General features: G+C 61.4%; 57 protein-coding genes (2 of these 57 only partly in view). 26 read left to right on the top strand and 31 right to left on the bottom strand.

The annotated features are described in order from the left end of the window. The 3 genes in view from AC2YI2_RS05595 to petA are tightly spaced (at most 25 nt apart) and all read right to left on the bottom strand, a layout consistent with a single transcriptional unit that may run on beyond the window. A protein-coding gene (locus tag AC2YI2_RS05595; protein ID WP_487385453.1) for a cytochrome c1 crosses the window boundary here: on the bottom strand, positions 1-355 show its 5' portion. The gene continues 527 nt to the left of window position 1, outside the view; 355 of the gene's 882 nt are visible here — the first part of the coding sequence; its start codon is at positions 353-355; the stop codon falls past the left edge of the window. A 25-nt stretch (positions 356-380) separates the two neighbouring features. Then, positions 381-1,640, bottom strand: a complete 1,260-nt coding sequence (locus AC2YI2_RS05590; protein ID WP_487385452.1) for a cytochrome b — start codon at positions 1,638-1,640, stop codon at positions 381-383. Between the two features lie 14 nt (positions 1,641-1,654). Further along, positions 1,655-2,233, bottom strand: a complete 579-nt coding sequence (petA, locus tag AC2YI2_RS05585; protein WP_487385451.1) for a ubiquinol-cytochrome c reductase iron-sulfur subunit — start codon at positions 2,231-2,233, stop codon at positions 1,655-1,657. Positions 2,234-2,569: 336 nt separating this feature from the next. On the opposite strand from petA, the gene AC2YI2_RS05580 reads away from it, so the two are divergent. Continuing rightward, the gene (locus tag AC2YI2_RS05580; protein WP_487385450.1) at positions 2,570-3,544 is read left to right on the top strand and encodes an endonuclease/exonuclease/phosphatase family protein; all 975 of its coding nucleotides are present in this window, start codon (positions 2,570-2,572) and stop codon (positions 3,542-3,544) included. Here the strand turns inward: AC2YI2_RS05580 and AC2YI2_RS05575 are convergent. Beyond that, a complete protein-coding gene (locus tag AC2YI2_RS05575; RefSeq protein ID WP_487385449.1) occupies positions 3,525-5,384 on the bottom strand; it encodes an ABC transporter ATP-binding protein in 1,860 nt (619 codons plus the stop codon). The genes AC2YI2_RS05580 and AC2YI2_RS05575 overlap by 20 nt on opposite strands. Positions 5,385-5,508: 124 nt before the next feature. On the opposite strand from AC2YI2_RS05575, the gene denD reads away from it, so the two are divergent. The 4 genes from denD to AC2YI2_RS05555 are packed head-to-tail and all read left to right on the top strand — an operon-like array spanning position 5,509 to position 7,669. Continuing rightward, entirely contained in the window at positions 5,509-6,483 is a 975-nt protein-coding gene (gene denD, locus AC2YI2_RS05570; RefSeq protein ID WP_487385448.1) for a D-erythronate dehydrogenase, read from the top strand. Positions 6,484-6,508: 25 nt separating this feature from the next. Next, complete coding sequence (locus AC2YI2_RS05565) at positions 6,509-6,805, top strand: type II toxin-antitoxin system RelE/ParE family toxin (RefSeq protein WP_487385447.1); 297 nt, start codon at positions 6,509-6,511, stop codon at positions 6,803-6,805. After that, the gene (locus tag AC2YI2_RS05560) at positions 6,805-7,128 is read left to right on the top strand and encodes an addiction module antidote protein (protein ID WP_487385446.1); all 324 of its coding nucleotides are present in this window, start codon (positions 6,805-6,807) and stop codon (positions 7,126-7,128) included. The genes AC2YI2_RS05565 and AC2YI2_RS05560 overlap by 1 nt, the downstream gene beginning before the upstream one ends. 28 nt (positions 7,129-7,156) lie before the next feature. Next, positions 7,157-7,669 carry a hypothetical protein gene (locus AC2YI2_RS05555; RefSeq protein WP_487385445.1) on the top strand — a complete coding sequence of 171 codons (513 nt, stop codon included), beginning with the start codon at positions 7,157-7,159 and terminating at the stop codon, positions 7,667-7,669. Between the two features lie 29 nt (positions 7,670-7,698). On the opposite strand, the gene AC2YI2_RS05550 is transcribed toward AC2YI2_RS05555, so the two are convergent. Beyond that, positions 7,699-9,627: an ABC transporter ATP-binding protein gene (locus AC2YI2_RS05550; RefSeq protein ID WP_487385444.1), complete on the bottom strand. Its 1,929-nt coding sequence runs from the start codon at positions 9,625-9,627 to the stop codon at positions 7,699-7,701. 358 nt (positions 9,628-9,985) lie between these two features. On the opposite strand from AC2YI2_RS05550, the gene AC2YI2_RS05545 reads away from it, so the two are divergent. Further along, on the top strand, positions 9,986-10,444 hold the full coding sequence (locus AC2YI2_RS05545; RefSeq protein WP_487385443.1) for a tRNA (cytidine(34)-2'-O)-methyltransferase: 459 nt from the start codon (positions 9,986-9,988) through the stop codon (positions 10,442-10,444). Between the two features lie 2 nt (positions 10,445-10,446). Here AC2YI2_RS05545 and AC2YI2_RS05540 read toward each other — a convergent pair whose 3' ends face one another. Continuing rightward, entirely contained in the window at positions 10,447-12,414 is a 1,968-nt protein-coding gene (locus AC2YI2_RS05540) for a putative bifunctional diguanylate cyclase/phosphodiesterase (protein WP_487385442.1), read from the bottom strand. Between the two features lie 297 nt (positions 12,415-12,711). On the opposite strand from AC2YI2_RS05540, the gene hemF reads away from it, so the two are divergent. Together hemF and AC2YI2_RS05530 are read left to right on the top strand one after the other, a co-directional pair. Further along, positions 12,712-13,623, top strand: coding sequence for an oxygen-dependent coproporphyrinogen oxidase (hemF, locus tag AC2YI2_RS05535; RefSeq protein ID WP_487385441.1), 912 nt, complete (start codon positions 12,712-12,714; stop codon positions 13,621-13,623). Positions 13,624-13,750: 127 nt separating this feature from the next. After that, the gene (locus AC2YI2_RS05530; RefSeq protein ID WP_487385440.1) at positions 13,751-13,948 is read left to right on the top strand and encodes a hypothetical protein; all 198 of its coding nucleotides are present in this window, start codon (positions 13,751-13,753) and stop codon (positions 13,946-13,948) included. Positions 13,949-14,135: 187 nt separating this feature from the next. On the opposite strand, the gene AC2YI2_RS05525 is transcribed toward AC2YI2_RS05530, so the two are convergent. The 3 genes from AC2YI2_RS05525 to AC2YI2_RS05515 are packed head-to-tail and all read right to left on the bottom strand — an operon-like array spanning position 14,136 to position 16,608. Next, positions 14,136-15,377, bottom strand: a complete 1,242-nt coding sequence (locus tag AC2YI2_RS05525) for a CCA tRNA nucleotidyltransferase (RefSeq protein WP_487385439.1) — start codon at positions 15,375-15,377, stop codon at positions 14,136-14,138. Beyond that, a complete protein-coding gene (locus tag AC2YI2_RS05520) occupies positions 15,374-15,991 on the bottom strand; it encodes a CoA pyrophosphatase (protein WP_487385438.1) in 618 nt (205 codons plus the stop codon). Before AC2YI2_RS05520 ends, AC2YI2_RS05525 begins: the two co-directional genes overlap by 4 nt. Further along, on the bottom strand, positions 15,988-16,608 hold the full coding sequence (locus AC2YI2_RS05515; protein WP_487385437.1) for a DUF1285 domain-containing protein: 621 nt from the start codon (positions 16,606-16,608) through the stop codon (positions 15,988-15,990). The genes AC2YI2_RS05520 and AC2YI2_RS05515 overlap by 4 nt, the downstream gene beginning before the upstream one ends. Positions 16,609-16,756: 148 nt before the next feature. On the opposite strand from AC2YI2_RS05515, the gene AC2YI2_RS05510 reads away from it, so the two are divergent. Genes AC2YI2_RS05510 through AC2YI2_RS05495 form a run of 4 tightly spaced genes read left to right on the top strand, consistent with a single transcriptional unit; the run spans position 16,757 to position 23,574 of the window. Beyond that, complete coding sequence (locus AC2YI2_RS05510) at positions 16,757-17,770, top strand: AAA family ATPase (RefSeq protein ID WP_487385436.1); 1,014 nt, start codon at positions 16,757-16,759, stop codon at positions 17,768-17,770. Between the two features lie 18 nt (positions 17,771-17,788). Further along, positions 17,789-18,706 (top strand): DUF58 domain-containing protein, encoded by a 918-nt coding sequence (locus AC2YI2_RS05505; protein ID WP_487385435.1) that lies wholly within the window; start codon positions 17,789-17,791, stop codon positions 18,704-18,706. Further along, the gene (locus AC2YI2_RS05500; RefSeq protein WP_487385434.1) at positions 18,706-21,489 is read left to right on the top strand and encodes a DUF4159 domain-containing protein; all 2,784 of its coding nucleotides are present in this window, start codon (positions 18,706-18,708) and stop codon (positions 21,487-21,489) included. The genes AC2YI2_RS05505 and AC2YI2_RS05500 overlap by 1 nt, the downstream gene beginning before the upstream one ends. Before the next feature lie 15 nt (positions 21,490-21,504). Then, the gene (locus tag AC2YI2_RS05495) at positions 21,505-23,574 is read left to right on the top strand and encodes a hypothetical protein (RefSeq protein WP_487385433.1); all 2,070 of its coding nucleotides are present in this window, start codon (positions 21,505-21,507) and stop codon (positions 23,572-23,574) included. 2 nt (positions 23,575-23,576) lie between these two features. Here the strand turns inward: AC2YI2_RS05495 and AC2YI2_RS05490 are convergent, their stop codons facing one another. From AC2YI2_RS05490 to AC2YI2_RS05480, 3 genes are read right to left on the bottom strand one after another with little or no spacing between them, the layout of a single operon-like run. Continuing rightward, a complete protein-coding gene (locus AC2YI2_RS05490) occupies positions 23,577-23,915 on the bottom strand; it encodes a type II toxin-antitoxin system HicB family antitoxin (protein ID WP_487385432.1) in 339 nt (112 codons plus the stop codon). Next, a complete protein-coding gene (locus AC2YI2_RS05485) occupies positions 23,912-24,181 on the bottom strand; it encodes a type II toxin-antitoxin system HicA family toxin (RefSeq protein WP_487385431.1) in 270 nt (89 codons plus the stop codon). The genes AC2YI2_RS05490 and AC2YI2_RS05485 overlap by 4 nt, the downstream gene beginning before the upstream one ends. Then, positions 24,138-24,707 (bottom strand): GNAT family N-acetyltransferase, encoded by a 570-nt coding sequence (locus tag AC2YI2_RS05480; protein WP_487385430.1) that lies wholly within the window; start codon positions 24,705-24,707, stop codon positions 24,138-24,140. The genes AC2YI2_RS05485 and AC2YI2_RS05480 overlap by 44 nt, the downstream gene beginning before the upstream one ends. 250 nt (positions 24,708-24,957) lie before the next feature. Between AC2YI2_RS05480 and AC2YI2_RS05475 the strand changes: the two genes are divergently transcribed. Next, positions 24,958-25,914, top strand: coding sequence for a glutathione S-transferase family protein (locus AC2YI2_RS05475; RefSeq protein ID WP_487385429.1), 957 nt, complete (start codon positions 24,958-24,960; stop codon positions 25,912-25,914). Between the two features lie 30 nt (positions 25,915-25,944). Continuing rightward, positions 25,945-26,844, top strand: coding sequence for a homocysteine S-methyltransferase family protein (locus tag AC2YI2_RS05470; RefSeq protein WP_487385857.1), 900 nt, complete (start codon positions 25,945-25,947; stop codon positions 26,842-26,844). Here the strand turns inward: AC2YI2_RS05470 and AC2YI2_RS05465 are convergent, their stop codons facing one another. Next, positions 26,845-27,309, bottom strand: coding sequence for an NUDIX domain-containing protein (locus AC2YI2_RS05465; RefSeq protein ID WP_487385856.1), 465 nt, complete (start codon positions 27,307-27,309; stop codon positions 26,845-26,847). 64 nt (positions 27,310-27,373) lie between these two features. Between AC2YI2_RS05465 and AC2YI2_RS05460 the strand changes: the two genes are divergently transcribed. Next, positions 27,374-28,282 carry a metallophosphoesterase family protein gene (locus AC2YI2_RS05460; RefSeq protein ID WP_487385855.1) on the top strand — a complete coding sequence of 303 codons (909 nt, stop codon included), beginning with the start codon at positions 27,374-27,376 and terminating at the stop codon, positions 28,280-28,282. 2 nt (positions 28,283-28,284) lie between these two features. On the opposite strand, the gene AC2YI2_RS05455 is transcribed toward AC2YI2_RS05460, so the two are convergent. From AC2YI2_RS05455 to AC2YI2_RS05440, 4 genes are read right to left on the bottom strand one after another with little or no spacing between them, the layout of a single operon-like run. Further along, entirely contained in the window at positions 28,285-29,421 is a 1,137-nt protein-coding gene (locus AC2YI2_RS05455) for an ABC transporter permease (RefSeq protein ID WP_487385428.1), read from the bottom strand. Further along, a complete protein-coding gene (locus AC2YI2_RS05450) occupies positions 29,418-30,338 on the bottom strand; it encodes an ABC transporter ATP-binding protein (protein ID WP_487385427.1) in 921 nt (306 codons plus the stop codon). Before AC2YI2_RS05450 ends, AC2YI2_RS05455 begins: the two co-directional genes overlap by 4 nt. After that, positions 30,335-31,282, bottom strand: coding sequence for an HlyD family secretion protein (locus tag AC2YI2_RS05445; protein ID WP_487385426.1), 948 nt, complete (start codon positions 31,280-31,282; stop codon positions 30,335-30,337). Before AC2YI2_RS05445 ends, AC2YI2_RS05450 begins: the two co-directional genes overlap by 4 nt. Beyond that, entirely contained in the window at positions 31,282-31,935 is a 654-nt protein-coding gene (locus AC2YI2_RS05440; RefSeq protein ID WP_487385425.1) for a CerR family C-terminal domain-containing protein, read from the bottom strand. Before AC2YI2_RS05440 ends, AC2YI2_RS05445 begins: the two co-directional genes overlap by 1 nt. Before the next feature lie 211 nt (positions 31,936-32,146). On the opposite strand from AC2YI2_RS05440, the gene AC2YI2_RS05435 reads away from it, so the two are divergent. From AC2YI2_RS05435 to AC2YI2_RS05415, 5 genes are all read left to right on the top strand, one after another. After that, positions 32,147-32,677: a hypothetical protein gene (locus AC2YI2_RS05435; protein ID WP_487385424.1), complete on the top strand. Its 531-nt coding sequence runs from the start codon at positions 32,147-32,149 to the stop codon at positions 32,675-32,677. 212 nt (positions 32,678-32,889) lie between these two features. Beyond that, the gene (locus tag AC2YI2_RS05430) at positions 32,890-33,408 is read left to right on the top strand and encodes an RNA polymerase sigma factor (RefSeq protein WP_487385423.1); all 519 of its coding nucleotides are present in this window, start codon (positions 32,890-32,892) and stop codon (positions 33,406-33,408) included. Further along, positions 33,405-34,355 (top strand): anti-sigma factor family protein, encoded by a 951-nt coding sequence (locus tag AC2YI2_RS05425; protein WP_487385422.1) that lies wholly within the window; start codon positions 33,405-33,407, stop codon positions 34,353-34,355. Before AC2YI2_RS05430 ends, AC2YI2_RS05425 begins: the two co-directional genes overlap by 4 nt. 134 nt (positions 34,356-34,489) lie before the next feature. After that, the gene (locus AC2YI2_RS05420) at positions 34,490-34,981 is read left to right on the top strand and encodes a CYTH domain-containing protein (RefSeq protein WP_487385421.1); all 492 of its coding nucleotides are present in this window, start codon (positions 34,490-34,492) and stop codon (positions 34,979-34,981) included. Further along, entirely contained in the window at positions 34,965-35,864 is a 900-nt protein-coding gene (locus tag AC2YI2_RS05415; protein WP_487385420.1) for a CHAD domain-containing protein, read from the top strand. The genes AC2YI2_RS05420 and AC2YI2_RS05415 overlap by 17 nt, the downstream gene beginning before the upstream one ends. Before the next feature lie 36 nt (positions 35,865-35,900). On the opposite strand, the gene leuA is transcribed toward AC2YI2_RS05415, so the two are convergent. After that, the gene (gene leuA, locus AC2YI2_RS05410) at positions 35,901-37,607 is read right to left on the bottom strand and encodes a 2-isopropylmalate synthase (RefSeq protein WP_487385419.1); all 1,707 of its coding nucleotides are present in this window, start codon (positions 37,605-37,607) and stop codon (positions 35,901-35,903) included. 443 nt (positions 37,608-38,050) lie between these two features. Here leuA and AC2YI2_RS05405 point away from each other — a divergent pair, with 443 nt between their 5' ends. Continuing rightward, positions 38,051-38,527 carry a hypothetical protein gene (locus AC2YI2_RS05405; protein WP_487385418.1) on the top strand — a complete coding sequence of 159 codons (477 nt, stop codon included), beginning with the start codon at positions 38,051-38,053 and terminating at the stop codon, positions 38,525-38,527. Positions 38,528-38,550: 23 nt separating this feature from the next. Here AC2YI2_RS05405 and AC2YI2_RS05400 read toward each other — a convergent pair whose 3' ends face one another. From AC2YI2_RS05400 to AC2YI2_RS05385, 4 genes are all read right to left on the bottom strand, one after another. Continuing rightward, positions 38,551-38,778 (bottom strand): hypothetical protein, encoded by a 228-nt coding sequence (locus AC2YI2_RS05400; RefSeq protein ID WP_487385417.1) that lies wholly within the window; start codon positions 38,776-38,778, stop codon positions 38,551-38,553. Positions 38,779-38,793: 15 nt separating this feature from the next. After that, positions 38,794-39,978 carry a benzoate/H(+) symporter BenE family transporter gene (locus AC2YI2_RS05395; RefSeq protein WP_487385416.1) on the bottom strand — a complete coding sequence of 395 codons (1,185 nt, stop codon included), beginning with the start codon at positions 39,976-39,978 and terminating at the stop codon, positions 38,794-38,796. 157 nt (positions 39,979-40,135) lie between these two features. Continuing rightward, the gene (locus AC2YI2_RS05390; RefSeq protein WP_487385415.1) at positions 40,136-41,062 is read right to left on the bottom strand and encodes an alpha/beta hydrolase; all 927 of its coding nucleotides are present in this window, start codon (positions 41,060-41,062) and stop codon (positions 40,136-40,138) included. Between the two features lie 162 nt (positions 41,063-41,224). Continuing rightward, on the bottom strand, positions 41,225-41,818 hold the full coding sequence (locus AC2YI2_RS05385; protein ID WP_487385414.1) for an ATP-dependent Clp protease proteolytic subunit: 594 nt from the start codon (positions 41,816-41,818) through the stop codon (positions 41,225-41,227). A gap of 237 nt (positions 41,819-42,055) precedes the next feature. Between AC2YI2_RS05385 and AC2YI2_RS05380 the strand changes: the two genes are divergently transcribed. Continuing rightward, positions 42,056-42,628: a HupE/UreJ family protein gene (locus AC2YI2_RS05380; protein ID WP_487385413.1), complete on the top strand. Its 573-nt coding sequence runs from the start codon at positions 42,056-42,058 to the stop codon at positions 42,626-42,628. A gap of 112 nt (positions 42,629-42,740) precedes the next feature. Here the strand turns inward: AC2YI2_RS05380 and queF are convergent, their stop codons facing one another. Together queF and AC2YI2_RS05370 are read right to left on the bottom strand one after the other, a co-directional pair. Next, positions 42,741-43,205 (bottom strand): preQ(1) synthase, encoded by a 465-nt coding sequence (queF, locus tag AC2YI2_RS05375; protein WP_487385412.1) that lies wholly within the window; start codon positions 43,203-43,205, stop codon positions 42,741-42,743. Between the two features lie 3 nt (positions 43,206-43,208). Further along, entirely contained in the window at positions 43,209-44,117 is a 909-nt protein-coding gene (locus tag AC2YI2_RS05370) for a cation diffusion facilitator family transporter (RefSeq protein ID WP_487385411.1), read from the bottom strand. A gap of 210 nt (positions 44,118-44,327) precedes the next feature. Between AC2YI2_RS05370 and AC2YI2_RS05365 the strand changes: the two genes are divergently transcribed. Further along, complete coding sequence (locus AC2YI2_RS05365; protein ID WP_487385854.1) at positions 44,328-44,612, top strand: type II toxin-antitoxin system RelE/ParE family toxin; 285 nt, start codon at positions 44,328-44,330, stop codon at positions 44,610-44,612. Continuing rightward, positions 44,584-44,898: a HigA family addiction module antitoxin gene (locus tag AC2YI2_RS05360; RefSeq protein WP_487385410.1), complete on the top strand. Its 315-nt coding sequence runs from the start codon at positions 44,584-44,586 to the stop codon at positions 44,896-44,898. Before AC2YI2_RS05365 ends, AC2YI2_RS05360 begins: the two co-directional genes overlap by 29 nt. Before the next feature lie 27 nt (positions 44,899-44,925). On the opposite strand, the gene AC2YI2_RS05355 is transcribed toward AC2YI2_RS05360, so the two are convergent. After that, on the bottom strand, positions 44,926-47,115 hold the full coding sequence (locus AC2YI2_RS05355) for an anthranilate synthase (RefSeq protein WP_487385409.1): 2,190 nt from the start codon (positions 47,113-47,115) through the stop codon (positions 44,926-44,928). Between the two features lie 521 nt (positions 47,116-47,636). Here AC2YI2_RS05355 and AC2YI2_RS05350 point away from each other — a divergent pair. Beyond that, positions 47,637-48,386, top strand: coding sequence for an extensin-like domain-containing protein (locus AC2YI2_RS05350; protein ID WP_487385408.1), 750 nt, complete (start codon positions 47,637-47,639; stop codon positions 48,384-48,386). A gap of 31 nt (positions 48,387-48,417) precedes the next feature. On the opposite strand, the gene AC2YI2_RS05345 is transcribed toward AC2YI2_RS05350, so the two are convergent. The 3 genes from AC2YI2_RS05345 to AC2YI2_RS05335 all read right to left on the bottom strand — a co-directional run bounded on the left by AC2YI2_RS05345 (position 48,418) and on the right by AC2YI2_RS05335 (position 52,199). Next, positions 48,418-50,097, bottom strand: coding sequence for a formate--tetrahydrofolate ligase (locus AC2YI2_RS05345; protein WP_487385407.1), 1,680 nt, complete (start codon positions 50,095-50,097; stop codon positions 48,418-48,420). Positions 50,098-50,218: 121 nt separating this feature from the next. Next, on the bottom strand, positions 50,219-51,139 hold the full coding sequence (locus tag AC2YI2_RS05340; RefSeq protein ID WP_487385406.1) for a bestrophin family protein: 921 nt from the start codon (positions 51,137-51,139) through the stop codon (positions 50,219-50,221). A gap of 85 nt (positions 51,140-51,224) precedes the next feature. Further along, positions 51,225-52,199 carry a COG3904 family protein gene (locus AC2YI2_RS05335; protein ID WP_487385405.1) on the bottom strand — a complete coding sequence of 325 codons (975 nt, stop codon included), beginning with the start codon at positions 52,197-52,199 and terminating at the stop codon, positions 51,225-51,227. Positions 52,200-52,403: 204 nt separating this feature from the next. Between AC2YI2_RS05335 and AC2YI2_RS05330 the strand changes: the two genes are divergently transcribed. Continuing rightward, positions 52,404-52,931 carry a TIGR00645 family protein gene (locus AC2YI2_RS05330; RefSeq protein ID WP_487385404.1) on the top strand — a complete coding sequence of 176 codons (528 nt, stop codon included), beginning with the start codon at positions 52,404-52,406 and terminating at the stop codon, positions 52,929-52,931. Positions 52,932-53,001: 70 nt separating this feature from the next. Here AC2YI2_RS05330 and AC2YI2_RS05325 read toward each other — a convergent pair whose 3' ends face one another. The 3 genes from AC2YI2_RS05325 to choV form a co-directional block, all read right to left on the bottom strand. Then, the gene (locus AC2YI2_RS05325; RefSeq protein WP_487385403.1) at positions 53,002-53,319 is read right to left on the bottom strand and encodes an ArsR/SmtB family transcription factor; all 318 of its coding nucleotides are present in this window, start codon (positions 53,317-53,319) and stop codon (positions 53,002-53,004) included. 107 nt (positions 53,320-53,426) lie between these two features. After that, on the bottom strand, positions 53,427-54,212 hold the full coding sequence (locus AC2YI2_RS05320) for a HugZ family pyridoxamine 5'-phosphate oxidase (protein WP_487385402.1): 786 nt from the start codon (positions 54,210-54,212) through the stop codon (positions 53,427-53,429). A gap of 4 nt (positions 54,213-54,216) precedes the next feature. Continuing rightward, positions 54,217-54,868: the 3' portion of a choline ABC transporter ATP-binding protein gene (gene choV / locus AC2YI2_RS05315; protein WP_487385401.1), read on the bottom strand. Its footprint extends 386 nt past the window's final position; only the last 652 of its 1,038 coding nucleotides appear in the window; the start codon falls outside the window, past its right edge; its stop codon occupies positions 54,217-54,219.

Below are 54,868 nucleotides of genomic sequence, written 5' to 3'. Positions count from 1 at the left end.
CGCCGTTCGGGCCGTCCTGCACTTCGTATTCGGCGGCAAAGGCCTTCACCTGGGCCTCGTTGTAGCCGAGATCCTCGAGCGTGCGGAAGGCCACACGCTTCATGGAATGACAGGCCGAACAGACTTCCTTGTAGACCTTCAGGCCGCGCTGCAGCTGGGCCTTGTCATACTTGCCGAACAGGCCGCCGAAGGTCCATTTCTCTTCCTTCGGCTTCAGGACCGGAAAGTGGCCGCCTTGAATGGCGTGCTCGACCTCGGTCTTGAGGTCATGCGCCTCTTCGGCCGCCTGCGCGGAGGCAAAGCCAAAGCCGGTAACGGCCGCGGCCAGAACGATGCTCGTGAAAAGCTTTCTCATTTTTCTATCCTCTAAGCCGTCTCACTCACGCCTTGGCACTTTTCTCGAGCACCGCTTCGGTGATCGAGTTCGGCAGGCGACGCGGCGTCTCGAGAAGCCCGAGCAGCGGCATGATGATGAGGAAGAACGAGAAGTAATACAGCGTTCCGAGCTGCGACAGCACAACGTAGAGGCCTTCCGCCGGCTTGGCACCGAGCCAGCCCAGCATGATCGCGTTGGCAACGAAGATCCAGAAGAACAGCTTGTACCACGGACGGTAGACCGCGGAGCGAACCTTCGACGTATCGAGCCAGGGCAGGAAGAACAGGATGATGATCGAACCGAACATCACGAGCACGCCGCCGAGCTTGGAGTCGATCGGCCCGACATTGAAGGTGATCGCGCGGAGCATCGCGTAGAATGGCAGGTAATACCATTCCGGAACGATGTGGGCCGGGGTCTTCAGCGGGTTGGCTTCGATGTAGTTGTCCGGATGGCCCAGGAAGTTCGGCTGATAGAACACGAACCAGGCGTAGATCATCAGGAAGATCACAACTCCGAGCGCATCCTTCATCGTCGCATAAGGCGTGAAGGCCACGGTATCGGTCTTGGACTTGACCTCGACCCCCGTCGGATTGGTCTGGCCGACCACATGCAGCGCCCAGATATGCAGTACGACGACGCCGGCGATCATGAAGGGCAGCAGGTAGTGCAGCGAGAAGAAGCGGTTCAGCGTCGGATTGTCGACCGCAAAGCCGCCGAGCAGGAACTGCTGGATCCATTCGCCGACCAATGGGAAGGCCGAGAAGAAGCCGGTGATGACGGTCGCGCCCCAGAAGGACATCTGACCCCAGGGCAGAACGTAGCCCATGAAGCCGGTCGCCATCATCAGCAGGTAGATCACCACGCCGAGGATCCAGAGAATTTCGCGCGGCGCCTTGTAGGAGCCGTAATAGAGGCCGCGGGCAATGTGGAGATAGACCGCGATGAAGAAGAAGGACGCGCCGTTGGCATGCATGTAGCGCAGCAGCCAGCCCTGGTTCACGTCGCGCATGATGCCTTCGACGGAGGAGAAGGCCACCGAGACGTGCGACGAATAGTGCATCGCCAGCACGACACCGGTCAGGATCTGCACCACCAGCATCACCGACAGCATGGCGCCGAAGGTATAGGCGAAGTTCAGGTTGCGGGGGACCGGATAGGCGACGAAGGAATCGTACATCATCCGTGGCAGAGGCAAGCGGGAATCGACCCACTTTTCAACGCCGGTTCGCGGCTCGTAAGCCGAAGTATGTTCAACGCTCATGATCAGGTGCCCCCTTAACCGATCTTGATGACTGTATCGGACACAAAGGAGAACACCGGAACCGGAAGGTTCATAGGCGCAGGACCTTTGCGGATACGGCCCGCCGTATCGTAGTGCGAGCCGTGGCAGGGACAGAACCATCCGCCGAAATCGCCGGCCTGGCCGAGCGGAACGCAGCCGAGATGGGTGCAGGATCCGATCATGACGATCCAGTTTTCCTTGTCCTTGCCGGCTGAGCGGTCGACGTCGGTCGCCGTTGCGTCGGCCGCGATATTGGCGTTGCGCGCCACCGGATCCTTGAGATCATCGAGCGGAACCGCATTGGCCTCCTCGACTTCCTTCGGGGTGCGGTTGCGGATGAACACCGGCTTGCCGCGCCACTTGACGGTCAGCGACATGCCCGGTTCGAGCGCGGATACATCCACTTCGATCGAAGCCATGGCAAGCGTCGAAGCGTCGGGGCGCATCTGGTCAATGAACGGCCAGGCTACGGCCACGGCACCGACCGCGCCCGCCATGCCTGTCGTCAGATAGAGAAAATCGCGGCGGGTCGGGCCGCCCCCTTCCCCGCTTGTCGTGTCGTGTCCGCTCACGGCCATCTCATCCCCTTGCGCGAATATGTCGTAATGCTCGTCAATATCAGGCTATTGCGCAGCCACAATGCGGCCACGGAATCCCCTACTTTCGGGCGCGTTCTAAGCTTGATTGCAGATTATGTCCAGTGTTGGCAAGGGGATGTGGGCACAATGTCGCGGGAAAAGCGTGGGCCACGAAACGACGGCAACTCTCGTCTTTGGATTCTGTCAAAAAGACCTCGATTTCCCATGCCGCAGAGCACCCGACCACGCATCCGCCGGAGTTGTCCACATGGTTTGCAAGGCGCAGGCTGACATGGTAGCGCCTAAGCCGGTATCGACGGACGGGCCGCCATGAAGAACCTCTCCACCATCATCGGAACCATAGCCTTCCTGCTCATCGCCGCCCTCGCCGGACGATATGTCAGCAGTCACTGGCTGTTCTTCACATTTGCGAGCTTCCAGATCCAGGGTGCGGCCATCGCGGCTGCTCTCGCGGCGATTGCCTGGATACTCAATCGCAATGCTGTCGCGAGCCTGCTGGTAATCGCCGCACTCGGCATCGGCTATCATGGCTATACGATGCTGTCAGACTTCAAGCAGGATCCGCCGGCACCACCACCAAGCTACCCCACCGACCTCAAGGTGATGTCCTTCAACATCATGGGCGACAATTCCTTCGAGAATGGCGGCAAGATCGCCGACGCAATGATCGCTTCGGGCGCGGACGTGGTGATGATCCAGGAATCAGCCCCGCTCGGCCCGCATATCGATCGCATCAAAGTTGCCTATCCCTACCGCCTCGGCTGCGGCGCCCAGACCGTCACCTGCGACCAATCGCTCTGGTCGAAAACGCCGATCCTTGCCGGTGAAGTGAAGACGGCCAGCCCGCTCTATCGCGACCGCCTGATGCTTGCCTCGATCCAATTCGGCCGCAACCGCATCAACTTCGCCAATGTCCATACGACGAAGCCCTATTTCGACAACATCCATGCGATCGAACTGAAGCTGGTCACCGACCACATCAAGGAATTCGCAACGCGCAATCCCGGCCCCTACGTTGTTGCGGGCGACTACAATGCCTCGATCCTGACACCAGACCTACGCCGATTCCTGACCGATACGACGCTCCGCACCGCCGATCGAGAACCGCCCACCTGGCCCGTGGCGGCACCGACCATCGGCATGGCGATCGATCATATGTTCGTCGGGGATCCGCTGCGGTTCAAATCACTGACGACACTGCCCGAGACATACGGCTCCAACCATTTCGGGCTGATCGCAGAGATCTGGCATCAGGATCTGACCATTACCTATCCGCCGCAATAAAGCCGCCGGATTGGCGGGCCCAGAGGTCGGCGTAGATGCCGCCGAGGTCGAGGAGCTCAACATGACTGCCCTCCTCCACGATCCGGCCGCGGTCCATCACCACCAGTCGGTCGAGATGGGCGATGGTCGAGAGGCGGTGGGCGATGGCGATGACGGTCTTGCCCTGCATCAGCTTCTCGAGATTCTGCTGGATTGCGGCCTCGACTTCCGAATCGAGCGCGGACGTGGCCTCGTCGAGAACGAGGATTGGCGCATCCTTGAGCAGCATGCGGGCGATGGCGATGCGCTGGCGCTGGCCGCCTGACAGTTTGACGCCGCGTTCGCCGACATGGGCGTCGTAACCTTGTCGGCCGCGATAGTCCTGCTGGGCGATGATGAATTGATGCGCTTCCGCCTCCTCGGCGGCGCGCATCATCTCGGCATCCGTCGCTTCGGGTTTGCCGAACAGGATATTGTCGCGGATCGAGCGGTGCAGCAGCGCCGTATCCTGCGTCACCATGCCGATGCCGCCGCGCAGGCTTTCCTGGCGTACGTCCCTGATGTCCTGTCCGCCGACCAGAATGCGGCCGCCCTCGACGTCATAAAAACGCAGCAGCAGGTTCACGAGCGTCGACTTGCCCGCGCCCGAGCGGCCGATGATGCCGAGCTTCTCGCCGGGCCGGATATCAAGGGAGAGATCCTCGATCAGGCCGCCGCCGCGGCCGTAGTTGAAGGTGACGTTCTCGAAGCGGACCGAGGGCTCCCTGAGCTGCAATTCGTCGGCGCCGGGGCGATCGGACAAGCCAACCGGCTGCGAGATAAGGTCGGCGGAATTCTGGATCGTACCGATATTGCGCATGATGCCGTTGAACTGCGTCATCAGCCTGCCGAGCAGCATGTTGAGCCTGAGCACCAGGCCGAGGGTGAAGGCGACCGCGCCGGTGGAGATCTCGCCGTCGAGCCAGAGCGCGACGCACAAGATCGCCATGCTCGCGATCATCAAGCCTGACAGCAGCCCAAGCGAGGCGCGCACGCCGGTCAGGTGGCGGGTGAAGGGAACCACCGAATTGTAGAACTGTTCGAAGCCGTCGCGTATATAGCGGTCGTTCTCGTCCTCACGACCGAAGAGTTTCAGCGTCTGCATATTGGCATAGGAGTCGTTCAGTCGGCCGTTCAGCATCGAGGACGCCTCGGCCGTGTCCTTGGCATGCCGGCGAATTCGCGGAACGAAATAGCGGGCGATCAGACCGAAAGCCGCGAACCAGACGATGATGACCATCCCCAGCCGCCAATCGAGGCTCGCGACCAGCGACAGCGTGGTCAGCGCGTAGACGAGGATGAACCAGGCGACCTGCAGGAGCATGACCATCAGATCGCCCGTCGCCTGCCCCGCCGCCCAGACCTTGGCGACGATGCGGCCGGAAAAGTCGTTCTGGAAGAAGGTCATCGACTGACGCGAGACCTGCGCATGGCTCTGCCACCGGACAAGGCTGAAGAAGCCCGGCACGATCGTCTGCTCTTCCAGCAAAGCGGTCAGCGAGACGACGATGAAGCGGCCAACTGCGATCACCAGCACCATCATCATCAACTGGTTGCCGTGGACGGCAATCAGGCCGCTCCAGCCGGCGGCCCGGTCGGCGCCGTCGAGCATGTCGACGATCCGGCCGGTGAACCAGAAAAGCGACGCCTCCAACATGGCGACCAATCCGCCGATGACGAGCATGGCGAAGAAGGCGGCCTTGGCCTGCGAGACATAGAACCAGATGAAGCGAAGCGCCGTCGCCGGCGGCTGGAAATCGGATTTCTTGGCGAAGGGATCGATCCAGCGCTCGAAGCTGGAGAGGATGCGGCTGATCAACATGATGCTTCCATAGAACTATTCGACCCTCAGGCAAAGTGCGACTGCGTACGGAACTCGATGTCCATACACTTGTACTGGCCCAAAAGTTCGGCCAACACTGCGCGACATTTTGTCGGGAGGTTTCATGAAGATTGCGATCATCGGAGCGGCCGGGATGGTCGGCCGAAAACTCACCCAACGTCTCGTCTCTGAAGGCGTACTCCGGGGCCAGGCGGTGTCGTCGCTGTTGCTGGCCGATGTTGTCGCGGCCGACCGTCCCGCAGATTTCAAGGGCGAAACGATCATCCAGGCCGGAGACCTGTCGGCCCGCTCCGAGATCGACAAGCTGGTGGCGGCCCGCCCCGACGTCATCTTCCACCTCGCGGCGATCGTCTCCGGCGAGGCCGAGCAGGATTTCGACAAGGGCTACCGGGTCAACATGGACGGCATGCGGCATCTTCTCGAAGCGATCCGCGCCGCCGGTGCAGCAGACGCCTACCTGCCACGACTTGTCTTCACGTCCTCCATCGCGGTCTTCGGAGCGCCCTTCCCCGAGACGATCCCCGAGGAATATTTCCACACACCCCTCACCAGCTACGGCACACAGAAGGAAATCTCCGAGCTTCTGCTCGCCGACTATAGCCGGAAGGGTTTCGTCGACGGCATCGGCATCCGCCTGCCGACGATCTGCGTGCGACCCGGCACGCCGAACAAGGCTGCGTCAGGCTTCTTCTCCAACATCATCCGCGAACCGCTTGTCGGCAAGGAGGCGATCCTGCCGGTGCCGGACACAGTGCGCCATTGGCACGCCTCGCCCCGCTCCGCCGTTGGCTTTCTCCTCCACGCGGCCAACATGGACGCCACCCGCATCGGCCCGCGTCGCAACCTCACCATGCCAGGCGTCTCTGCGACGGTCGCCGAACAGATCGAGGCGCTGAGGAAGATCGCAGGCGACAAGGCGGTGGCGTTGATCCGCCGCGAGCCTGATGAGACGATCATGCGCATCGTCGCGGGCTGGGCGACGCGGTTTGACGCTGGCCGCGCCGAATCGCTGGGGTTCACGGCGGACGCGTCGTTCGAAGATATTATCCGCGTACATATCGAGGATGAACTAAATTGATATCTTGTGACTTATAGGTTACGATATGTATGAATTGCTCTACAGCTTTGAATACAAGGCGTGGCTTGCTAATCTGAGAGACGACATAGCGAAAGCAGCGATCACAGCAAGACTGGCTAGGCTCGAGTTAGGCAATATTGGTGATGCAAAGCCGGTAGGCGAAGGTATCAGCGAGATCCGCATCCACCACGGCCCGGGCTATCGAGTATATTTTCAGGTTCGAGGGCGGCAGATCATCTTGCTGCTGTGGGGCGGAGACAAGTCAACGCAACAGCGTGATATCCAACGTGCAAAAGCGATCGCGAAGGGCTGGAGCGAATAATGGCAGAAAAATTTCTTCCTCTTGATCTCGCTAGCCTCCTCGAAACCGATGAAGCAATCGAGTATTTCGTCAAAGATGCGATGGAAGATGCCGACGCTTCCTACATAGTCCACGCGCTCGGCATCGCCGCCCGCGCCAAAGGCATGACCAAGGTCGCCAGCGACACCGGCCTCGCTCGCGAAGCGCTCTATCGTTCCTTTAGCGAAGAGGGAAATCCTTCATTGAAATCGACAATCGCCGTTCTGAAGTCGCTCGGCCTCGGCCTGACTATCCGCCGCCTCTCCGCCGAGAATGTCGACGAAAAGACACACGCGGCCGAATGACACGCCAGCGGAAGAGGCCTGCAACGCAGTGGCGAACACACGGGAAACGCTCGCTGCCGTTCTGGAGACGCTACGGGTCTACGGCATACAATGCGACGTGTTTGGAGGCTGGGCGGCAGAGCTTCTTGGCCTTCGTGAGCCTTGGCAACACAAAGATATCGACTTGATCTATCGCAGTGAAAACCTGGCCGCATTTGATGTGATCGAAGGTGATTTTCGCCCGGTGCCTTTGAAGCGCTTCCGACACAAGAGGGCATTCATGTTTCGCGATACGCTGTGCGAGATCGTCCTCGTGCGCGACGCCGATATCCAGCCTGTCACATTGTACTGGGGCGAGGTTCCCTTCGATTGGGACCGGCCGCTTCTGCATGGCGGCACCGTAGATTTATGCGGCACGTCAGCGACCGTCGTTTCCGCGGCCAATTTGACGAAACACCACCGACTGTACAATGAAATCCAACCTGATCGCTGGCGGAACCCAGCATCGCTGGATCCGATGCCATCATGCCAACTGATGTCTCCTGACAAGCGGAAGGAATAGGCGCCGGGTTGGCCCCGGCGCCCCCATTCCTACTCCGCGGCTTCCGCCTCGTCTTCTTCATCATCCTCATCACGCCGCCGCCGCCTCATGCCGACCGGCTCACGTTCCTCGGCCTCCGCTTCGAGCGCATCAGCCGAAATGAAGCCGCCGGACTGGCGGGCCCACAGGTCGGCGTAGATTCCGCCGGCAGCCTCGAGTTCGCCATGCGTGCCCTCCTCGCAGATCGCACCCTTGTCGAGCACGATCAGGCGGTCCATTTCCGTCAGCGTCGAGAGGCGATGGGCGATGGCGATCACCGTCTTGCCTTCCATCAGCTTGAACAGATTTTCCTGAATCGCCGCCTCGACTTCGGAATCGAGCGCCGAGGTCGCTTCGTCGAGCACCAGGATCGGCGCGTCCTTCAAGAAGACGCGGGCGATGGCGACGCGCTGGCGCTGGCCGCCCGAGAGCTTCACGCCGCGTTCGCCAACCTGGGCATCGAGGCCCTTGCGACCATTGGGGTCGACAAGCGTCTCGATGAATTCCCAGGCATTGGCACGCTTGGCGGCGGCAATCACCTCGGCATCCGTAGCGTCCGGCTTGCCATAGGCAATGTTGTCGCGCACCGAGCGATGTAGCAGCGACGTATCCTGCGTGACCACGCCGATCTGGGCACGCAGGCTGTCCTGCGCCACCTTGGAAATGTCCTGCCCATCGATGCGGATCTGGCCCGATTCGAGGTCGTAGAACCGGAGCAGCACATTCATCAGCGTCGTCTTGCCGGCACCGGAGCGGCCGACAACGCCGACCTTTTCGCCAGGTGCGATACTGAGTGAAATGCTGTCGATCACGCTCTTGCCGGTCTTGCCATAGTGGAACCCGACGCGGTCGAACTCGATACCGCCCGTCTTCGCCTCAAGCGGCTTGGCATCTGCGGCATCGCGGATGTCCTGCTTCTTCGACAGCATTGCCATGCCGTCATAGACAGTGCCGATATTCTCGAACAGCGCCGACACTTCCCACATGATCCATTGCGACATGCCGTTGATCCGGAGCGAGAGTGCGATCGCGATGGCGATCGCTCCTGTCGAGATCGTGCCAGCCGTCCAGAACCAGATCGACAGAGTGGTGATCAGGAAGGAGAGAACGGCGTTGTTGGCGTAGACGAAGGCATGGAACGTCGTCACCATCCGCATCTGCATGTGGACAGTGTTCAGAAACGCATCCATGCCCTCCCGCGCATAGCTTTCTTCGCGCCCGGCATGGGAGAAGAGCTTTACGGTGGCGATGTTGGTATAGCTGTCGACCACGCGACCAGTCATCATCGACCGCGTGTCCGCCTGCAACTGAGACGTCCGGCGCATGCGCGGGATGAAGTACCAGAGCAGCGAAGAATAGACGGCGACCCAAAAAGCCAGCGGCATCATCAGCCGCCAGTCGGCAACACCGACGACGACGAACATGCTGATGAAGTAGCTCAGCACATAGACGAAGACGTCGAGGATCTTCATCGCCACTTCGCGTACGGCGAGCGACGTCTGCATCACCTTGGTGGCGACGCGGCCGGCAAACTCGTTGGCGAAGAAGTTCATGCTCTGCCTGAGCAGATAGCGATGCATCTGCCAGCGGCCGATCATCGGATAGTTGCCGAGCAGCACCTGGTGGATGATCGTCGATTGGGCCATGACCAGCAGCGGCAGGCCGACGAGCGTGAAGATGCCCATAGCCCACAGCGTGCTTGCCTCATCCCGCAAAAAGGTCTCGGGATTGGCCTTCGACAGCCAGTCGACAATGCGACCGAGGAAGTTGAACAGCATCACTTCGCCGACACCGATGGCCGCCGTCAGCACGGTCATCAACGCGAGCCAGCCGACGACCGGCCGCGAATAGTGCCATATGAACGGAAAGAGCCTTTCCGGCGGGCGCGTGGGCTCCTCGGAAGGATAAGGATTCACGCGAGATTCGAACCAGGCGTACATGCGAAACTCTCCGGGGGCGGAGCCGGCGCAAGGGGCGGCTCGTCGAGAAGAAACCGGGGATACCAGATGGGTGAAGCCAAACGGCGTCAGTATCGACCGGTGAACTAAAAGGAAGGGGCGAAAGATCCGTGGAATGTCAGAATGCGCGTGGCATCATCCAGCGGAGAAGGCGTGATACTGTCAGAATATGCATCGTTTGCCCTCCCGTTCCTTCGCGTTTGAGATGGCCTTGGATAGACCGGTTTTCAATCTTTCGCCAGTGCCGATCTTGAACAAGATCAAAATATGGGCATGTGAGTTCGGCAATGTTGCCGATCGGGCACATCAGCACCGTCCAACTTACTGAGCCAAGTTCAACATGCCCCTGCTCTCAATCGCCCTCTACCAGCCCGACATTGCCGGCAATACCGGGACCATTATGCGGCTAGCCGCCTGCCTCGGGCTGACGGTCGAGGTGATCGAGCCTGCAGGTTTCGACATGTCGGATCGCAATCTGCGCCGTGCCGGCATGGACTATCTGTCCGCTGTGACGCTGCGACGGCATCTCGACTGGAGTCATTTCGAGGCCTGGCGGCGTGAAAGTGGGCGGCGGCTTATCCTGGGCTCCACCAAGGCAGCAGAGATCTACACGGATTTCACCTACCGACCGGACGACATCCTGCTCTTTGGCCGGGAGAGCGCCGGCGTGCCGGATCAGGTCCATGAAATCGCGGATGGCCGTGTACTGATCCCCATGCAACCGGGCCAGAGGTCCATCAATATCGCGATGTCGGCGGCAATGATCGCCGGAGAGGCCCTAAGGCAGACAGGATTTTAGGCTCAGGCGGACTTCGCCTTGCCGCCTTCGCAATTGCCGAGATAGCCGATGAAGTCATCCATCGGCAGCGGCTTCGACCAGTAGTAGCCCTGACCGGAATCGACACCGAAGAGGGAGAGCATCGAGGCCGCGCGCTGGGTCTCGACACCTTCCGCCACGATCTTGAGGCCGAGCGCCTTGGCCATGCGAACGATGGCTTCCACCAGAGCCAGGTCCTGGGCGCTGTCGAACATCGCAAAGACGAAGGACTGGTCGATCTTGAGCGTGGTCACGTCGAACTTGCCGAGATTGCCGAGGTTGGAATAGCCCTTGCCGAAGTCGTCGACCGAGAAGGACACGCCCTGAGCCGACAGACGGCTGATCTGGCCCTTGATGTCGTATTCGTCTTCGAGGAGCAGCGACTCGGTGAGTTCGAGTTCCAGCGATTCCGGCGAGATGCCGCTCTCGGCCAGCGCATCCATGACGATGCTTTCCAGCGTGCCGCGCTTGAACTGGATCGCCGAGATGTTGACCGCGATCACGAAGTCCTTGTGACCGAGCGACTGCATGTGCTTGCACTGCATGCAGGCTTGCTGAATGACCCAGGCGCCGATCTCGATGATCATGCCGGTATCTTCTGCCACGGGGATGAAGATATCAGGACGAACCGGCGGCTGCCCTTCCTCCGGGAACCAGCGCAACAGGGCTTCGGCGCCGCGCACGCGGCCGCTTTCTAAGTCGATCTTCGGCTGCAGATAGAGCCTGAACTGCTCCTTTTCGAGCGCGCTGCGCAATTGCGCCGCAATCGAGGCGGAGGCCAGAACCTGGCTGTTCATTGTCTCGTCGAACAGCTTGAATGTATTGGGCGCGACGCTCTTGGCACGATACATCGCGATATCGGCTTCGCGGCGCAGATGTTCGAAGGTTACCGATCCATCGGCGCGAATGGCGCCGCCGAGCGAGCAGGTCAGCATGATAACGTGGCCACCAGCCTCGAGCGGTGCCGAGACGCGCTTCTGCACCCGATCGGCCAAAGCCGCAAGATCCTCGGGCGTGATCGCCTCCGTGCTCATCAATCCGAACACATCTCCGCCAACACGGAACAGGAAGGCATCGTCTGCGACGTCGGCGAGACGCGTGGAAATCATCTTCAGCACATTGTCGCCGAAGACATGGCCGAGCGAGTCGTTGACGGCCTTGAAATTGTCGAGGCCGACCATCAGCACGCTGGCCCGGGGGCCATGGCGGCCGGAGATCTCGTCGCGGTACTTCTTTTCGGCCATGAACAGGTTCGGCAGGCCGGTCAGCGTGTCGTGGTTGGCGAGGCGGAAGATCTCGTCTTCCGAAGCCTTGGCCTTGCGGTATTCCTTGTTGTAGCGCGCAAGAAGCTGGCGCATGTCATAGGCGAGGATGAAGACGGTCACGGCCGTCACCGAATAGAGCATCGTCGCATCGCCGACATTCGACCAGTCAAAGGCGAAGTGGGAGTAGTCGACCCAGCCGAACTCATTGGCGAGGCCGAGCGCAATGGTGTTGAGGATCACCGCCACATACATGATGAGGAAGTGCCGCGGCGTGGCAAGGATGGCGGCGAAGACGAGCGAAATCGAATTGCCGAGGATGATCTGGTCGCGCAGGCCGTCGCCGGCCCAGGTTATGTAGCTCACCGCTCCGAAGATCGTCCAGAGGAAGATGAACTGTGCGGCCGACGGACGGTCGGTGTCGTAATAGCGGCGCGCGAGAAACAGCACGCAGAACACGGCGCCTGCGGCAAGGCTCAGCCACAGCCCGCGATCGAAAATGAGATTGTTGATGATCGACATGACGATCAGCGCATTGATCGCCAGGATCATCTGTTTGACGCGGCGGGCATTGTAGGACGCCAGCGCCTGGATCACGTCGATCTTGTCCGAGGTGGAGAGCAGCAGGTCATCAGCCGACGTCGAGCGCCCGGCATCGCCGGTTCCCGAGTCCTGTCTGCGTCTCGCCAACAACTCAAACAACATCAATACGCCCAATCTAGGCCGTCATCCGTCGGTCGCGGAGGACTACGCCCTCTATTTCAAAATCTGCCATCCGAGCTGCGGCAGCAAAGTGCGTGGTCTGCCATGCATGCGTGCAGTTCGCGGCTCATACCCGGTCTAGTCCGGATGTTTTAGTAAACTTTTAACACGCAAGGCTAAATCCGACCTCTTCGGCTCGGATTGAAGACATGGTTGATTTTCCCTTTCGCTCGAACGGCCCGCTTGCTACATGCGCGGTGATGAATGCCTGACATGATGGACGAAATGGAAAGACCGAACCTACCCAAGGGCCTGCCCTCCGATATCGAAGACAAGAAGGAGCGCGCCCGCCAATGGTTCGAGAGCCTGCGCGACGCCATCTGCAGCGAGTTCGAGACGTTGGAAGACCAGCTCACCGGCCCCCTTTCGAACTATCCGGCTGGCCGCTTCCGCAGCAAGCAATGGCTGCGCGAGGACGGCCATGGCGGCGGCGGTACCATGTCGATGCTGGAGGGCCGCGTCTTCGAGAAGGCGGCAGTCCATACCTCGACGGTCTATGGCGAATTCTCCCCGGAGTTCCGCCAGCAGATCCCCGGCGCAGCCGAAGATCCGCGCTTCTGGGCGTCGGGAATTTCGCTGATCGCTCACCCCGTCAATCCGCATGTGCCGACCGTGCATATGAACACCCGTATGGTGGTCACCTCCTCGCACTGGTTCGGCGGCGGCGCGGATCTGACACCGATGCTGAACGCACGACGGACGCAGCAGGATTCCGACACCGTCCTGTTTCACAAGGCGATGGAGATTGCCTGCTCGCGCCATCCCGTCGCAGACTATCCCCGCTACAAGGCGTGGTGCGACGAGTACTTCTTCCTCAAGCATCGCAACGAGTCCCGCGGTGTCGGCGGCATTTTCTATGACTGGCAGCACTCGCCCGACGACCAGGGTGGCTGGGAGGCCGATTTCGCCTTCACCCGTGATGTCGGACGCGCCTTTGCGCTGGTCTATCCCAAGATCGTCCGCGCCAATTTCGACAAGCCCTGGACCGAGGACGAGCGCGACGAGCAGCTCATCCGCCGCGGCCGCTATGTCGAGTTCAACCTGCTCTATGATCGCGGCACGACCTTCGGGCTGAAGACCGGCGGCAATGTCGAGTCGATCCTGTCGTCGTTGCCTCCGGTAGTGCGCTGGCCCTGATTGACGAAGCGCAAGCGATAAACCGCATTACCGCACAAACCACTGAATCTTACGGCATTTTAATGTCCTTCTAATTCAACTCATGCTATGATTCGCTTCAGTTCTTGAGAGACTGGAGGAGTTGATCATGGAACATTGGAATGACATGCACACCCCAAAATCCGCCGAAGACAAGGCTCGCGACCCTGCGACGCTGAGCTTCATCGAGCGCATTTCCTGGTTCGAACGGGAGCGCCCGATCGAGGCCGACAATGATAACGCGCAGGACAGCGAAGACTCTGCCTGCTTCCAGAGCTGGGCCCTGCCCGATTATCTGCAGAAGTGAGATCACGAGAGTCGGCATAGGCGAGGAGGCCTGTGCCGAAGCTCTGGTGGACCGGTATGCATTGCCGTTTGACGGCGGCAATCAGCCGGGCAAATTGCATTCGCGTTCCTGAGGGTCCGACACTGCGATCACTGCTGCATCGCTGTAGCGGAAGCCAGAGTCTATACAGCGGAACCCGCTGGGGCGATTAATGCTTGAGCCCCTTCAGGAGTTCGTCCCTGCCCAGCTTGAACTGCGATGCGATCCAGCGCTCTTCGAGCGCCGCAAGCTTTTCTCCGATTTCCGGCCCTGCGCTGAAGCCCGCGGCGATCAGATCCGCGCCCTTCACAGGCATGGCCGGCTTCTGCCACTTGATGCTCCGATCGAGCAAGGTCGACAGCCGCCCGACTTTTGCCAGCGTCTCGGCATCCTCGTCCCCACCGGCCGAAGCCTTTGCCAGCGCCATCTTCAGGCGCCCGATCGCGCCACTGTTGCCGTGGCGATAGAGAAGCAGGTCGAGTTGCGCACCGGACATGTCGTCGCTGATCGGCGGGAATTCGGCATAGTCCGTGAGCGCTGCGCGTTCGGCGGTCGACAGCTTGAGTCGGGCCGCCATCGCTTCGATGCGTTCGACATCGGTGGGGATGATCGCCGAAAGCCTGAGCATAGGGTCCGGTTTCCAGCCGAAGCGACCTTCGGCTTCGATCAGCCCGGGCGTGAAATCAATGCCCCACTTCTCGGTCTCCGGTAGCACGACGGTCAGCACGCCGGCAGTACGCATCCAGAGCAGCGCCCGGAACGGATCCTTGGCCGAGAGCAACTTCTTCATCTCGGCCCAGATGCGCTCGGCCGACAGGGTCTTGATCTTGGCCTTGGCGGTCGCGCTCGCCTTGATGCCCTCGGCATCGGGCCGGCCGCGACCGTAATGTGCGAAGAAGCGGAAGAAGCGAAGAATGCGGAGATGGTCCTCGGCGATGCGCTCGGAGGCATTGCCGATGAAGCGGATATTCTGCTTGCCGATATCCTCGACCCCGCCGACATAGTCATGTACGAGGCCATTCTTGTCGGCATAGAGCGCGTTGATCGTGAGGTCGCGGCGCTCGGCATCGGCCCGCCAGTCATCGGTAAAGGCGACCTGGGCGTGACGACCGTCGGTCTCGACATCACGGCGAAGAGTGGTCACCTCATAAGGGTGTCCGTCGACGACCAGCGTTACCGTGCCGTGCTTGATGCCCGTCGGCACGCATTTGATGCCTGCCGCTTCCGCGCGCGCCTGCACCGCTTCAGGCAGCAGAGTTGTAGCGATGTCCATATCGGAGACCGGCAGTCCCATCAGGCTGTTGCGCACAGCGCCGCCGACGACCCGCGCCTCGCCATCGTGGTTCAGCAGGTCGAGCACGCGGATCAGGCCGGGCACCCTGAACCAATCCTGATCAGCGACCGAGGTCATTCATAAAGCCTTTCGTAAACCGAGCGGATGATGCCGGCGGTGATACCCCAGATGCGCCAGCCCTCATAGGGCATGACGTAAAAGCGCCGATGCGCGCCGCCGCGCTCCCAGACATCCTGCTCGTGGTTGAGTGGATCCATGAGGAAGGACAACGGCACCTTGAAGACGTGTTCCACCTCGTCCGGATTGGGATCGAGTATAAAGCCCGGGCGAATCGTCGCCAGTACCGGCGTGATGCGAAACCCGGAGAGGACGGGTATCTGCGGCATCGTGCCGATTACGTCGATGAAATGGCGCGCGAGCCCGATCTCTTCCTCCGCCTCGCGGATCGCTGCAAGCTCGGGGCCCTCGTCGCCGTCGATCTTGCCGCCCGGAAAGGCGATCTGGCCGGAATGTCTTCGCAGGCTGTCCTGTCGCTTGGTGAGGATGACATGCGCCTCGTCATCTTCGACCACGCCGACCAGCACCGCAGCATCACGAAGCTTTATGCCGTGAAGCGCTGTCTGCATGCCGGCATTGAGGCGATAATCGCCGAAGAGCGTGTAGTCGCCGGGCTCGGCGCCGAGATGGGCCTCTGCCCGCTGGCGAAAATCGGTAGCGGTGAACAGGCTCATTTCGACAGCGCTTCCAGTTCGTCCGACCGCATGACAGGGAACAGTATGCCGCCAGAGTGGACGGCAAACATCGAAACGCCCTCGATTTCCACGTGTACGCCGAGTTCGACCAGATCATACATGACCGGCCGCGAAACCAATGCTTCAAGATTGCCACGGACGTGAAGATAGGGCTTTAACTCATCGTTCTCGCCCTTGATTTCAAAGCGCAGGAGATGCTCCGGCCCCACCTCCACCACGTCGCCGACATTGGTACGGAAGGTCAATTTCTGCTCATCCCCTTCCCCGCTCACGGCCATCTCGACCGCGACGAAAGGCGCGTCCTGGACGCGGATACCGACCTTCTCCACAGGCGTGACCAGATAGGTCTTGCCATCGTCATCTTTCCTCAAGACCGTGGAGAACAGCCGAACGAGCGGCTGCCGGCCAATCGGCGTGCCCATATAGAACCATGTACCGTCGGAGCGGATCTCCATGTCGAGATCGCCGCAGAAGGGCGGATTCCAGCGCTCTACCGGCGGCAGGCCGCTTTTGGCATTGGTATCGCCGGCCGCACGCACGATCAGGGCCGCCAACTGGCCGGGATCGGTTTGGCCGCGAATTTCACTTTCTGCCATTGTTCTGTCCTCATCACCGTCAATATGGGTGACGGAATGTTGATTGGAAAGTCGCTTGCCAGCTGTCCGCACCCCTGTAAGTGTGAGGAATTGTTAATGCAAGCCGGCCTCCGATTCGTCCGGTGGTCCATTTATTCCGGAGGTACGCATGGGTGCAATGACACCGGCGGAAGGCACGATCGACGAGAAGGCCGTGGCCGCGGAAGCGGAGAAGGCTCTCGAAGACATCGCCCGCATCAAGGCCGAGACCGCAAAGGCCATCTTCGGCCAGGAAGCAGTGGTCGAACAGGCGCTGCTCGCCGTTCTGTCTGGTGGTCATGCGCTGCTCGTGGGCGTTCCCGGCCTTGCCAAGACCAAGCTCGTTGCGACACTCGCGACCGTGCTGGGTCTTTCCACCAGTCGCGTTCAGTTCACCCCCGACCTGATGCCCTCTGACATCCTCGGTTCGGAAGTGATGGACCAGGACGCCTCGGGCAAACGCAGCTTCCGCTTCGTCAAGGGGCCGGTCTTTACCGAACTGCTGATGGCCGACGAAATCAATCGCGCCAGCCCGCGCACGCAGTCGGCACTGTTGCAGGCCATGCAGGAATATCACGTCACCATTACCGGCCAGCCCTATGCCCTGCCGCAGCCTTTCCATGTGCTTGCGACGCAGAACCCGCTGGAACAGGAAGGCACCTATCCGCTTCCCGAGGCCCAGCTCGACCGATTCCTGCTCGAGATCGACGTCGAATATCCCGATCTCGATGCCGAGCGCCGCATCCTGCTCGAAACCACCGGTGTCCACGAATCTACCGTCGAGGGGGTGATCAATGCGACGCGGCTTAAGGAAATCCAGACACTGATCCGCCGCATGCCGGTGTCCGAAAGCGTGCTCGATGCGATCCTCAAACTCGTGCGTTCCGCCCGCCCCGGCAATGGCAATGAATTCGCCGACCAGAAGGTCGCCTGGGGTCCGGGCCCACGCGCCGGCCAGGCATTGATGCTCACCGCCCGCGCCCGCGCGCTTTATGAGGGCCGCTTCGCGCCGTCCGTCGACGACGTCATCGCACTTGCCGGCCCGGTTCTCCAGCACCGCATGGCGCTTACCTTCGCCGCGCGCGCCGATGGCGTCAGCATGAAGGAAGTGATCGCCAAACTCGTGGCTCCGCTCCGCGGATAACAGAAAGCAAAGGCGACCTTGGCACCAATCGGCCAGACCGTCCCACTGACAACGCCGAGCGCCGCCCTGTCCAGGGCGCGTGAGCGCGCGCGCCTGCTGCCGGATTGCCTGGTTGAAGCCAAGCGCATCGCCAATACCGTGATATCAGGCTGGCACGGCCGCAAGAAGAAAGGCATCGGCGAGAATTTCTGGCAGTTCCGGCCCTTCGTGGAGGGCGACAGCCTCTCTCGCATCGATTGGCGCCGTTCGGCACGCGACGACCACACCTATATCCGCGATCGCGAATGGGAAGCCGCGCATACGATCTGGCTTTGGGCCAGCCTGTCACCATCGATGATGTACAAGTCGTCGCTCGGCATGGTCTCCAAGGAAAGCCGGGCGCTGGTGCTGATGCTGGCAACGGCCGAGATCATGGCGCGATCGGGTGAGCGCATCGGGTGTCCCGGTGTCATGGAGCCGGTTTCCGCGCGCAATGCCGCCGAGCGCCTCGCCACCGCGCTGCTGCATGCTGACTTGTCATCGAACCTTCCGCCGACCGAGATGATCCGCGGTTCGAGCGATGTCGTGCTTTTCGGCGATTTCCTCGAACGGCCGCAAGACGTGATCGCGCGGCTGCAGCCGCTCTCGCGCCGCGGCCTTCGCGGCCATGTCGTCGAGGTCAGCGATCCCGCCGAAGAGACGTTCCCCTATGCCGGCCGGATCGAATTCTCGGATCCGGCGACGGGCCAGAAGTTCCTGTCCGGCCGTTCGGAACTGCTCCGCGACGAATACCGCCAGCTCTACTTCGCCCGACGCGATACCTTGCGTGACGACCTCAGGCATCTCGGCTGGAACTTCGTGTCGCACAACACGTCGCGCCCGGCCTCCGAAGCGCTGGTTGCGGTCCACATGTATCTCTCCGGCCAGCCCGGCCGTGCCGAGCACGGAGGGAATTGATGGGTAGCCTAGCCTTCGCCACCCCGATCATCCTGGCCGCCCTGATCGCGCTGCCGGCTATCTGGTGGCTGCTGAGATTGACGCCGCCGCGGCCGGAAAAGGAAGTCTTTCCGCCCTTCCGCATCCTGCTGGCACTCACCAAGCGCGAGGAGACACCGGCGACGACGCCCTGGTGGTTGCTGCTTCTGCGCCTTGTCATGGCCGCACTCGTCATCATCGCATTGGCCGGACCGTTGCTCAATCCGACCGCGCCCTCGCTCTCGGCCAACGGCCCGGTGGCCATTGTTTTTGATAATGGTTGGGCCTCCGCGCCGAGCTTCGATCGACGCCGCGCGACCGCCGAATCTCTGATCCAGGAAGCCGGCGACAAGGACCTGCCCGTGAGCCTCGTCTTCACAGCCGACGAGACGCATGACGCCACCTTCGGCACTGCCGCGCAGGCACTGAACCGCCTTGCTGCCGCCGTAGCGCGCCCCCTCCCCGCCGACCGCGCCGCGGTGATGGCGGCGATGAGCGGCGCTTTCACCGACATCAAGCCGGCAACCCTCGCCTTCATCACCGATGGCGTGTCGGCCGCAGACGACAAGCCCTTCCTTGACGGCCTGCCCTCGCTCGGCGCCTCCGAGATCCGTGTCTTCGGACTCGACGGCACTGACGCCGTGGCGCTTTCGAACGCAGCCAACACCTCCGACCGCATGAGCGTGACGGCGACCCGCATTGCATCGACCGCGGAACAACGGTTGATGGTCTCGGCCCGCGACCTGCAAGGCCACGTGCTCGCCAATGCCGACCTCGTCTTCCGGCCGGGCGACCCGACCGCAACCGCGATGCTCGACGCGCCTTTCGAACTGCGCAACGATTTCTCCCGGCTGACAATCGATGGTTACGAAACCGCCGGCGCCGTGCGCCTGCTCGACGACAGTTTCAAGCGCCGCAGCGTCGGCCTGATATCCGGCGAGATCGGCGACCGGAGCCAACCGCTGCTTTCCCCGCTCTATTACATCACCCGCGCGCTCTCGCCTTTCGCCAATCTTTCCGAGGCCGAGGGCAAGGACCTCGCGACCTCGATCCCCGCCATGACTGAATCTGCCCCATCGATGATCGTCATGGCTGACATCGGCCGCGTGCCGGGAGCAGGCGAGAAGGCTCTGGAAGCCTGGATCCGCAATGGCGGCACGCTGGTGCGCTTCGCGGGCCCACGCCTTGCCACCGCACCCGCCGACGACGCGCTGATCCCGGTCAGGCTCCGCGAAGGCGAACGCGCACTCGGCGGCTCGATGTCCTGGGCCTCGCCACAAGCACTCGACAATTATCCGGAGGCGAGCCCGTTCCATGGTCTCAGCACGCCCGAAGGCGTCTTGGTCAACCGCCAGGTGCTGGCCGAACCTTCGAGTGAACTGCAAGACATGACCTGGGCCAGCCTGCGCGACGGCACGCCGCTCGTGACCGCCAGGAAGCTCGGCAACGGCCGCATCGTGCTGTTCCATGTCAGCGCCGAATCGTCCTGGTCGAACCTACCGCTTTCAGGCGATTTCGTCGAAATGCTGCGGCGGATCGTGCAGCTTTCGTCGACGGCCGTGCAGGCGCGCACCGCCGCCGAAGGCAAAACCGTTCTGCCGCCCTATCGCATGCTGACCGCAAAGGGTACGCTGACCACGGAAAAAGGGCTCGCCAAGCCCCTGGAGGCCAACGCGGCCATGAAAGTCAGCTTCGCCAATCCACCCGGCCTCTACGGCACCGAAGACGGTTTTGCTGCGCTCAATCTGCTGAATGCGGACGAGAGGCTCGCGCCGCTCGTCCTGCCGGCCAATGTTCCGGTGGTCCGGGCAGCTTTTGTCGGCGACGACAGCCTGGCACTCAAGCCCTGGGTTTTCGGCGCGGCCGTGGTCCTTGCCCTCATCGACACGCTGGCGATGCTGCTGCTCGGCGGCGCCTTCGCCCGCCGTGTCGTCGCGACCGCGAGCATGTTGCTGATCGCCGCCGGCCTTGCGATGAGCCCGGCCGTCGAGGCGCGCGCCGACGACAGCCAGCCCGGCGACGAGACGCTGCTGGCACGGCTCGACAAGACCCATCTGGCCTATGTCATCACCGGCGAGGCCGAGGTCGACCGCATTTCCGAGCGCGGCCTCGCGGGTCTGACCGACTATCTCTACTACCGCACAACGCTCGAACCCGGCGACCCTGTCGGCGTCAACATCGCGAAGGACGAACTGTCGGTCTTCCCGATCCTCTACTGGCCGATAACAGCCACTGCGGCGATGCCGAGCGCGGAATCGATCAGTCGCATCGACGCCTATATGCGCGCCGGAGGCACCGTTCTTTTCGATACCCGCGACCAGTTCTCGGCCATCTCGGCGGCAAACGGCGTCAGCCCGAATACGGATCGGCTGCGCGCGATCCTCGCCTCGATCGACATTCCTCCGCTCGAATCCGTTCCCTCGGACCACGTCCTGACCAAGAGCTTCTACCTCCTGAAGGCTTATCCCGGCCGCTATGCGGGCAGTCCGCTCTGGGTCGAGGCATCGAACAGCAAGCCTGATCCCTCCCGGCCGGCTCGCGCTGGCGATGGCGTCACCCCGATCATGATCACGGGAAATGATTTCGCCGGCGCCTGGGCGATCGACGATATGGGAGCACCGCTGATGCCGCTCGTACCGCCCGACGAGAACCAGCGCGAAATGGCCTACCGCACCGGCGTCAACATCATGATGTATATGCTGACCGGCAACTACAAGGCCGACCAAGTGCATGTTCCTGCGCTGCTCGAACGGCTGGGCCAGTGAGTTGAGGGCCGAGATATGACCGTCTCTTTCGATCCGCTTCTGTCGCCATGGCTGATTGCCGTTATCGCGGTCGCCGCTGCGGCGCTCGCCGCGCTCGGTCTTTATCGTCTTCAGCGCGGCATGGTGCTGCGTACCGTCGCGCTTGCATTGCTGGTCGCCGCGCTCGTCAATCCCGTCATCATGAACGAGGAGCGCGAGCCGCTCTCGACCATCGTCGCCATCGCCGCCGACCGCAGCCAAAGCCAGGATGTCGGCGAACGCAAGACCCAGACGGATCAGGCGATTGCCCAACTCCAGACCGCGCTTGGGCGTTTTAAGAATATCGAGACGCGGGTCATCGATGCTGGTCGCGATACCGGCTCCGAAACGCCGTCGACCATGCTCTATTCGAACCTGGCTGCTGAGTTGGAAGATGTGCCCCCGAGCCGCATCGGCGCGGTCGTGGCCATCACCGACGGTCAGGTGCATGATGTGCCGCGCGACAATCGCCTGCCCGGCATCGACGCACCGGTCCATGCGCTGGTGACGGGCAAGGAAGGCGAATATGACCGCAGGGTGGAGATCGTCAAGGCGCCGCGCTTCGGGCTGATCGATCACGAACAGGAACTGACGCTGCGTGTGCTCGACGACGGCGCCAAGCGGCCCGAGCCCGCCGAGGTCACGATCCGCATCAACGGGGAGGTGACCAACCGCCTCGAAGTCACGCCGGGCGAAAACCGCATCGCCCGCTTCCGCCTGCCCCGCGCCGGCAACAATATCCTCGAACTCTCGGTCACAGAGGTGCCCGGCGAGGTGACTCCGGTCAACAATCGCATCGTCCAGAACATCGACGGCATCCGCGAAAATCTCCGCGTGCTCCTGGTGTCGGGCGAGCCGCATGCCGGCGAGCGCGCCTGGCGCAACCTGCTAAAGTCCGACACCTCGGTCGACCTCATCCACTTCACCATTCTGCGCCCGCCGGAGAAGCAGGACGGCACGCCGATCAACGAACTGTCGCTAATCGCCTTCCCGACCCGCGAGCTTTTCGTCGAGAAGATCAAGGATTTCGACCTGATCATCTTCGACCGCTACCAGCATCGCGGCGTGCTGCCGATCCTCTACTACGACAACATCGCCCAATATGTCCGTGAAGGCGGCGCGCTGCTGCTGGTCTCCGGACCGGAACATGCAGGCGCGGAATCGATCGCCTATACGCCACTCGCCTCCGTCCTGCCGGTCATGCCGACGGGCAGCATGAACGAGAAGGCCTTCTATCCCCGGCTCTCCGACATCGGCAAACGCCACCCAGTAACGCGTGGACTCAACGGCTCTGACATCGAGCCGCCGCATTGGGGCCGCTGGTTCCGCTCGGTCGGCGTCAATGTGCCCTCCGGCAACATCGTGATGGAAGCTGCCGACAAGTCGCCGCTGCTCATCCTCGACCGCACCGACCAGGGTCGCGTCGCCATGCTGCTCTCCGACCAGGGCTGGCTCTGGGCCCGCGGTTTCGAGGGCGGTGGCCCGCATGTCGACCTCTATCGCCGCATCGCGCACTGGCTGATGAAGGAACCGGCGCTGGAGGAAGAGGCGCTGACCGCCCGTGCGGTCGGCCGTGATATCGTCATCACCAGACAGACGCTCGGCAAGACCGTTCCCGCCACCACTGTCCGCGCCCCTGACGGCACCACGAGCGAGGCGAAGCTCGCCGAAACCGATCCTGGTCTCTTCACCGCAACGGTGAAGACCGCAATGACCGGACTCTACGAGGTGAGCAATGGCGAGTTCAAGACCCTCGTCCATGTCGGCGCGGTCGACGCGCCCGAATTCCGCGAGATGGTCTCGACCACCGAGAAGCTCGCCACGCTCGCCAGGGACAGCCGCGGCATCGTCCGACGCCTCGACCAGGGCGGCACGACCGCCGAGATCCCGCAGATCCTCACGGTCCGCGGCCAGGTCCGTGTCGACGATCCGGACCGGCTGATCGTGCGCATGACCGACGAGACGGAACTCAAGGGCGTGACGACGCTGCCTTTGTTTGGAGGGTTCCTGGGATTGGGGCTGCTGGCGCTGGCGATCGGAAGTACGTGGTGGCGTGAGGGGCGCTGAGATCAAGCCTGCTCCGTCGCCTGGCGGATGGCATCGGACACCCAGTCGTTGAGGCTTTTGCTTTCAGCCGCGGCCGCAGTCACGGCCGCTTCGTGTAGGCTGGGATCCAAGCGGACATTGAACTTTCCCGAAAAGGCCTTGAACGGCTCGATGTTTTTCTCGCGGCACATCTCCAGATAGACAGCGAGCGACTTCTTGGCTTCATCCATCAGTTCGGCGACGCTTGCAGCATAAAAGTCGGCGCCCCCCGAAAGGCCGAGAAACTCGCCCCTCAACAACTCGAGCTCAGGATCGAAGGTAACCAGCGCCTTGTGTCCATCGATTTCAATAATGTTCTTCATGGCTTGACTCCGTGACCTTCGAGCCACTTCCTGATACTTTCGACCGCGCCTTTATCCGTCGATGGTGATGGATGCGGCCGATGAAAGACGCGTACTTCGCCGAACATATAGACACCGACGCGAGAACCGGCACGTTCCGTGACCTCAGCACCCAAAGCAACGAACAAGCTCTCGATGTCCTGCCACCGGATCGTGCCGCTCACTGGCCGAGAGAAAATCGCCTCAAGCGTATTTCGGTGCTTTCTCTGCGAAGTCAATAGTACCATAATCCAGTACTACTATGGAAGACCCATCATCCCGCCACCGGATCTCACCGACGAGCCCATCATGCACGCCCTCAGCCATCGGCACCACCAGTATGCGCGAGGGATCGACGGGCGCCGGGAACTTCAGCGCGTTGTAGCGCACTTTCTGGAAGCCCAGCGGCATGTAATAGGGCGGGTCGCCGACGAGGATCACACCTTCTGAACCCTTCCGCCGTGCAGCCTCCACCGCGATCCGCACCAACTCGCGGCCAATGCCCATATTCTTGTGGGAGGGCCGGACGGCGAGCGGGCCGAGCAAGTGGCCCTTGACAGTGCCGGCGAGAACCGGGGTCATCCGCACCGAGGCGATGGTCTCGCCGAGATCGGCGCAGACGAAGGAGAGCGCGAAGTCGTGCGACCCCTGTTCCCGTATGCGCGCAGCAGCGCGTGCAAACCGGCCGGGGCCAAAGGCTTCTTCGTTGATCAGTTCGATGGCATCGTGATGGGAGGCGTCTTCGGTCAGGTAGACGAAGTCATGCTTTTTCATGATAGGCAGTCCAGTGTACGACAATGTGCGATGAGACCGGCGCGCCTTGGGCACGCTGGCGGTTTAGAACGTCATCGCGGTCGTCGCAGCTGGGTCATTCTGCCTATTTATCCTGACAATGTGGAAGTGGCCGATAGCAGGAAATTTTCGTCCCGCCAAGGGCCAAAACAGTCCGTTCAACGTTTGGCCTCTCGAAAAGTAAGTCGTAACGGGCCAAGTTCGGTTCAAGTGAACATTTGGAGCAATGAAGATGGGCCTGCTAGTCGAAGGTGAGTGGAAGGACGTTTGGTATGACACCAAGCCATCGAAGGGGCAGTTCGTGCGGGCGCAGTCGAGCTTCCGCAGCTATGTGACTGCGGATGGCAGCCCGGGTCCGACCGGCGCCGGCAGCTTCAAAGCCGAAAGCGGCCGCTATCACCTCTATGTGTCTTATGCCTGCCCCTGGGCACATCGCACGCTGATCTTCCGCAAGCTCAAGGGGCTCGAAGGGCATATCTCGGTCTCGATCGTGCATTATCGGATGCTGGAAAACGGCTGGGAATTCCATGCCGAGGAAGGCGCGACCGAAGATCACCTCTTCGGCTCGGATGCGCTCTGGCAGGTCTACACAAAGGCCGATCCGCACTATTCCGGGCGTGTGACGGTGCCGGTGCTTTGGGACAAGAACACGGGGACGATCGTCAACAACGAATCGTCCGAGATCATCCGCATGTTCAATTCGGCCTTCGACGGCATTACCGGCAATACGCTCGACCTCTATCCCGAGGACCTGCGCGGCGAAATCGACGCGCTCAATGCCCGCGTCTACGACACCGTCAACAATGGCGTCTACAAATGCGGCTTCGCAACCACGCAGGAGGCCTATGAAGAAAATTTCGTCAAGCTCTTCGCCATGCTGGACGAACTGGACGCCCGGCTGGAGGGCAAGAAATACCTGTTCGGCGACCGGCTGACCGAGGCCGATGTCAGGCTCTTCACGACGATCGTCCGGTTCGACCCCGTCTATGTCGGGCACTTCAAATGCAATCTGCGGCGGATCGCCGACTACCCGAACCTCTATCGCTTCCTCAAGACGCTCTACAATCTTCCCGGCGTGACCGAGACGGTGAACTTCACCCATATCAAGAACCACTATTACCAGAGCCACCTTACGATCAATCCGACCGGCATCGTGCCAGCCGGCCCGGTGATTGATCTCGCCCTCTGAAGCCGCTAGACCCTCCGGAAAATGGAGGCTCTGATGACAGTGACAATTCTGGACGGCGGCATGGGCCGTGAACTTGAACGCTCGGGCGCGCCCTTCCGCCAGCCGGAATGGTCTGCCTTGGCGCTCATCGAGTCGCCCGCCTATGTCGGCCAGGCACATGCCGCCTTCGCCAGGCATGGCGCCGAGGTGATCACCACGAATTCCTACGCGGTCGTCCCCTTCCATATCGGGCAGGAGCGGTTCCACGCCGAGGGACTGATGCTCGCAGACCTCGCCGGCAAGCTGGCACGCCAGACGGCGGACGAGTTCGGCATCAAGGTCGCCGGTTCGCTGCCGCCGGTGCTCGGTTCCTACCGGCCGGATCTGTTCAAGGCCGAGGAAGCGCGGCCGATCCTCGAAGTGCTGATCGAGGGGCTGTCGCCCTATGTCGATGTCTGGCTGGCGGAGACGCAAAGCTCTCTCGCCGAAGTGACGCTGGTGAAAGAATTGCTGGGCGATGATCCGCGCCCGCTCTGGCTTTCCTTCACGCTCGATGACCATGATTCCAAGGCCGTCCTGTCGGGTACCGCCAAGCCTGTATTGCGCTCGGGCGAATCGATCGCCGATGCCGCCCGACACGCCGTTGCGCTCGGCGCAGCAGCCCTGCTCTTCAATTGCAGCCAGCCGGAAGTGATGGAAGCTGCCGTCCGCGAGGCACGCTCGGTACTCGGCGATGCGCCACTTTCGATCGGCGTCTACGCCAATGCCTTCGCGTCGGAAGCCGACGATGCCGCCGCCAATGAAACACTGCACGGCATCCGCGCCGATCTCACGCCACCGCTCTATCTCGGCTGGGCACAGCGCTGGGTCGATGCCGGCGCCACAATGGTCGGCGGTTGCTGCGGCATCTCGCCGGAACATATCGGCGAGCTGGCCAGGGCGCTGAAGTAGTCACCAGAGGTCGTCGCGATCCGTCTCACCCGATAGCTCGGCGAGGCGCCGGCGCGTGGCCGACGTCGTGCCCTCGGGCAGGGCATCGAGCGCGAAGAAGCCGGATTCGACGATCTCGTGGTCCCGAAGCCGCGGCGCAGTCTGCTCGACTTCGCAACGGTAGAAGACGACATGGTCGCGCTTCGAGGTCCGCCTGTTGTAATAGACATGGACCAATGTCGGTGGCGCTGTCAGTTGCAGGTTGCCCTCCTCGCGCAATTCCTTGGCCAGCGCCTGCCGCACCGTCTCGTGCCGCTCGACGCCACCGCCGGGCATGTGCCAGCCGGGAATGTAGGAGTGGCGCACGAGAAAAATCCGCCCGTCCTTGTCGAAACAGGCAGCGCGCACGCCGACCGTCATGCCCTTGATGAAGAAATAGACGAAATGGGCGACCCGCGTCATGACGCGGTAACGGAACGCACTCATTTCCGGCGGCGTTAGATCCTGCATGCCACTTGCCCCTTCACGCCCCGACACCTACAACGAACCGATGTTCACATTGGCGCATATTTCGGATGTTCATCTCGGTCCCCTACCAGACCTGACTTTCCTCGAACTGCTCTCGAAACGCATTACCGGCTATGTGAACTGGCGCCGCAACCGCGGCAAAGAGCTCTTCGGCGACACGCTGGAGCGGTTGCTGGAAGAGATCGTCAAGGCCCGGCCGTCGCATCTCGCCATCACCGGCGACCTCGTCAACCTCGCCGCCGACATCGAAATGGATGCGGCGGCGCAGTGGTTGCACGCCTTCCACCGACCGCATGACGTTTCCGTGGTACCGGGCAATCATGACGCTTATGTGCCGGGTGCCCTCGACGATGCGGTGAAGCTGTGGAAGCCCTGGATGAGCGGCGATGCCCCGCGCGACGACGGCCATGTATTCCCTTACCTCCGGGTGCGGGACAATGTGGCGCTGATCGGCATCTCGACCGCCACCGCCACGCCGCCCTTCATGGCCTCGGGCTTCTTCGGGCCGAACCAGGCACGCCGTTTCGAGCGGCTGCTCAAGGAGACCGGCGAGCGCGGGCTTTTTCGCGTGGTCATGATCCATCATCCGCCGATCCGCGGCGCGACCGCCAATTACAAGCGCATGATCGGTATCCGCCGCTTTCATGCCGCGCTCCATATGGACGGCGCAGAGCTCGTGCTGCATGGCCATACCCATCTCAACACGACCTACTGGCTGGAGGGCAAGGGCAAGACCGGCCACGTTCCCGTCGTCGGCATCGCCGCCGGCAGCCAGAGCTATGGCGGCCGGAAGCCGCCTGCGGCATACAATCTCTTCCATATCGGCGGTGAGCCTGGGAATTGGACGCTCCGAAAGGAGCGCTTCAGCCTCACCCCCGATAACACGACCTTCGCGAAAGAGAACGAGGAGGTCCTTCGCACCGGGCAGTAGCGTCAATCAAGCGTACGCCGGAAGCGAAGCAGAGCGAGCCCCGCGTAGGCGAGTATGAAGACGCAGAGCATGGCGACCTCAAAGGACACTGTCGGCCAGTCGGCACCCTTGAGCATGATCGCACGGATCACACGCAGAAAATGGGTGAGCGGAAAGATCTCGCCGAGCCATTGCGCCCATACCGGCATACCGCGGAACGGGAACATGAAGCCCGACAACAGAATCGACGGCAGGAAGAAAAAGAACGTCAGCTGCATCGCCTGCATCTGCGTCCGCGCCACCGACGAGATCGTGTAGCCGAGCAGGACGAGCGACAGGACGAACACCAGAACCGCACCGAGCAAAAGCGGCAGCGCACCCATGAAAGGCACGCCGAAGATCAGCTTGGCGGCAATCAGCACGACGCTCACCTGCACGGCGCCGACGGCAAGATAGGGCAGGATCTTGCCCAGCATGATCTCGAACGGGCTGACCGGCATGGCGAGCAGGTTTTCCATCGTGCCGCGCTCGGTCTCGCGCGTCAGCGCCATCGAGGTCATCATCACCATGGTCATCTGCAGGATGACGCCGAGCAGGCCGGGCACGATATTGTATTGCGAGATGCCCTCGGGATTGTAGCGGCGATGGACGACCACTTCGAGCGCCTGTGCCTCAGCCGCCGACGACTGGATCTCCGTGCCCTGCTCGCGTTGCAACGCCTGCGCCGCCACGGTCGAGAGTGTCGAGATCGCGCCACTAGCGACGGAAGGATCGGTCGCATCCGCCTCGATCAGGAGCTGCGGATGATCACCGCGGTCGACACGGCGGGCGAAGTCGGAGGGGATGGTGACGACGAAGGAGACGTCACCGCGCTGGATCATCGCTTCCGCTTCCTCGGCGCTGACGCCCACCGCAACGAAGCGGTAGTAGCCGGTAAGCTCCAGAGCCGAGACCATCGCCCGGACATAGTGGTCCGTGGACGAGGTCACCAGCGCCGCGGGCAGGCTCTTCGGATCGCTGTTGATGGCGAAACCGAAAAGCAGCAGCTGCATTAGGGGCACGCCAAGCATCATGGCGAAGGTTAGCCGGTCGCGCCGCATCTGGATCATTTCCTTGATCAGCAGTGCGCGCAGCCGTGAAAAGGAGAAGAACCGGCTCATGCCATATTGTCCTTCGACCCGGCCATGAACTGGATGAAGACATCTTCGAGACTGGTTTTGCCTTCCCGGATACTGATGCCCTCCCGCTGCCTGACATCCATGAGGGTTGCCTCCAGCGCCGCCTTATCCTTGCCGACAACATGGAGCGAAGTGCCGAAGGCAGCGACCTGATCGACACCCGGTCGGCCTGCGAGCTCATCGGCAAGTCCGCTCAAATCCTCGCCTTCTATGAGGTGGGTGGTGAGCCCGGCCCGGGCGATGACATCGGGCACCGTGCCGCTCGCCAGCAGCTTGCCGTAGGAAATGTAGTGGATCGAATGGCAGCGCTCGGCCTCGTCCATGTAATGGGTTGAAACCAACACGGTCAGCCCACGCGCCGCGAGCCGGTGGATCTCATCCCAGAATTCGCGCCGGGCCTTGGGATCCACGCCGGCTGTTGGCTCGTCGAGCAGCAGGAGCTTCGGCTGGTGCATGATGCAGGCGGCAAGCGCGAGCCGCTGCTTCCAGCCACCCGACAGGCTGCCGGCGAGTTGGCTGCGGCGAGAGGCGAGGCCGAGATCTTCCAGCGTCTCCATAACTTTTGCGCGCGCCGGCTTGAGGCGGTAGAGCCGCGCCACGAACATCAGGTTCTCCTCGATCGAGAGGTCCTCGTAGAAGGAGAACTTCTGGGTCATGTAGCCGACCTCTCGCTTGATCGCGAGTGCCTGGCGCCGGAGGTCGAAACCAAGCACGTTGCCGCTGCCGGCATCCGCCGTCAGCAGCCCGCACATCAAGCGGATCGTAGTCGTCTTGCCAGACCCGTTCGGGCCCAGGAAGCCGGCGATCTCTCCTGATTTCACCGTCATCGAGACGCGGTCGACGACCACCTTGTCGCCATAGCGCTTGACCAGACCCTCGACCTCGATCGCGTTGGTCAAGGTCTTTTACCCAGCACGGCGTCGACGACCAGACCGGGTTTCAAAGCCTCGCTCTCTCCATCGGGCCGGGCTTCGATCAGGTAGACGAGCTTCTGGCGGTTTTCGAGCGAGTAGATCACCGGCGGCGTGAATTCCGGGCCGCTGGAAATATAGCTGATGGTGGCGGACAGATCCTTAGGGCACCCGTCGCAGCGGATGTTTACCGAGGTTCCGAGCGAAAGCTGCGAGATGTGGGATTCGCCGATATAGAGCCGCACTTTGACCGCCCCGTCGGGCAGGATGGAGAGCACCGGCTGCGATGGACCAGCGATCTCTCCCTGCCGGCGTACGACATCTTCGACCACGCCATCGACGGCAACCTTGAGCGCCTTCTGCTCCAGCCGCCATCGGGCGTCGGCAAGCTGCTCTTCGGCCTGCTTGACCTGGGCGCTCGCCGCATCGATCTCTTTTGGCCGTGCCGGCAGCCGCGCCACGGCCAGGTTGGCGCGCATCTGGTTCACCAGCGCCTCGGCCTGCTGGAACGCGGTCGAGGCCCGGTCGAGATCAGCCTTGGCGTTGACGCCGCGGCGGGCAAGTTCCGCCTCGCGGTCGAACACGCGCTTGGCTTCGGCCGCCTGTGCCGCGGCCGACTGGACAGTTGCATCGATCGCCGCAATCTCCTCGGGCCGCTTGCCTTCCTTGAGGTTTTCGAGCTGGGCTCTCGCCTGTTCGAGCGCCGCCTCCGCCTGCCGGAGCGCGATCTCTGCGTCCGAGGCCTCCATGCGGACCAGCACTTCGTTTTTCGCGATCCTGTCGCCGCGCTTCTTGAGCAGGGCGTCGATCCGCCCGGTCTCGACCGGTGCCAGCAACACATACTCTCCCTCGACATAGCCTGTGGCGAGTGGCGCCGGTGCGCAGCCGCCGAGAAGGCCGGCCAGCAGCGGTATGGTGCAGACGAAATCCATCAGCCGCTCCCCCGGTAAGCAAGAACGATCGCGCGAGTATTCTTGACCAGTCCCGTGACGATATGTTCGGCCTCGCGCTCGCCAAGTTCGTCCCATTCGAGCCGCCGCATGATGAGCGGCTGGCCGACACGGAAGTGGAAAACCTGTCCGATAAAGGAGAAGACCGCGATCTTGACCTCATGCGAACATGGATCGCGACCAGTGGCGATGCCAAACAGCTCGCAGAAACGCTTGTGCATCGGCTTCATCCAGACTGAATAGAAGAGCTCGGACACCTCACCCTTCGCCAGCATCTCCCGCAGGATGAAATTGACGAAGGACTGGCTGCCCTCGCTCACCATCCAGAAATTGGTGAACACCCCCATCATCTGCTCGATTCGTTCGAGCGCCTGGTCGGGCGTGAGCGGCGGCAGCGGCCGCAGGAATGCAGGCCCGACAGTGGCCGCAATGTTGGAAATGACATGTTCGGCGCAGGCGAGCCTCAGCCCCGGCTTGCCGCCGAAATGATAGGCGATCGAGCCGATATTGGCGGCCGCGAGATCGGCGATGTCGCGTGTCGAAACCGCGTCATAGCCGCGCTCCGCGAACAGTCGGATCGCCGACTCGATCAAGGTGATGCGCGTGATTTCTGCGCCAGAAAGGGGCTTGTCCATGATCCGTCTCCCGGACGCAATTTAGTCGATTGATTAACTCCAGACAAGACAGTGCTCAAGACACCGCTGGGCCACAAATTATTGCCACACTTGGCACAATATGCCGTAAAAAGTGAATTGCGCTTTGACCGCTTCCATACGACGCTTCGTATAACCCCAAGGCCAAATGCCGAAGGTAACGACCAAGCTCAAAGAACAAGGAACCCCGCCTATGACCTTGACGATGAAGAACACGCTCCTGGCTCTCGCAGCCACCGCCTCCCTCGCCTTCGCTGGCTCCGCCTTCGCAGCGGGTGGCGACAGCGACGCCTCGCAGCCCAAGTGCAAGGACGGACAGACCTACGACGAAGCATCGAAGAAGTGCGTCGATAAGACCGGCCAGCTCAACGACGACACGATCTATAACGCCGCCCGTGAATACGCTTATGCTGGCAAGTATGACGATGCGCTGAAGATGCTCAAGCGCGCCAAGAACCAGAACGACACGCGCATCCTGACCTATTACGGCTTCACCAACCGCAAGCTCGGCAATGTCGACGTCGCGTTCGACTACTACAACCGCGCCATATCAGCCGACGCCAACAACCTGCTCGCCCGATCCTATATGGGCCAGGGTCTTGTCCAGCAGGGCAAGCTCGAAGAGGCGCGTGCCCAGCTTGTCGAGATCCGCGATCGCGGCGGCAAGGATACCTATGCTTACGATGCGCTTTACCAGGCGCTGAAGAGCGGCAGCACCTATTAAGACCACATGGTTGCACTCTCCCGCAAGCTGTGGGAAAAGCACAACAAGAGACGAGTGGACGCGAGCTTTCGCGTCCATTTTCTTTTAAGCCCTTGCGATCACGGGCCGAAATGTTTCATACCATGGCCGTCTGGCAACGACCGGTCGGGGAACGAATTTTCGGCCCTCATTGAATAAAAGCGTCACAAACAACGTCGTTATGTGTGAAGGTCATGGATAGTCCAGTTAAGGCAGCTCAAATCAGCCGAGAGTTGGTGACTCTGCTGCCAAAGCTGAGACGTTTTGCCATGACCCTCACGCGGAATGCATCGGATGCAGATGATCTGGTGCAGGAAGCATGCGAACGGGCCATCACCAGGAGCCACCTTTGGAACGGGGAAGGACGCCTGGAAAGCTGGATCTACGCCATGACGAGGAATTTGTGGGTTGACGAAATAAGGAAGCGGAAAGTGCGTACCGGTGGCGGTACGGTGGATGCGACGGAGCAAGACGAACTGATCGTCGAAGCAACGGCAGAAAAAGCCATTTATGCCACCCAACTGCACAAGATGATCCTGTCAATGCCGGAGGGTCTTTCCTCCGTATTTCTCCTCGTCAATGTCGAGGGCCACTCCTACAGAGAGGCTGCCGACATTCTTGGCATTCCTATTGGCACCGTTATGAGCAGGCTTTCGACCGCGAGACTGAGGTTGGCCGCCATGATCAACGGCACACAGGAAGCGAGGGCATGATTATGGAGAATTTCAAGGAACTTCCGCTGGAAGTCAGGCTGTCCGCCTATATGGACGGCCAGGTGGAGGCCGAGGACGCCCGTGAGCTCGAAGCGCTGATCGCTTCGGACGACGAGGCCCGGGTCATCTATGAACAGCTCAAGGCCGGATCCGAGTTCGGCAATCAGTTTTTCGAAGGCATGCTCAACGAGCCCGTGCCGCTGGATCTCGTCCGCTCGATAAAGGCGGCCGATGCCAAGCCCGTGCCGGTGCGCCAGGCTGCAAACAGCAACATCGCGTCGTTCATGCGCTTCATCCCGCAGGCGATCGCTGCTTCGATCATGCTGCTCTTCGCAGGCGGTTATGCCGGTTACTACGTTGCCGAGAACCGCATCCCGGGCGGCGACATGCCGGAACTCGTCTCCGAGACATCCAACCTCGAAGCAGCGGCCGGCGCCAAGACGCGCGGCCTCGGCGATCTGACCTTCGACGCCCTGCCGGCGCCGGCCACCGAAAGCGAAAGCGCGGTGAAGCCGGTCGCGACCCGCGAGATCGGCAAGATCGACGTCACGCTGATGGAAGTCGCCGACGCCCACAAGGTGTATGTCGCCGACAAGATCCATGCGGACGAAGTGTCGGCTGTGCGCGAAAGCGAACTCGTCGGCTATCTTGAAGCTATCACCTCGGTGACGTTCAAGGTTCCGGATCTCTCAGCCGAAGGCTTCAAGCTGCGCGGCGGCAAGCTCGTCGAGATCGTCGGCCAGCCGAGCGGCGCGCTCTTCTATGACGGTGCCGATGGCAAGTCGGTCGCAGTCTACTTCATGAAGAACGAAAATATCTCGGGCTCGACCGAGAAGAACGGCTACACCATCGTCGGTGGCCAGAAGGACGCGACAAGCTATTTCGTTGCCGCCGACAATGCCGAACTCGCCAAGAAGCTGGAAGCGACCGTCAGCGCGTCGTTCTAAGCGACCTCGCCTATCAGTGACACCAAGCCGGGCCCCACGCCCGGCTTTTGCGTTTGTGGTTCGACTTCTGGAGGGTTTTTTGTGACAGCGCTTCGTGCTAGTCGCTGAGTCGGACCCAGGGAGCCCTCGACTGCATGGCCAAGGAAATCGAGCGTAAGTTTCTCGTCGCATCCGACAGTTGGCGGGAGAAGGCCAGGATGGGTAAGAGCTTCCAGCAGGCTATTATCTTCTCTGAAGGCAACCGCACGATCCGCATACGCGCCATCGACCGCAAGCGGGCCCGCCTGACGATCAAGATCGGCATCAACGGCCACCTCTCACGGCATGAATTCGAATATGACGTGCCGATCAAGGACGCCGAAGAACTGCTCGCGCTGGCCAATGGCAGCATGATCACCAAGACGCGCTATGAGGTGAAGCACGCCAAGCATGTCTGGGAGATCGATGTCTATGGTGGCGAGCTCGAAGGCCTGGTCGTTGCCGAAGTCGAGATGAAGAGCGAGAAAGAGCGGCCGGAGCTCCCGGACTGGCTCGGCCGCGAAGTGACGGGCGATGCGCGCTACTCCAACCAGGCACTGGCCGAGGGCAGCCTGCCGGAGAACTGGCGCGATGAAATACAGCCTTGACCTCGACGAACCGCTCAAGGACGAAGTGCGCCGCATCGCGTCCGGCCGACTGACGGATGCTGCGGGGCTGCTGCGCGAGCAGCCGGAGGGTCTGGACAACGCGATTCACGATGCCCGCCGTCACATCAAGCAGTGCCGCGCACTCTACCGCCTGATTGCGAGCGGCGCGAAAGACTTCCAGAAAGCGGAGAACGAGAGGCTCGGCGATATCGGCCGCCGCCTATCGCATTTACGGGACGCCAAGGCCCTGATCGAGGCCACGGACTATCTCCGGCACGAAGTTCCCACCAAATCGAACGGCCTGCTGATGGATCGGCTGGCCAAGCGTCTCGACCAGCGGCGCGCTGAAATGACGACGTCGTCGGCCGAGGCGGCGGACGCATTGGAATCGGCCGGGCAAGACCTGTTGACGGCCGCGGATGCCGTGGAGGGGTTGACGCTGTCGAATGCGCGCCGGAAGAGTGCAGGCTGTCTGTCGCGTGGCTGGGAAACGGTCGGCCGCAAGGCACGCGCGGCGATCAAGGCATCCGCAGACGGGCACGAGGAAGCCTTCCACGACATGCGCAAACGCACGCAGGACCGCTGGATGCATGCGGCGCTGATGCGTGATCTCTGGCCGTCCGCCCTCGCCGCGATCCATCGTCAGGGCAAGATGCTTTCGGATAGACTCGGTCAGGCGCAGGATCTGGCCATCCTGCTCGATGCCGTTGCCGGTTCGAGCGAGCTTGTCACTGATGCAGTCGAAAGCGAAGCAATCCGCGACCTCGTTGTCGCGCAGCAGACGAAGCTGCATCGTGAATGCCGCGAACTCGCCACGGCACTTTTCGACAAGTCAAAGCCACGCGACGGCGTGATGATCGAGCGCTTGCTGCTCGATCGCTGAACGCGGCCGAAGGGCAATCCCCCCGCCGCCTTGTCCTCAGCGCTGGTCTTCGAGCATTCGGTTGATCGCCGAAACGATCGCCTCGAGCGAGGCCGCCACGATATTCGTGTTGATGCCCGCGCCGAAGAGCTTACCCTTTGGCGTGTTCATCTCGACATAGGCGATCGCCGCTGCATTCGAGCCGTGCTGCAGCGAGTGCTCGGAATAATCGTTCACCGAGAGGTCCATGCCGAGATAGATCGACATGGCGTTCATGAACCCGTCGATCGGACCGGTGCCCTTGCCCTCGATGCGCTTGGTCTCGCCCTTGTCGGTTATTTCAGCCGCGAGAACCCGCACTCCCTTGTGCCCGACATCGGGGTAGGTGTGGTGATCGACGAACTTGAACCGGCCCTTGGGCTGCTCGACATAGCGCTCGAGGAAGCGGGCATGAATCGCCTTGGACGGCATCTCCTTGCCGAACTCGTCGGTAATGCGCTGGATGTCGTCGCGGAACTCGATCTGCAGGTTGCGCGGCAGGTTGATGCCGTAGTCTTCCTGCATAATGTAAGCGATGCCGCCCTTGCCCGACTGCGAATTGATGCGGATGATCGCCTCGTAGCTACGGCCGACATCCTGCGGGTCGATCGGCAGATAGGGCACTTCCCAGAGCGGCTTGTTGGCCTGCTTCAGCGCCTTCATGCCCTTGTTGATCGCATCCTGATGCGAGCCGGAGAAGGCCGTATAGACAAGTTCGCCGACATAAGGATGCCGCTCGCCGATCTTCATCTGGTTGGAATATTCGTAGACGCCCTTCATCCGCTCGATGTCGGAGCAATCCAGCTTGGGATCGACGCCCTGGGTGTAGAGATTGAGTGCCAACGTCACGATGTCGACATTGCCGGTGCGCTCGCCATTGCCGAACAAGGTCCCCTCGACGCGGTCGGCGCCAGCCATCAGGGCCAGTTCCGTGGCAGCGATCGCGGTGCCGCGGTCGTTGTGCGGATGCAGCGAGATGATCAGGTTCTCGCGATTGTCCAGATTGCGGCACATCCACTCGATCTGGTCGGCATAGACGTTCGGCGTCGCCATCTCGACGGTGGACGGCAGATTGATGATCAGCTTGTTATCCGGCGTCGGCTTTACTTCAGCGATAACGGCGTTGCAGATCTCCAGCGCCACGTCCAGCTCGGTCCCGGTGAAGCTCTCCGGCGAATATTCGAAGCGGAAGCCGCCGCCGGCCTTCGCGGCCATATCGGTGATCATCTTGGCCGCATCAACGGCAATCTGCTTGATGCCGTGCGTGTCCTTGGCGAACACCACGCGGCGCTGCAGCTCGGATGTCGAATTGTAGAAATGCACGATCGGCCGATGCGCGCCGCGCAAAGCCTCGAAGGTCCGCGTGATCAGCTCGGGCCGGCATTGGACCAGAACCTGGAGCGACACGTCCTCGGGCACATTGCCTTCCTCGATGCACCAGCGCGCAAAGTCGAAATCGGTCTGCGAGGCCGAGGGGAAGCCGATCTCGATCTCCTTGAAGCCCATGTCCAGCAGCAGCTTGAACATCCGCTCCTTGCGGTCATGTCCCATCGGATCGATGAGCGCCTGGTTGCCGTCGCGCAGGTCGACGGAGCACCAGACCGGTGGCGTGGTGATGACCTTGGACGGCCAGGTCCGGTCTTGCAGCGCCACCGGCGCATACTGCTGGTACTTGATGGCGGCATCGGGCATGCCGTTATGGATGGCGTGGGTCTTGATGATCATTGTCTTCGCCTCAGGCAGTCGGCTTCGCTGATACTGTCTTTGAGCGTGTTTGACGACAGGAAAAGCGCGTTTCGCCGAATAAATTCAGAGATTTCGGGTGATTGTCGAGGAGCGCTTTAGTGCCTGCGGCGGTTTCGGCCGCCGGGCGCTCCTCAGTGGACCCGGCAACCGCGAGTAAGCTTGAGGAGAAGGAGGGCGCTCGAAATCGTGACGGCGCGAATGCCGGAACCTACGGTCCCGCCACTGATCATCGCTGCAATGTCATCGTTCGAAGCAAACATGGCGAAAGCTATAGTCGACGAATTTGATGAATGCAACGTGTAGCGTTTGTGACTTTCACAAAGCCTGCACTGGGCTACCCCTTGATCCATCGAAGCCAACCACATCACGCCTCGTCCCGGATTTCAGTCTGCGGGGACGCGCCGAGGACCATGGGGACCGCCATGACCAGCATTTCGTCGATCGGCGCGATCATCGCAGCCGGCACCTGCTTCATGCTCGCCAACCTTGCGCTCAAGGCGCTGGCCGACAAGCCCTTCTACATCCTCTATGGCGTTGCGGGTGCGGCCATCCTCAGCGGCTGCGTCTTCCAGGCGTTGGCCTTCCGGGGCGCCCAGTTCGGCCTCGCCGTCGTGCTGATCCTTGGACTCGAAATGCTCTTCTCCATCCTCGTCGCGCGGGCCTTTTTCGGCGAGACTTACTCAGCCACCAATATGGCGGGCGTTTTGCTGGTCATCATCGGTATGGGCCTGGTTCACGTTCCGGCCGCCGCGCAGCCAGAGACGGCCGAACAGCTGGACAGCTTTCCGACCACCGAGATCGAGAAGGGTTCTCGCCCGATTGTATCGGCACAGGGCGATGCCATCGCAGAACGGTTGAACCCGGCAATGGAGCAAGATGCGTCGCCACCACGTGATTAGGCCGCGGCTCTTGCTCGAAAGAGTTAGCGTCGAGATAGACCAAACAACCAGGAAACGAGAGCGGTTAGCGAAAGGAACACCGCGAAAAATCCCCAGACGACACCGCCATTCGTGAGATTGTCGCCGTCGGGCAAAACACAGCTCGATTCCGCAGCCGCGATGCAGTCGCGATACTTCCAGTAGCGGATGTAGAACAGCCAGGCGAAGAACAGCGCGAGCAGAGAGACTATTCCCGGAAATATTATCCGCATCGGAAACCCCAGCATCTACCGCCTGATGTGACGCACCAAGCCACCCAATGTCATCACCGCGCCACCTGCCAGCAATCCCCAGAAGGCGCCGGATATTCCGGCGAAGCTGATGCCGGAGGCGGTGACGAGGAAGGTCACCGCTGCGGCCTCACGGGTGTCGGGCTCCTTGAAGGCGGCCGTGGCGGAGCCGGAGAAGGCGGCGATCAGCGCCAAGCCGCCGACAGCCTCGATCAGGATAGTCGGCGACAACGCGACGAAAGCTGTCACGGCGCCGGCCGCGAGCCCGATCACGATATAGCCGATACTGGCGACGATGGCCGCCCAGTAGCGCCGCGCCGGATCCCTGTGTGCATCCTCGCCTGCGCACATCGCAGCGGTGATCGCCGCAAGATTGACCGCGTGGCCTCCGAATGGCGCGGAGAGCAGGGAGAAGATACCGGTCACGGTGAAAAGCGGGCCGGGTGCCGGTTCATAACCGTTGACGCGCAGTACCGTGATGCCCGGAATGTTCTGCGACGCCATGGTGATGATGAAGAGCGGCAACGCCACCGAGACGAGACCTCCGACGGTGAATTGCGGCACGACGAGCACGGGCGCCGGGACGATAGCGTGCCAGACGCCGGCAAGCGCACCAGCCGGGATGTCGATACCGAAGGCGATGACCAATACGAAGGCGGCAAGCGCGCTCGGAATGGCCGCCAGCCTGTTGATCGCGCCACCCAGGAAATAGGCGATCACGATCGGCAGGCCGAACCACGGATTGAAGGCAATCGCCTTGACGGGGGCAAAGCAAAGCCCGATCAGCACACCAGCCAGCATCGCATTGGCAAGCGGCGCTGGAATTGCGGAGACAGCCCGGCTGAGCGGCTTGAACAGCCCGGCCGCGATGATCAGCGCCGCCGTCACCAGGAAGGCACCGACTGCGACCGGAAAGCCTCCGTCCAGCGGCCCAGCCGTGGCGAGAAAGGCGGCACCCGGCGTCGACCAGGCAATCGAGATCGGCATCCGCGAGCGCAGGCAAAGCACCATGCCGCAGAGCCCCATGGCAACCGAAAGCGCCATCAGGGCCGACCCCGCTTCGGCATCGCTGGCGCCCACGCCCTTCAGCCCATGCAGCACGACCGCAAAGGACGAGGAGAAGCCGACAAAGGCGGTGAGCACCCCCATGACGAGGCTTTGAACGGAAAAGTCTTTCAACATCAGGACGTTCCGGGCCGGAAGGGCGGGACATGAAAATGGCGGCATCGCCAAGGCAATGCCGCCACTTCGGTTAAGGGGATTTCGTCGTCAAGTCAAAGCGGTTTGAGGGGTTATGGCGCTGCTGGACTACGCGCACTGATCAACCCGCTTCGCGCTGTCAGGGCTGCGCCTTTGGCTCGCTCTGAAGCGTCGTGGCAAACCATTCCGCCGTCTTCTTGATCACACCGTCGGCCATGGTCTGATCGGGACCAAGCACGCCGAAGATATGGTCGCCCTCGGGGATGATCATCGCTTCCTTGGTTGCGTTCTTGGCAAGGCCGATGAAACGATCAGCGTACTGCGCCGAAAAATCCTTGGACCCGGTAATCGTCAGATAGGCGCCGGGATAGGTCGAGATCGCATCGTCAAGCTTGTAATTGCCGAGGCTGTCGAAGAAAGACTGCTTGAGCGCGATCGTGCGGAAGCCGAGATCGAGGCCGACGACACCGTCTTCCTTGGCGCGGTCGAAGGCCTTCTGCCCAAGGGCTCCCAGCATGTCCGCCTGGAAATCGCCGACCGACGACCAGGTCACCAGAGATTTGATTTCCATCGGCTGACCGGAGGCGAGCAGTGTCGCGACGCCGCCGCCAAGGCTAAAGCCGAGCACGCCCATGCGGTTGGGGTCGACACCCTTGGTGCCCCTGAGCACGGCAAAAGCCGCCTTGGCCTGTGCAAGCTGCGCATCGATGGTCGTGGAGCCGGTGTCGCCATCGCTCTTGCCGAAGCCGGCGAAATCAATGCGGAGGGAGGCGATGCCCTTCTGCGCCAGCGCGGTGGCCACGCGCGCATACATCCCGCCCACTTCGTCCTTCGAGCTACCGAAGCCATGCAGCAGCAGCACGGCGGCCACGGGTTCGGTGGAGTCGGGCATGTTGAGCGTTGCAGAAATCCCGCCTTCAAGCGTCATCGGTATGTCCGCAGCATGGGCGGAAAGGGGCAGGACAAAGAGCGCAACGACTGCAGCGACGAACGCCCGGATGCCAGCGGAAAACGGTCGGGGCCTCCGGCGCGACGCGCCATCGAGAAAGCCCAGGGTGGACAGCATGATGATCTCCCGGCGGAATGCGGTTTTGTTTGGCGGCGAATGCTAGGCGGTTTCGCCAATGCGTGCAAGGCGTGCGCTGCACAAATACAATATGTTGAAATCATACGAAAATACCCCGGACTTTCATCCGGGGTACCATTCGAAATGTGGCAGCTGCGCGCCTCAGATGTCGTCTTGCGAGCTAATGATACGCGAGACCAGACCGTAGTCCTTGGCATCTTCGGCCGAGAGCCAATAGTCGCGATCGGTGTCTTTGGCGATCTTTTCAACCGACTGGCCGGTCGCTGCGGCGAAGATCCTGTTGAGGCGCTCGTTCATGCGGATGATCTCACGCGCCTGGATCTCGATGTCCGATGCCATGCCGCGTGTGCCGCCCGAGGGTTGGTGCAGCAGGAAGCGCGTATTGGGCAGGCAAAGGCGCTGTTCCTTGGGAACGCTCACGTAAATAAGCGCGCCCGCCGAAGCCACCCAGCCGGTACCGATCATATAGACCTTCGGCTTGATGAACCTGATCATGTCATGGATCGAGTCGCCGGATTCCACATGGCCGCCGGGCGAACTGACAAAGACCCGGATCGGTTCATCGCTGGCAGCGGCGAAAGCCACGAGCTGTGCGCAAACTTTGTGCGCCAGTTCCTGAGTGATCCCGCCGTAAATGAAAATCGATCGCGACTTGAAGAGATTGGACTCTATGTCCTTGCCGAGCGACGCTTCGCTCTTCTTTTCCTTGCCGTCGTCATCATCGTCGTCGAGCATCCAAGTCTCCAAACTTCCATTCTGTCGACCCTGAGATAGGCCGACTCGTCTCCAAAAACAATGTGTCAATCGCGGATTGCCATTTTCACCTCGGATCAAGGTAAAGGGCCAGAGGAGACGGGTGTCGCGATGGCAACTTTCGCATTGCGTCAAACGACGTATCGACAGGCCTTGAAGCCGGACGCTATCAGCGGATAGTCTCACCGACGACTGCTCGCAAATGCCAAGGGGACTCGAATGCTGAAGCGCCTTTCCGCCACCGCCGCCATCCTGGCCATCACCACCGCACCGGCCTTCGCCCATCTCGATCCGGCCGAGCACGGCTCCTTCATGGCGGGTGTCTCACATCCCCTCTTCGGCGCCGACCATATGCTGGCCATGATCGCCGTCGGCCTCTGGGCGGCACAGATCGGCGGCAAGGCACGCTGGGCGGGTCCGGGGGCCTTCGTTTCGCTGATGGCGCTCGGTTTCATCCTGGCGCTGGCCGGGGCTCCCCTGCCCTTCGTCGAGCCGGGCATCCTTGCTTCCGTGATCGGCCTGGGTTTGCTGGTGGCGCTTGCCGTCCGTGTTCCCGTAGCTATCAGCGCCGCGATGGTTGGCGTCTTCGCTCTCTTTCACGGCCACGCCCATGGCGGCGAACTCGGCTCGGCCACCGCGCTCACCTTCGGCCTAGGCTTTATCGCCTCGACCGCCCTGCTTCATGGTCTGGGTGTCGGGCTTGGGATGCAGGTCGGCGGTCGCAATTCGGTCGTCACGCGTATTCTTGGCGCATTGACCGCAGTCGGCGGCGCCTGGTTGGCTTTCGGTTGAGTCAGTAGTCAGTAGTCAGTAGTCAGTAGTCAGTGGAATGGCCTGAACACATTGCTGAGGTCAAGCGCCGACGCGATCCTACTGACTACTGACTAATTCCTACTGACCCTCTTCAACCGCGTCCGCGATAGGACGGCACGCCCTGGTCCGGCACCCAGACATGCTCGGGCGCCTTGCCGCTCTGCCAGAAGACATCGATCGGAATGCCGCCGCGCGGATACCAGTAGGCGCCAATGCGGAACCATTTCGGCGAGAGCAGCGTCGTCAGGCGCTTGGCGATCTCCATGGTGCAGTCCTCATGGAAGGCACCATGATTGCGGAAGGAATGCATGAAGAGCTTCAGCGACTTCGATTCCACCAGCCACTGGTCCGGCACGTAGTCGATGACGATATGGGCGAAGTCTGGCTGTCCCGTCATCGGGCACAGCGAGGTGAATTCCGGACAGACGAAGCGCACGACATAGTCCATCGACCCGTTCTCGGTCGGCACCTTCTCAAGGATCGCTTCATCCGGGTTTTGCGGTGCCTGTGCCGTCGAACCAAGTTGGGTCAATCCCGATACATCTGTCGTCGCCATGACCTAAGCCCTTTCCATTTTGACGCGGACGCCATGCGCCTTTTCGCTCTCGGGTTCAACATGGATCACGCATTGTGCGCCTGGCAGCGCTGCCTCTATTGCCTCTTCCAGCCGGTCGCAGATGCGATGCGCCTCGCCGACGCTCATCGCCGACGGCACGACCAGGTCGAAGGCGATGAAGCTCGCGCGCCCTGCCTGCCGGGATCTCAGGTGATGCACATTGAGCGCACCCTCGGCATGGGAGGCTATCGCGGCCTTGATCGTGGCCTCTTCCTCAGCCGAGACAGCATGATCCATCAATCCGCTTACCGAGTGCGAAATCACCTTCCAGCCCTGGAACAGGATGTTGAAGGAGACGATGATCGCCATGATCGGATCGAGGATCGCATAGCCGGTGGCGATTGCCAGGACAAGTCCGACCAGCACACCGGCCGATGTCACGACGTCCGAGACGATGTGATGGCCGTCCGCAGTCAGCGCGGGCGAGCGATAGGTCCGTCCGGCGCGGATCAGCACGAAGGCCCAAACCGTGTTGATGATTGCCGCGCCGGTGTTGATGGCCAGACCAAGCACTGGCGCCTCGGGCAGCTTCGGCGCAAATAGGGCACCGGCAGCCTCCTGCACGATCAGCAATGCCGCTACCACGATCAGCGCGCCCTCGACGACGGCGGAGACATATTCCGCCTTGTAGTGGCCAAAAGGGTGATCGTCATCCGCAGGCTTGGCCGCATAGCCGACAACCATCCACGCGATCACTGCGGCGATGACATTGACCGTCGACTCGAGGCCATCCGACAGCAGCGCCACCGACCCGGTCACATACCAGGCGAGCATCTTCAGCCCCATCACTGCCAGTGACAGTGGGATGCCCCAGAAGGCCAGTTGCCTGACGCGTTTGTTCGCCTCGTCCATCGACGCCTCGTTCACCTCCATCCGCGAATGCGAATGATTAGCAAGTGCATGTTTCAAAACGACAAACCGCGCGCAGGGCGGGCCTTGCGCGCGGTTTTGTCAATTGCGGTTCATATGATGGAAACACCCGTCAAGGTCAAGTTGAGAATGCGAGACCGCGACTGTCGGACTTCCCAACGGGGGTATAACGAGTTGCGTTATGATAATTCCATGATCAAAAGCTTCGCAGATGCCGAGACAGAAATCATCTGGTCAGGCCGGCGAAGCCGGAAGCTACCGCCGGATATCCAGTCAACCGCGCTGCGCATGCTCAGAATGCTGAACAACGCGCGCCTGTTGCAGGATCTGCGTGTACCACCCGGCAATCGGCTGGAAGCGCTGAGCGGCAATCGGGCTGGAGAGCACAGCATTCGCATAAACGAGCAATGGCGCATCTGCTTCAAATGGCAGGAAGGAGGCCCGACCGATGTCGAAATCGTCGACTACCATGACTGAGCTTTTGCCCAATCCGCATCCGGGCGAGATTCTCATGGAGGAATTTCTCAGACCGATGGCGATGAGCCAGAATGCGCTCGCCAACGCGGTCCATGTGCCGCCGCGACGCATCAACGAGATCGTCCTCGGCAAGCGCGCAATCACGGCGGACACCGACCTGCGGCTCGCGCGCTATTTCGGTATGGCGGAGGGGTTCTTCCTCGGCCTGCAGGTGGATTTCGACCTCATGCAACGGCGGAGGCAGATCGATGGCGAATTGCTCACCATCGAACCCCGCGCGGCATAACCTGATGCCGCACGGATGTTCGTCCGCTCAGGCCGCCTTCACCTTGGCCTGCTTCGCCAGATGCGCCACGACATTCTCGATCATCCGCATGCCGGCATCCGAGCCGAGCGTCATGATCGATTCCGGGTGGAACTGCACCGCGGCGACCGGCTCCTTGGTATGCTCGATGCCCATGATCGTGCCGTCCTCGGCCTCCGCGGTGATCGTGAATTCGCGCGGCAGCGACGAGGGATCGGCGAAGATCGAGTGGTAACGGCCGACCGTGACTTCCTTGCCGAGGCCGGAGAACACGACGCCCGGCTCGAGAACGCGGATGCGCGAGGGCTTGCCATGCATCGGGATCGCCAGATGCCGCAACTCGCCACCATAGGCTTCGGCGAGCGCCTGCAGGCCCAGGCACACGCCGAAGATCGGCAGTTTGCGCGCCCGCGCCTTCCTGATCGTCGCCTTGCAGTCGAAATCGGTCGGCGAACCCGGTCCGGGCGACAGCACGACGAGATCCGGCTTCATCCGGTCGAACACCTCTTCCGGCACCGGCGTGCGCACGGTGGTCACCGTCGCGCCCGTCTGGCGGAAATAGTTGGCGAGCGTGTGGACGAAGGAGTCCTCGTGGTCGACGAGCAGGATATTGACGCCCGTGCCCACCTTGGCGACATCGCGTTTGGTCATTGAAGAATTCCCAGCCTTGGCATCCCGGATAGCAGCGATCATGGCCGATGCCTTGAGTTCGGTCTCGGCTTCTTCCTCTTCCGGGATTGAATCGTAGAGCAGCGTGGCGCCGGCGCGCACTTCGGCAATACCATCCTTGACGCGCACGGTGCGGAGAGTCAGCCCCGTATTCATGTCGCCATTGAAGCCGACCCAGCCGATCGCGCCGCCATACCACAGACGCGGGCTCTTCTCATGCGCCTCGATGAAGCGCATCGCCCAAAGCTTCGGCGCACCCGTGACGGTGACCGCCCAGGCGTGGCTCAGGAAGCCATCAAAGGCATCCATGTCGTCGCGCAGCCGGCCCTCGATATGGTCGACCGTGTGGATCAGCCGCGAATACATCTCGATCTGGCGGCGGCCGATGACCTTGACCGAGCCGGGCTCGCAGACACGGCTCTTGTCGTTGCGGTCGACGTCGGAGCACATGGTGAGCTCGGACTCGTCCTTCTTCGAATTCAAGAGCTTGAGGATCTGCTCGGAGTCAGAGATCGCATCGTCGCCGCGCTTGATCGTGCCGGAAATGGGGCATGTCTCGATCCGGCGGCCATTGACCCGCACGAACATTTCCGGCGAGGCGCCGATCAGATATTCTTGGTTGCCGAGATTCATGAAGAAGGAATAGGGCGACGGGTTGATCGCCTTGAGCCGCTTGGAAATGTCCGACGGCTTGCTGTCGCAACGTTCCATGAATTTCTGACCGGGCACGACCTCGAACAGATCGCCACGCTGGAAGCTATGCTTCGCCTTCTTCACCAGTTCGGCATATTCGCCCGGGCGATGGTCGCCGCGCGGCGGAATGGTGTCGGTCGGCTTGAACGGCTCGCCCGGAATGTCGCCCGCCTTGCCAAGCGTGGTCTTGCCGTCCTTGGCGAATTCGTAGCGATCGATCCAGGCCTTGGCGGAATAATTATCGACCACAAGGATCTCGTCGGGCAGGAACAGCACCATGTCGCGCTGGTCTGCCGGTCGGGTGAGCTTCAGGTCGATCGCGTCGAACTGGAAGGCGAGGTCGTAGCCGAAAGCGCCGTAAAGGCCGATCTGCGCATCCTCAGCCGAAAAGAACAGAGCCGTGATCGAACGCAGCACCGTAAACACGGTCGGCATCTTCGAACGCTCTTCCTCGGTATAGACCCGGCTCGGCTGGTTGACCGTCAGCTCCAGGCGGCGCGCGGAGCGGGCACCCAGCGTGATCTCGTCCACCGCAGCGAGATGATCGGCGATAATGTCGAGCACCACTTCGCCACGCTCGTTATAGGCCTCGAGCCACATCGAGCGGCCGAAAGAGGAGATACCGAGCGGCGGATCGGCCACGGCAACGTCCCAGCGCGTATAGCGGCCTGGATATTCATAGTTCGACGAAAGCACAGCGCCCCGCCGTTCATCGAGCCGCTCGACATAGGAGGTTATCGCGTCGCCATAGGCGATCTCGCGGCGGGAGCGCGTGACCGTCACGTCCCCCTTGGTGATATATTGCTCGGACCCATCTTCCAGTACGCGCGTTGCCATTCATCCACTCCGTTTCACGGGCCCGGTCTTTGCGCGGCCTGGATATGAAAAAAGCCGCCTCAGTATCCGGGCGGCTTCATCGTCTTGTCGTATCACATGACTCTGCGAGGCCGCGTTTTCAGCGAGCCCACCACCAGACAGTCTTGATCTGCGACGTTTTCATGACTCAACAAATACCAGCGTTTTCGAGATTGACAAGTGGTTCACGCAGCCTCGGCCCGAAAATCCGGCTGTCCCGTTACGCAGGTAACTCTCCGCTCATATCATGAACATCGAATCTCGTGGGCCCGATTCAGACACTCCATGAAGGAGAAACGTGTCGTGTCCCGCGACAATCTCCAGAGAGCCTGCGGCGACGTTATGTCGAGCCGCCATGACGCCGAGGGACGGTAAATCCGGGTTCAGAACGAACTCAGGCCGCTTTCTACGCGTTCCCTCCTTGCCGAACCGCCGGAGGACAGGTCATCAAAATACGTCTGGCACTGCTGCTCGCAGCCTGTCTCCTGTCGATGGGAACCACCTTGCCGGAGACCGGGCCGGTCCCTAAGCCACGGCCAGACATCGCCGCACCGACCGAAGAGAAGCCTGTCGAGAAGGTAAAGCCGGATATTGTCCAGCCTGAAGACAAGTCCAAGCCGACCGATGCCAAGCCGGTGGACAACAACAAGGCCGACGACGACGAAGCCTATATCCCGCCGCCCATAGAGGCCGAGGATCCCGAGCTCTACATCCTTTGCACGGCTGAGCTGAAAGCGATTGGGGCCGACTTCAAGGAGCGTGAGCGGATCGATGACGGCAATGGCTGCGGCATCGATCGCCCGCTCGAATTGAAGACGCTGGGCAATGGCGTCGCCCTCTCGCCGCCCGGCACCATCCGATGCCAGACTGCGGTGAATCTGGCCCGCTGGACCCGCGATGTCGTGACGCCGATGTTGAAGAAATCACAGCCCGATGAAGTCTTGACCGAGGTCCACCAGGCCTCCGCCTATGTCTGCCGCAAGCGCAATGGCGCCGATACGGGCAAGATTTCCGAACACGCGCACGGCAATGCGATCGACATCGCGGGCTTCACCTTCAAATCAGGCAAGACCTTCACCATCGCGCCACGCGAGGAAGACGCGACCCTGAACGGCGCCTTCCAGCGCGCCATCACCAGCGCCGCCTGCCTCTACTTCTCCACCGTGCTCGATCCCGGCAGCGACAAGGCGCACGAGACGCATCTGCATCTCGATACGCTGAAACGAAAAGGCGGCTACCGCTATTGCTGGTAGCCGCCCTGATTGTTCAGTCCGCTTTCGAGGCTCAGAACAGGCCTTCGATCTGCCCCAGATCGTTGAGGAAAATCCGCTCTGAGGAAGGCGACTTCGGCAGGCCCGGCATGGTCATGATCTCGCCGGTGATGACGACGATGAAGCCGGCGCCGGCAGAGAGCCGCACTTCGCGGACCGGGACGGTATGGCCCTCGGGCGCGCCGCGCAGGTTCGGGTCGGTCGAGAAGGAGTACTGGGTCTTGGCCATGCAGATCGGCAGATGGCCGTAGCCCTGGTCTTCCCAGGCGCGCAGTTGGTCGCGGACCGACTTGTCGGCGATCACTTCGCCGGCATGGTAGATATCCTTGGCAATCGTCTCGATCTTCTGGAACAGCGGCATGTCGTCGGGATAGAGCGGCGCGAACTGCGAAGCGCCGGATTCGGCGAGTTGAACCACCTTATTGGCGAGGTCCTCGATCCCGGCCGAGCCTTTGGCCCAATGCTTGCAGAGGATGGCCTCGGCGCCGAGCGTCGCGACATAGTCCTTGATCGCCTGGATTTCACCATCGGTGTCGGAGATGAAGTGGTTGATGCCGACCACGACAGGCACGCCGAACTTCTTGACGTTCTGGATATGACGGCCGAGGTTGGCGCAGCCCTTCTTGACAGCCTCGATGTTCTCCTTGCCGAGGTCTTCCTTCTTCACGCCGCCGTTCATCTTCATGGCACGCGCGGTCGCGACGATCACGGCTGCGTCGGGCTTCAGGCCGGCCTTGCGGCACTTAATGTCGAAGAACTTTTCGGCCCCCAGGTCGGCGCCGAAGCCGGCTTCGGTCACGACATAGTCAGCAAGCTTCAGCGCGGTCGTGGTGGCAACGACCGAGTTGCAACCATGCGCGATGTTGGCGAACGGACCGCCATGCACGAAGGCCGGATTGTTTTCGAGCGTCTGAACGAGGTTCGGCTGCATCGCGTCCTTGAGCAGCACGGTCATCGCGCCATCGGCCTTGATGTCGCGGGCGAAGACCGGGCTCTTGTCCCGGCGGTAAGCGATGATGATGTTGCCGAGACGCTTTTCGAGATCCTTGAGGTCCATCGACAGGCAGAGAATAGCCATGACTTCCGAGGCGACTGTGATGTCGAAGCCGGTCTCGCGCGGATAGCCATTCGGCACGCCGCCGAGCGAAGCGACGATCTGGCGCAGTGCACGGTCATTCATATCCATCACACGGCGCCAGGCGACGCGGCGGATGTCGATGTTCTGCTCGTTGCCCCAGTAGATGTGGTTGTCGATCAGGGCCGAGAGCAGGTTGTGAGCCGAGGTGATGGCGTGGAAGTCGCCGGTGAAGTGGAGGTTCATGTCTTCCATCGGCACGACCTGTGCATAGCCGCCGCCGGCCGCACCGCCCTTGACGCCGAAGCAGGGGCCGAGCGAGGCTTCGCGGATGCAGACGATTGCCTTCTTGCCGATGCGGTTCAGGCCATCGCCGAGGCCGACCGTCGTCGTGGTCTTGCCTTCGCCGGCTGGCGTCGGGTTGATCGCTGTGACCAGGATAAGCTTGCCGTTCTTCTTCTCGCGCTGTGCGGCGATGAATTCGGCGGAAATCTTCGCCTTGTCATGACCATAGGGCAGCAGATGCTCGGAGGGGATGTTCAGCTTGGCGCCGATCTCCATGATGTTCTTCTTTTTCGCAGCGCGTGCGATCTCGATGTCGGACTTTACGTCGGCCATGGCCTGAGAGCCTCCCTTTGGCATCTTGGAATTGGGCTGGAATAGAGCCCGAACGCGGGCTTTATGACCCACTGGAATCTGTCGCGAAATAGACAGAATGCGACATTGGCGACATTTCGCTCTACATGAGCAGAAAATCCTTGGCTTGCGGCAGTGGCGGCAGGTCGGTCTCACCCAGCGCCTCGCGCAGATTGATCTCGATTGTCTGGCTCATCGCCGCGAGTGCCAGCCCGTTGGGGTTGTCTTCGAACGGCTCCTCGAGATGCACCGAGAGCGCATCGAGGCCGAAGAAGCAATAGGCGGTCAGCGCTGAAGCGAAGGGCGTCCCCCAGCCGAGCGAGTCGGCAAAACCGAACGGCATCAGCAGGCAGAAGATATAGGCCGTGCGATGGAGCAGCAGGGTATAGGCGAAGGGTACCGGCGTGTTGTGGATGCGCTCGCAGCCTGCCTGCACCAGCGCCAGCCGTGCCACGCTCTGGTCGAGCGTCTGAAAGATGATGTCGCTGATCGCGCCTCGTGCCCGGAGTGCTGCCAGTTCCCGGCCCATCAGCCGCAGAATTGCATCGGGTCGATTGTGGCTGTGTTCGACGGCTCCGAGATCCTCGACGGGCAAGAATGCCGCGACGCCGGAGAAATCCCCCGCCGACTTGCGCAGGCTCCGCGCAAGCGACCGGGAAAAGCCGATCTGCATATAGAGCAGCCGCGCCCGGACGGACGCATCCGGCGTGCCGTCCAACACCAGAGTCTGACGGGCAAGGTTGCGCGCCACCGCGATCATCTCGCCCCATAGCCGACGCGCCTCCCACCAGCGGTCGTAACAGGCATTGTTGCGGAAGCCGAGAAAGATCGAGAGCGCGATGCCAACCAGCGCGAAAGGCGCCCCGCCGAAGGATGGAACGGCATTGGGCCAGGTCTGGTGTGCCAGCACGATCACCACTGCCACGGCCGCCATGGCAACCACATGCCCCATGATCTCCGACACGATCGAGCCGCGTGTGATGAAGAGAAGCTGGATGAAACTGGGACGCGGGCGGACGATCAAGATGGGTTTCTCCGGCGAAATGCTGGAGGGAGGCTATCTGCGATCTCTGGCTTTGACTATGCCAGCAACGACGTCGGCACGAGCGTCAAGACGGTTTGCCCGGCCGGCCCTGCGGCAGGATCAACGTCGTCGGTTCAGGGCTGCGCAGCACGCAATGCCCCGGCCGATGCCGCTCGGCGCAGCGCTCCGGATCGGCCAATGTGTCCGATGACGTGAGTTCGGTGATCAGGCCGAGTGCCAGCATTTCATTGGGCTCGAGCCGGCGGATCTTGTCGGGCGGGGTCGAGAGCATCGCGTCGAGCAGCGATTTCTTGATGCCCATTTCCTTGAAATAGCCGAGCAGTGCCTTGCGCGTCGCCTTGGGCAACCGGGTGGAGGATTCGGTCCCCGCCTTCTTGCGCTTGACCACCTTGCGGCTGATCACCTTCTTCTTGCCGTTGATGATCTTGTAGCGTTCCTTGAAATAGACCCGCTCGCGCGCATAGACGGTGGTGATCTGGTGGACGCCGGTATGTGCCCACTGACTGGAATAGCGATTTTCGCCGGCCGCCAGCACAAGCGGGCAGGCCGACCAGCAGAAGGCGCCGGCCGAAAATGCGATGCCGAGATACTGGCCCTTGTCCGGCCCGTTCGGCGGGCAATCGTCGTCGCGCGGCGAACAGGCGATGAACCGCGTCGCACTCACTTCGACATCGATGCGGAGCTTGCGCACCATGCGGCCCATTTCGAGCGCCGCCATGACATTGCCACCCGGCGATACGATGAGCAGCGGCAGCTTGCGATCGCCGACCCGCTTCAGCACCTTCTTGAAGGCAGCCGGCGTGCCGTTGACGATCTGGCCCTCGCCGTAGATCCATTCCGGGCAGTTCGGCTCGCAATAGCCGGCGCCGGAGCGGACGACTGAAAAGACCATCGGCAGTTCGAGCGGATTGACCTTCTCCTCCACCGCCTTTGTCTCTGCGGCCGTGGAGAAACTGCTGAATGTTGTGACGAAGAGCAGCGACGCCGCAGCGAGCACTGAGAGCAATTTCCCCGGCAATGTCGTCAGTTTTATCGTCACAGAGCCCGCGTCGACCGATTTGCGTATGGAGGAGAATTAGGGATTGCTGGAATCCGCCGCAAGTGCGCAGGAGCAACACCGTCCGACATCCGTCATTGGAGGTCTCTTCCCCTGTCGCAAGGGCGCTTGTTCACAGGGCTCCATTGTTGCAGTCGCCTGATGTCCGGCGTATTGGCTCCGGAGGACATCAAGGGGACGCTGCGCATGAAATCACTCGAGCTTTTCGTCGAACGCATCATTCTGGCGGCGCGCTGGATCCTCGTCGTGTTCTATCTCGGGCTTGCCGCAGCACTTCTCCTTTACGCCGCATCCTTTGTCGGCAAGTTCCTCAAGATCGCGGGCACGGTGATGTCGCTCGGCGAGGCGGACATGATCCTGGCCATGCTCGGCCTGATCGATGCGGCGCTGGTCGCCAGCCTCGTGGTGATGGTGATGATCTCAGGCTACGAAAATTTCGTCAGCCGCTTCGACGAGCATGATGGCGAAGTGTCCTTCCTCGGCAAGCTCGATGCCGGCAGCCTGAAGATCAAGGTCGCCTCCTCGATCGTCGCGATCTCGTCAATTCACTTGCTGCAGGTCTTCCTCAATGCCGAAAAATACGAGACCAACAAATTGATCATCATGACCGGTATACATCTCGCCTTCGTCGTGTCGGCGTTGATGCTTGGTGTCCTGGAGCGGCTGATGTCGAAGAAGAAGAACGAACAGGAAGACGGTTCGCCAAACGTATAGGCGCCCGGAACCGGTCCGGACGCAAATTGCGGGGTTCGCCGACGGCCTGCAAAGCTCGTCTCCTCGTATATCAGGCGGCGGATTTGTTCTCGGTCGATATGCCGTAGATGGTCTCGAGCGCGTCGAGGATCGTCAGAACCTGGGCCGCGTTGCTCGAATAATAAATGGTCTGAGCATCGCGGCGCGTCTTCACCAGCTTTTGCGCGCGCAATTTGGACAAGTGTTGCGACAGCGCCGACTGGCTCAAGCCGACCTGATTGGCCAGCACGCCGACAGGCACCTCGCCATTGACCAGATTGCACAGAATGAGCAACCTTTTGGGGTTGGCCATAGCCGAGAGCAAAGCAGCTGCAGACGTAGAATGTTCTGAAAGCTTTCTCATTTTCATGACAAGGTACTTTCGCCTAACTTATTGAATGGCCGCTCAGTCAAAATCGCCAGCGGTCTGAAATGGAATGCAAAATCATATAAATCAGGATTTTCGTTTGTACACCGTTAATTTTTTGGAAACCAATTTAGAACATTCGAATATTCTGCAATCAAGCCGCTAGGAGTCATAATGTGGTCTACCAGCACCACTCGATGGAGCTTCTCCTTGCGCGCGATATCAATGCCCTCAGCGTCGATACCACTGATATACCAATTTGCTGTTTTTTCTTGAAAATAGTGCTCAGCGAGCGCATTCGCCACGTTGCAACCGAGCTTTTCAAGCTCAGCGATGAAGTACAACTCTTGCGTGCTCAGATAATTGTTGAGTGGCGAAGTAATGATTAGGTCGTCCCCAGAAATTATGTATGCACGTCCGAAGCCGCCATTCAGGCTGGCAGATTTTGGCACAAGTCGAAAGAAAGCGAAGTCCCGAAACGAAGCATAGAGCTTCGCTTTGGGGTGGCGGCGAAGAAAACGGCTTCTTGTACGACTGTCCGATTCGCTATCATGCGGTATTCGTTCGGCGTCGCAGAGTACAGTGATGCGGGGCCAGGCCATCGGGTCGCCCTTGCCCGGCTCGCCGAACAGAAGCGCGCAACGCGGATCATTGAGCAGCGCCTTGGTATGGGTCGCGAGCATCGAGGTGAGTATGACAGGCACGCCGTCGATATCCGTGCCCGTCAGCACCCGGCTGGCGAAAGGATGTCCGGTTTCGGGCTCGAGCACGCTCAGAGCACCGAAGCGTGCCTCGCGGACGAGCTTGCGGGCGAGTTTCAGCGACGTCTCGTCGGTGGGTCGGATGACAGACTTCGGCTCCGCCTGGGATTTCCCGTCGGAGCCATCGCCTTCCATCGTGTCAAACCTTGCGATGCCGGGTCAGCCCGCTCACCACGTCCTGAGCCGAGATGACGCCGACGACGACACCGTTGTCGACGACACCGACCACGCCGGGTTGACGAGTCATGGCGTCGAGCACCTCGGTGAGCCGCGCAGTAGGCGTTGCCGTGGCAGACACAGTCTCATGGGGCGCTGCAGCGCCGGCGCGCATGACGTCGGACGCCGTCAGCATGTTGATCGGATTCATGTTCTGCACGAAATCCGCCACATACTGGTTGATCGGATTACGCACGATATCCTGCGGCGTACCGCACTGGACGATATGCCCGCCTTCCATGATCGCGATCCGGTTGCCGATGCGGAACGCCTCGTCGAGATCGTGGGAAACGAAGAGGATCGTCTTCTTGAGCCGCCGCTGGAATTCGAGCAGTTCGTCCTGCAGGCGCGTGCGGATCAGCGGGTCGAGCGCCGAGAACGGCTCGTCCATCAGAAGGATCGGCGCGCCGGTGGCAAAGGCCCGGGCCAGGCCCACGCGCTGCTGCATGCCGCCCGAAAGCTCCTGCACCTTGCGGTCCGCCCATTTGGCGAGGTTCACCAGTTCGAGCTGCTCGGTAACCGTCTTCTTCCGCTGATCATCGGGGACGCCGGCGAGCTCCAGGCCGAAGCCGACA

The sequence above is a fragment of the Rhizobium sp. SRI_017 genome (assembly GCF_057586295.1).
Note: the sequence above shows the minus strand (reverse complement) of the source record. Positions and strands in the feature narration are given on the sequence as shown.

Excerpts from the sequence above, each read along its gene's own strand:
- AC2YI2_RS05530 (WP_487385440.1), top strand. The coding sequence starts at position 13,751 with ATGGAACATTGGAATGACATGCACACCCCAAAATCCGCCGAAGACAAG.
- AC2YI2_RS05400 (WP_487385417.1), bottom strand. The coding sequence starts at position 38,778 with ATGCGGATAATATTTCCGGGAATAGTCTCTCTGCTCGCGCTGTTCTTC.
- AC2YI2_RS05515 (WP_487385437.1), bottom strand. The coding sequence starts at position 16,608 with ATGGCAGAAAGTGAAATTCGCGGCCAAACCGATCCCGGCCAGTTGGCG.
- AC2YI2_RS05415 (WP_487385420.1), top strand. The coding sequence starts at position 34,965 with ATGAAATACAGCCTTGACCTCGACGAACCGCTCAAGGACGAAGTGCGC.
- AC2YI2_RS05370 (WP_487385411.1), bottom strand. The coding sequence starts at position 44,117 with ATGGACGAGGCGAACAAACGCGTCAGGCAACTGGCCTTCTGGGGCATC.
- AC2YI2_RS05330 (WP_487385404.1), top strand. The coding sequence starts at position 52,404 with ATGAAATCACTCGAGCTTTTCGTCGAACGCATCATTCTGGCGGCGCGC.
- hemF (WP_487385441.1), top strand. The coding sequence starts at position 12,712 with ATGGAAAGACCGAACCTACCCAAGGGCCTGCCCTCCGATATCGAAGAC.
- AC2YI2_RS05510 (WP_487385436.1), top strand. The coding sequence starts at position 16,757 with ATGGGTGCAATGACACCGGCGGAAGGCACGATCGACGAGAAGGCCGTG.
- AC2YI2_RS05495 (WP_487385433.1), top strand. The coding sequence starts at position 21,505 with ATGACCGTCTCTTTCGATCCGCTTCTGTCGCCATGGCTGATTGCCGTT.
- AC2YI2_RS05565 (WP_487385447.1), top strand. The coding sequence starts at position 6,509 with ATGTATGAATTGCTCTACAGCTTTGAATACAAGGCGTGGCTTGCTAAT.
- AC2YI2_RS05395 (WP_487385416.1), bottom strand. The coding sequence starts at position 39,978 with ATGTTGAAAGACTTTTCCGTTCAAAGCCTCGTCATGGGGGTGCTCACC.
- AC2YI2_RS05435 (WP_487385424.1), top strand. The coding sequence starts at position 32,147 with ATGACCTTGACGATGAAGAACACGCTCCTGGCTCTCGCAGCCACCGCC.
- AC2YI2_RS05345 (WP_487385407.1), bottom strand. The coding sequence starts at position 50,097 with ATGGCCGACGTAAAGTCCGACATCGAGATCGCACGCGCTGCGAAAAAG.
- AC2YI2_RS05385 (WP_487385414.1), bottom strand. The coding sequence starts at position 41,818 with ATGCTCGACGACGATGATGACGACGGCAAGGAAAAGAAGAGCGAAGCG.
- AC2YI2_RS05590 (WP_487385452.1), bottom strand. The coding sequence starts at position 1,640 with ATGAGCGTTGAACATACTTCGGCTTACGAGCCGCGAACCGGCGTTGAA.
- AC2YI2_RS05575 (WP_487385449.1), bottom strand. The coding sequence starts at position 5,384 with ATGTTGATCAGCCGCATCCTCTCCAGCTTCGAGCGCTGGATCGATCCC.
- AC2YI2_RS05355 (WP_487385409.1), bottom strand. The coding sequence starts at position 47,115 with ATGGCAACGCGCGTACTGGAAGATGGGTCCGAGCAATATATCACCAAG.
- AC2YI2_RS05460 (WP_487385855.1), top strand. The coding sequence starts at position 27,374 with ATGTTCACATTGGCGCATATTTCGGATGTTCATCTCGGTCCCCTACCA.
- queF (WP_487385412.1), bottom strand. The coding sequence starts at position 43,205 with ATGGCGACGACAGATGTATCGGGATTGACCCAACTTGGTTCGACGGCA.
- AC2YI2_RS05455 (WP_487385428.1), bottom strand. The coding sequence starts at position 29,421 with ATGAGCCGGTTCTTCTCCTTTTCACGGCTGCGCGCACTGCTGATCAAG.
- AC2YI2_RS05405 (WP_487385418.1), top strand. The coding sequence starts at position 38,051 with ATGACCAGCATTTCGTCGATCGGCGCGATCATCGCAGCCGGCACCTGC.
- AC2YI2_RS05490 (WP_487385432.1), bottom strand. The coding sequence starts at position 23,915 with ATGAAGAACATTATTGAAATCGATGGACACAAGGCGCTGGTTACCTTC.
- AC2YI2_RS05550 (WP_487385444.1), bottom strand. The coding sequence starts at position 9,627 with ATGTACGCCTGGTTCGAATCTCGCGTGAATCCTTATCCTTCCGAGGAG.
- AC2YI2_RS05390 (WP_487385415.1), bottom strand. The coding sequence starts at position 41,062 with ATGCTGTCCACCCTGGGCTTTCTCGATGGCGCGTCGCGCCGGAGGCCC.
- AC2YI2_RS05380 (WP_487385413.1), top strand. The coding sequence starts at position 42,056 with ATGCTGAAGCGCCTTTCCGCCACCGCCGCCATCCTGGCCATCACCACC.
- AC2YI2_RS05465 (WP_487385856.1), bottom strand. The coding sequence starts at position 27,309 with ATGAGTGCGTTCCGTTACCGCGTCATGACGCGGGTCGCCCATTTCGTC.
- AC2YI2_RS05525 (WP_487385439.1), bottom strand. The coding sequence starts at position 15,377 with ATGACCTCGGTCGCTGATCAGGATTGGTTCAGGGTGCCCGGCCTGATC.
- AC2YI2_RS05360 (WP_487385410.1), top strand. The coding sequence starts at position 44,584 with ATGTCGAAATCGTCGACTACCATGACTGAGCTTTTGCCCAATCCGCAT.
- AC2YI2_RS05365 (WP_487385854.1), top strand. The coding sequence starts at position 44,328 with ATGATCAAAAGCTTCGCAGATGCCGAGACAGAAATCATCTGGTCAGGC.
- AC2YI2_RS05475 (WP_487385429.1), top strand. The coding sequence starts at position 24,958 with ATGGGCCTGCTAGTCGAAGGTGAGTGGAAGGACGTTTGGTATGACACC.
- AC2YI2_RS05445 (WP_487385426.1), bottom strand. The coding sequence starts at position 31,282 with ATGGATTTCGTCTGCACCATACCGCTGCTGGCCGGCCTTCTCGGCGGC.
- AC2YI2_RS05320 (WP_487385402.1), bottom strand. The coding sequence starts at position 54,212 with ATGGAAGGCGATGGCTCCGACGGGAAATCCCAGGCGGAGCCGAAGTCT.
- AC2YI2_RS05520 (WP_487385438.1), bottom strand. The coding sequence starts at position 15,991 with ATGAGCCTGTTCACCGCTACCGATTTTCGCCAGCGGGCAGAGGCCCAT.
- AC2YI2_RS05440 (WP_487385425.1), bottom strand. The coding sequence starts at position 31,935 with ATGGACAAGCCCCTTTCTGGCGCAGAAATCACGCGCATCACCTTGATC.
- AC2YI2_RS05325 (WP_487385403.1), bottom strand. The coding sequence starts at position 53,319 with ATGAAAATGAGAAAGCTTTCAGAACATTCTACGTCTGCAGCTGCTTTG.
- AC2YI2_RS05545 (WP_487385443.1), top strand. The coding sequence starts at position 9,986 with ATGCCCCTGCTCTCAATCGCCCTCTACCAGCCCGACATTGCCGGCAAT.
- AC2YI2_RS05560 (WP_487385446.1), top strand. The coding sequence starts at position 6,805 with ATGGCAGAAAAATTTCTTCCTCTTGATCTCGCTAGCCTCCTCGAAACC.
- AC2YI2_RS05500 (WP_487385434.1), top strand. The coding sequence starts at position 18,706 with ATGGGTAGCCTAGCCTTCGCCACCCCGATCATCCTGGCCGCCCTGATC.
- AC2YI2_RS05430 (WP_487385423.1), top strand. The coding sequence starts at position 32,890 with ATGGATAGTCCAGTTAAGGCAGCTCAAATCAGCCGAGAGTTGGTGACT.
- AC2YI2_RS05580 (WP_487385450.1), top strand. The coding sequence starts at position 2,570 with ATGAAGAACCTCTCCACCATCATCGGAACCATAGCCTTCCTGCTCATC.
- leuA (WP_487385419.1), bottom strand. The coding sequence starts at position 37,607 with ATGATCATCAAGACCCACGCCATCCATAACGGCATGCCCGATGCCGCC.
- AC2YI2_RS05485 (WP_487385431.1), bottom strand. The coding sequence starts at position 24,181 with ATGGTACTATTGACTTCGCAGAGAAAGCACCGAAATACGCTTGAGGCG.
- AC2YI2_RS05420 (WP_487385421.1), top strand. The coding sequence starts at position 34,490 with ATGGCCAAGGAAATCGAGCGTAAGTTTCTCGTCGCATCCGACAGTTGG.
- AC2YI2_RS05425 (WP_487385422.1), top strand. The coding sequence starts at position 33,405 with ATGATTATGGAGAATTTCAAGGAACTTCCGCTGGAAGTCAGGCTGTCC.
- denD (WP_487385448.1), top strand. The coding sequence starts at position 5,509 with ATGAAGATTGCGATCATCGGAGCGGCCGGGATGGTCGGCCGAAAACTC.
- AC2YI2_RS05480 (WP_487385430.1), bottom strand. The coding sequence starts at position 24,707 with ATGAAAAAGCATGACTTCGTCTACCTGACCGAAGACGCCTCCCATCAC.